The organism is Colwellia asteriadis (genome assembly GCF_039523295.1).
Lineage (GTDB): Bacteria > Pseudomonadota > Gammaproteobacteria > Enterobacterales > Alteromonadaceae > Colwellia > Colwellia asteriadis.
The window spans coordinates 1-57671 of sequence record NZ_BAAAFA010000008.1 but is presented as its reverse complement, the minus strand read 5'-3'; the positions used below and the strand labels follow the sequence as shown (position 1 = coordinate 57671).

Annotated in this window: 49 protein-coding genes and 1 pseudogene (1 of these 50 running past the window's edge); 45 read left to right on the top strand and 5 right to left on the bottom strand. The window is 37.1% G+C overall.

Translation table 11 applies throughout. From position 1 onward, the window contains the following. The 6 genes from ABD005_RS12095 to ABD005_RS12070 all read left to right on the top strand — a co-directional run. Positions 1–2569 carry the 3' portion of an SDR family NAD(P)-dependent oxidoreductase gene (locus ABD005_RS12095; protein WP_343817709.1) on the top strand. The gene continues 5894 nt to the left of window position 1, outside the view, so 2569 of the gene's 8463 nt are visible here — the last part of the coding sequence; the start codon falls outside the window, past its left edge; its stop codon occupies positions 2567–2569. Beyond that, positions 2569–5307, top strand: a complete 2739-nt coding sequence (locus ABD005_RS12090; RefSeq protein ID WP_343817707.1) for a PfaB family protein — start codon at positions 2569–2571, stop codon at positions 5305–5307. The genes ABD005_RS12095 and ABD005_RS12090 overlap by 1 nt, the downstream gene beginning before the upstream one ends. A 61-nt stretch (positions 5308–5368) precedes the next feature. Further along, positions 5369–11398 (top strand): hotdog fold thioesterase, encoded by a 6030-nt coding sequence (locus ABD005_RS12085; RefSeq protein ID WP_343817705.1) that lies wholly within the window; start codon positions 5369–5371, stop codon positions 11396–11398. 236 nt (positions 11399–11634) lie between these two features. Then, complete coding sequence (locus tag ABD005_RS12080) at positions 11635–13242, top strand: PfaD family polyunsaturated fatty acid/polyketide biosynthesis protein (RefSeq protein ID WP_343817703.1); 1608 nt, start codon at positions 11635–11637, stop codon at positions 13240–13242. 230 nt (positions 13243–13472) lie between these two features. Continuing rightward, entirely contained in the window at positions 13473–15545 is a 2073-nt protein-coding gene (locus ABD005_RS12075) for a sensor domain-containing protein (RefSeq protein ID WP_215979458.1), read from the top strand. A gap of 296 nt (positions 15546–15841) precedes the next feature. Then, positions 15842–16327 (top strand): low molecular weight protein-tyrosine-phosphatase, encoded by a 486-nt coding sequence (locus tag ABD005_RS12070; protein ID WP_343817701.1) that lies wholly within the window; start codon positions 15842–15844, stop codon positions 16325–16327. Positions 16328–16425: 98 nt separating this feature from the next. On the opposite strand, the gene ABD005_RS12065 is transcribed toward ABD005_RS12070, so the two are convergent. Both ABD005_RS12065 and ppsR read right to left on the bottom strand, forming a co-directional pair. Beyond that, positions 16426–17472: a 3-deoxy-7-phosphoheptulonate synthase gene (locus tag ABD005_RS12065; RefSeq protein ID WP_343817699.1), complete on the bottom strand. Its 1047-nt coding sequence runs from the start codon at positions 17470–17472 to the stop codon at positions 16426–16428. Positions 17473–17641: 169 nt separating this feature from the next. After that, a complete protein-coding gene (ppsR, locus tag ABD005_RS12060; RefSeq protein ID WP_343817697.1) occupies positions 17642–18451 on the bottom strand; it encodes a posphoenolpyruvate synthetase regulatory kinase/phosphorylase PpsR in 810 nt (269 codons plus the stop codon). 118 nt (positions 18452–18569) lie between these two features. Here ppsR and ppsA point away from each other — a divergent pair, with 118 nt between their 5' ends. Next, complete coding sequence (gene ppsA, locus ABD005_RS12055) at positions 18570–20951, top strand: phosphoenolpyruvate synthase (RefSeq protein WP_343817696.1); 2382 nt, start codon at positions 18570–18572, stop codon at positions 20949–20951. A gap of 223 nt (positions 20952–21174) precedes the next feature. Here the strand turns inward: ppsA and ABD005_RS12050 are convergent, their stop codons facing one another. Then, positions 21175–22140, bottom strand: a complete 966-nt coding sequence (locus ABD005_RS12050) for an integron integrase (RefSeq protein WP_343817694.1) — start codon at positions 22138–22140, stop codon at positions 21175–21177. Positions 22141–23124: 984 nt separating this feature from the next. On the opposite strand from ABD005_RS12050, the gene ABD005_RS12045 reads away from it, so the two are divergent. The 37 genes from ABD005_RS12045 to ABD005_RS11865 all read left to right on the top strand — a co-directional run bounded on the left by ABD005_RS12045 (position 23125) and on the right by ABD005_RS11865 (position 53668). Next, positions 23125–23691, top strand: a complete 567-nt coding sequence (locus tag ABD005_RS12045; protein WP_343817692.1) for a hypothetical protein — start codon at positions 23125–23127, stop codon at positions 23689–23691. Between the two features lie 119 nt (positions 23692–23810). After that, a complete protein-coding gene (locus ABD005_RS12040; protein WP_055011609.1) occupies positions 23811–24275 on the top strand; it encodes a hypothetical protein in 465 nt (154 codons plus the stop codon). A 527-nt stretch (positions 24276–24802) separates the two neighbouring features. Next, entirely contained in the window at positions 24803–25018 is a 216-nt protein-coding gene (locus tag ABD005_RS12035) for a hypothetical protein (protein WP_343817690.1), read from the top strand. A gap of 114 nt (positions 25019–25132) precedes the next feature. Next, positions 25133–25516 (top strand): hypothetical protein, encoded by a 384-nt coding sequence (locus ABD005_RS12030; protein ID WP_343817688.1) that lies wholly within the window; start codon positions 25133–25135, stop codon positions 25514–25516. A 127-nt stretch (positions 25517–25643) separates the two neighbouring features. Beyond that, complete coding sequence (locus tag ABD005_RS12025) at positions 25644–26333, top strand: DUF5004 domain-containing protein (RefSeq protein ID WP_343817686.1); 690 nt, start codon at positions 25644–25646, stop codon at positions 26331–26333. A gap of 885 nt (positions 26334–27218) precedes the next feature. Further along, positions 27219–27920, top strand: coding sequence for an outer membrane beta-barrel protein (locus ABD005_RS12020; protein ID WP_343817684.1), 702 nt, complete (start codon positions 27219–27221; stop codon positions 27918–27920). Positions 27921–28046: 126 nt separating this feature from the next. Continuing rightward, complete coding sequence (locus ABD005_RS12015) at positions 28047–28244, top strand: YozE family protein (RefSeq protein ID WP_343817682.1); 198 nt, start codon at positions 28047–28049, stop codon at positions 28242–28244. 123 nt (positions 28245–28367) lie between these two features. Next, complete coding sequence (locus ABD005_RS12010) at positions 28368–28745, top strand: DoxX-like family protein (protein ID WP_343817680.1); 378 nt, start codon at positions 28368–28370, stop codon at positions 28743–28745. A 1572-nt stretch (positions 28746–30317) separates the two neighbouring features. Next, positions 30318–30635, top strand: a complete 318-nt coding sequence (locus ABD005_RS12005; protein WP_343817666.1) for a hypothetical protein — start codon at positions 30318–30320, stop codon at positions 30633–30635. Positions 30636–31135: 500 nt separating this feature from the next. Continuing rightward, the gene (locus tag ABD005_RS12000; protein ID WP_343817679.1) at positions 31136–31423 is read left to right on the top strand and encodes a hypothetical protein; all 288 of its coding nucleotides are present in this window, start codon (positions 31136–31138) and stop codon (positions 31421–31423) included. Between the two features lie 931 nt (positions 31424–32354). Then, entirely contained in the window at positions 32355–32726 is a 372-nt protein-coding gene (locus tag ABD005_RS11995; protein ID WP_343817677.1) for a hypothetical protein, read from the top strand. Between the two features lie 490 nt (positions 32727–33216). After that, positions 33217–33471, top strand: coding sequence for a hypothetical protein (locus ABD005_RS11990; protein ID WP_343817675.1), 255 nt, complete (start codon positions 33217–33219; stop codon positions 33469–33471). A gap of 879 nt (positions 33472–34350) precedes the next feature. Beyond that, complete coding sequence (locus ABD005_RS11985) at positions 34351–34770, top strand: IS1096 element passenger TnpR family protein (protein WP_343817673.1); 420 nt, start codon at positions 34351–34353, stop codon at positions 34768–34770. Between the two features lie 120 nt (positions 34771–34890). Further along, positions 34891–35433 (top strand): hypothetical protein, encoded by a 543-nt coding sequence (locus ABD005_RS11980; RefSeq protein WP_343817670.1) that lies wholly within the window; start codon positions 34891–34893, stop codon positions 35431–35433. A 224-nt stretch (positions 35434–35657) separates the two neighbouring features. Further along, the gene (locus ABD005_RS11975; protein ID WP_343817668.1) at positions 35658–35828 is read left to right on the top strand and encodes a hypothetical protein; all 171 of its coding nucleotides are present in this window, start codon (positions 35658–35660) and stop codon (positions 35826–35828) included. A 186-nt stretch (positions 35829–36014) separates the two neighbouring features. Next, positions 36015–36332, top strand: a complete 318-nt coding sequence (locus ABD005_RS11970) for a hypothetical protein (protein ID WP_343817666.1) — start codon at positions 36015–36017, stop codon at positions 36330–36332. Positions 36333–36453: 121 nt separating this feature from the next. After that, complete coding sequence (locus tag ABD005_RS11965; RefSeq protein ID WP_215978906.1) at positions 36454–36762, top strand: hypothetical protein; 309 nt, start codon at positions 36454–36456, stop codon at positions 36760–36762. Between the two features lie 116 nt (positions 36763–36878). Then, positions 36879–37394 (top strand): hypothetical protein, encoded by a 516-nt coding sequence (locus ABD005_RS11960; RefSeq protein WP_343817664.1) that lies wholly within the window; start codon positions 36879–36881, stop codon positions 37392–37394. A gap of 151 nt (positions 37395–37545) precedes the next feature. After that, positions 37546–38097, top strand: a complete 552-nt coding sequence (locus tag ABD005_RS11955; RefSeq protein ID WP_343817662.1) for a flagellar basal body FlgE domain-containing protein — start codon at positions 37546–37548, stop codon at positions 38095–38097. Positions 38098–38977: 880 nt separating this feature from the next. Then, entirely contained in the window at positions 38978–39397 is a 420-nt protein-coding gene (locus ABD005_RS11950) for a hypothetical protein (RefSeq protein WP_343817660.1), read from the top strand. A 100-nt stretch (positions 39398–39497) separates the two neighbouring features. Continuing rightward, positions 39498–39956 (top strand): hypothetical protein, encoded by a 459-nt coding sequence (locus ABD005_RS11945; protein WP_343817658.1) that lies wholly within the window; start codon positions 39498–39500, stop codon positions 39954–39956. A 172-nt stretch (positions 39957–40128) separates the two neighbouring features. Further along, positions 40129–41046, top strand: a complete 918-nt coding sequence (locus ABD005_RS11940; protein ID WP_343817656.1) for an acyl-CoA thioester hydrolase/BAAT C-terminal domain-containing protein — start codon at positions 40129–40131, stop codon at positions 41044–41046. Between the two features lie 348 nt (positions 41047–41394). Then, positions 41395–41979, top strand: a complete 585-nt coding sequence (locus tag ABD005_RS11935; RefSeq protein ID WP_343817654.1) for a hypothetical protein — start codon at positions 41395–41397, stop codon at positions 41977–41979. Positions 41980–42867: 888 nt separating this feature from the next. Continuing rightward, on the top strand, positions 42868–43293 hold the full coding sequence (locus ABD005_RS11930; RefSeq protein WP_343817653.1) for a GNAT family N-acetyltransferase: 426 nt from the start codon (positions 42868–42870) through the stop codon (positions 43291–43293). 169 nt (positions 43294–43462) lie between these two features. Further along, entirely contained in the window at positions 43463–44014 is a 552-nt protein-coding gene (locus tag ABD005_RS11925; RefSeq protein WP_343817652.1) for a hypothetical protein, read from the top strand. Positions 44015–44883: 869 nt separating this feature from the next. After that, a complete protein-coding gene (locus ABD005_RS11920; RefSeq protein ID WP_343817650.1) occupies positions 44884–45507 on the top strand; it encodes a hypothetical protein in 624 nt (207 codons plus the stop codon). A 469-nt stretch (positions 45508–45976) separates the two neighbouring features. Continuing rightward, a complete protein-coding gene (locus tag ABD005_RS11915; protein WP_343817648.1) occupies positions 45977–46348 on the top strand; it encodes a hypothetical protein in 372 nt (123 codons plus the stop codon). A gap of 501 nt (positions 46349–46849) precedes the next feature. Then, positions 46850–47239: a hypothetical protein gene (locus tag ABD005_RS11910; RefSeq protein WP_343817647.1), complete on the top strand. Its 390-nt coding sequence runs from the start codon at positions 46850–46852 to the stop codon at positions 47237–47239. Positions 47240–47357: 118 nt separating this feature from the next. Continuing rightward, a complete protein-coding gene (locus ABD005_RS11905; protein WP_343817646.1) occupies positions 47358–47726 on the top strand; it encodes a hypothetical protein in 369 nt (122 codons plus the stop codon). A gap of 114 nt (positions 47727–47840) precedes the next feature. Continuing rightward, a complete protein-coding gene (locus tag ABD005_RS11900) occupies positions 47841–48341 on the top strand; it encodes a GNAT family N-acetyltransferase (protein WP_342884029.1) in 501 nt (166 codons plus the stop codon). A gap of 126 nt (positions 48342–48467) precedes the next feature. Further along, the gene (locus ABD005_RS11895; RefSeq protein WP_343817644.1) at positions 48468–48722 is read left to right on the top strand and encodes a hypothetical protein; all 255 of its coding nucleotides are present in this window, start codon (positions 48468–48470) and stop codon (positions 48720–48722) included. Positions 48723–49128: 406 nt separating this feature from the next. Beyond that, positions 49129–49389: a hypothetical protein gene (locus ABD005_RS11890; protein WP_343817643.1), complete on the top strand. Its 261-nt coding sequence runs from the start codon at positions 49129–49131 to the stop codon at positions 49387–49389. A 136-nt stretch (positions 49390–49525) separates the two neighbouring features. Next, positions 49526–50104 carry a hypothetical protein gene (locus ABD005_RS11885; protein ID WP_343817642.1) on the top strand — a complete coding sequence of 193 codons (579 nt, stop codon included), beginning with the start codon at positions 49526–49528 and terminating at the stop codon, positions 50102–50104. Between the two features lie 107 nt (positions 50105–50211). Then, entirely contained in the window at positions 50212–50892 is a 681-nt protein-coding gene (locus ABD005_RS11880; RefSeq protein ID WP_343817641.1) for a hypothetical protein, read from the top strand. Positions 50893–51010: 118 nt separating this feature from the next. Beyond that, entirely contained in the window at positions 51011–52132 is a 1122-nt protein-coding gene (locus ABD005_RS11875; protein ID WP_343817640.1) for a DUF3800 domain-containing protein, read from the top strand. 154 nt (positions 52133–52286) lie between these two features. Then, positions 52287–52484, top strand: a complete 198-nt coding sequence (locus tag ABD005_RS11870) for a hypothetical protein (protein ID WP_343817638.1) — start codon at positions 52287–52289, stop codon at positions 52482–52484. 545 nt (positions 52485–53029) lie between these two features. Then, entirely contained in the window at positions 53030–53668 is a 639-nt protein-coding gene (locus ABD005_RS11865) for a LysE family translocator (protein WP_343817637.1), read from the top strand. A gap of 469 nt (positions 53669–54137) precedes the next feature. On the opposite strand, the gene ABD005_RS11860 is transcribed toward ABD005_RS11865, so the two are convergent. Beyond that, complete coding sequence (locus ABD005_RS11860; RefSeq protein WP_343817636.1) at positions 54138–56078, bottom strand: PKD domain-containing protein; 1941 nt, start codon at positions 56076–56078, stop codon at positions 54138–54140. 327 nt (positions 56079–56405) lie between these two features. Between ABD005_RS11860 and ABD005_RS11855 the strand changes: the two are divergent. Continuing rightward, a pseudogene (locus ABD005_RS11855) lies at positions 56406–57366 on the top strand (IS481 family transposase); the annotation flags it as partial. A gap of 1 nt (position 57367) precedes the next feature. Here the strand turns inward: ABD005_RS11855 and ABD005_RS11850 are convergent. Beyond that, the coding region (locus ABD005_RS11850; RefSeq protein WP_343817634.1) for a DDE-type integrase/transposase/recombinase at positions 57368–57671 on the bottom strand (304 nt) is incomplete at its 5' end.

Genomic DNA, 57671 nt, shown 5'->3' with positions numbered 1-57671 from the left:
ACTTGTTAATGCTTCAGACGACAACGTAGAAATTGATGAGACGGGCGTTAAACAAGCTCTGGAAAACATACAAACAGCGCAAGGTAATATTGACGCGGTATTTTATCTGCATGCTAATACCGAAATTACCGCAATTGAATACCCGCAAAGTGCAAAACAGGGCTTAATGCTTGCTTTTGTTTTGGCGAAGCTTTGTCATGTAAAGGGAGCGACTACAACCCGTGCTAGTTTTGTTGTGGTAACACATCAAGGAGGAAACTTAGGTTTTTCAAATGATGACTTTAAAGCTCATGAACAAAGTGATTTAGTACAAGCGGGGTTAAATGGTTTAGTAAAAACCTTGTCCCATGAATGGCCAACGGTTTTCTGTCGTCTTATTGATTTACCTCTAGTAAGTGCCTCATCAACAAAAGTTAGTGCAGCGAAAGCAGCAAGTTATATTTACGATGAGTTTTTAGATGCAGATACCTCGTTGATTGAAGTAGGCTATAACAGCACATTATCAACCAGTATTAATCGCGTGACATTAGTGGCACAAACCACTAATAGCTATAATCTTGAAGCGGGTAATCGTATTGATAACAACGCCGTTTTTTTAGTGAGTGGTGGCGCCAAAGGTGTTACTGCGCATTGTGTCATTGAATTAGCTAAGCAATATCAAGCGAGCTTTATTTTACTTGGGCGATCTGCTTATGAAACGAGCGAAGCAACCTGGGCGCAAGGGGTTAACGATGAAGCTGAGCTGAAAAAGTCAGCGATGCAAGCGCTAATTGCTCAAGGTGAAAAGCCAACGCCAGTGAAAGTGAGTCAGCTTACTAGCGCGGTATTAGCTAATCGTGAAATTGCTCAAACACTTGATGCTATTACTGCTGCTGGCGGCAAAGCACATTATGTTGCGGCTGATGTAACTAATGCCAAAAGCGTTAATAATGCCGTTGCGCCTCTAGTAAAAACCTTGGGTGACATTAGCGGTATTATTCACGGAGCAGGGGTTTTAGCCGATAAGTTTATTGAACAAAAAACCTTAAGTGAATTTAATCGTGTTTACCGTACTAAAATTGATGGTTTACTGTCGCTACTATCGTGTGTTGATCAGCATCAGCTTAAACATTTAGTACTGTTTTCATCGGCTGCTGGTTTTTACGGAAATCCAGGACAGTCTGACTACGCCATTGCTAATGAAATTTTGAATAAAACCGCGTACCGTTTTAAAGCATTACACCCTCAAAGCCAAGTATTAAGCTTTAACTGGGGACCTTGGGATGGTGGTATGGTTACCTCAGAGTTAAAGCGCATGTTTAATGACCGTGGTGTTTATATTATTCCACTAGATGCTGGCGCGCAGCTATTAGTGAGTGAATTAGGCGCTAATAGTAATCGTTGTCCGCAAATTTTAGTTGGTAACGACCTTTCTAAAGATAGCACTAAAACGACTGAAAACGAGCAAGGTGCACAGGTAAAAAAGCCGCAAGTTAGTCGCTTATCAAACCGTGTTATTAAAACACTACAAGTGACTAACAATGCTTTTTTAGTCGATCACACCATAGGAAATGATCAAGTACTACCCACCGTGTGTGCCTTAGCGTGGATGAGTGAAGCTTGTCAGGCAAGTTATCAAGGTTATTACTACCAAGGCAGTAGTGATTATAAGCTTTTTAAAGGCGTTACCTTTGATGAGGCGACAATTGCGCTTGCTCAGGCTGTTGATTTTATTATTGAGATGAATGCTCAAGAGCAAAATAATAACCACTTACAGGTAGAGGTCACGATATCGAGCAAGGTTATTGATGAGCATGGCAATGAAAAAACGATTTTTCATTACGGCGCAAAAATTCACTTAGCGCCAGTTAGCCAAGCAAAGCAAGCAATTACTGAAATGACGCTTACTGATCAGCAGCGCTTTTTAGTTGATGAATTTAATAGTGATGCAGCTAAGCAAACTGTTGCAGCGACTAACGCAACTGACCAAGCACAAGCCTTGTATAACAATGGTACTTTATTTCACGGAGAAAGCTTACAAGGCATTCATGCGATATTGCATTGTGATGACACTAGCTTATTACTTGCTTGTCAGGTTGCTGAATTAGCTCAGGTTAAACAAGGTGATTTTCCATTAAGCGCAAATAAAGACAGTGACGTGCATAATATTTTTGCCAATGATTTGGTTTATCAAGCGATGCTAGTTTGGGTAAAACAGCAGTTAGGTTTAGGCAGTTTGCCATCAAGTACGCAGCAGTGGACGGTTTATCGTCAAGTGGCATTAAATGAGCGTTTTTATTTACTACTTAATGTTGTTAAAGCCACAGGCAGTAAATCTACTAGTAAACGTGGCTCTTTGGTGGCCGATATTCAATTGTTCAGCGAAGATTACCAATTACTGGCTGACGTTAAATCAGCAAAAGTTACCGCAAGTGCAACTTTAAATAACGTATTTTTACCTGAAAATACGTTAAGTAAAAGCCAAGTGACAACAAAGGTACAAGCTAGCTCAAGTCTCAAAGAGAATGTACAAGAAAGTGCACAAGAGAGCGCAAAGGGAACAGCAAAAGACAAAGCTGAGCTAGTGTAATGATAGATAACAGACTCGCCATTATTGGCATCGACAGCCACTTTGGTCAGTATGAAAATATTGATCAAGTGGCGCGAGCACTTTATTTAGCGAAAGTCGAAAACACCACAGAGCAGAATCATACCGCTTTTAATCTTGGTGAGCATAATCTTGCTAAGTGCGTTGCAAAGTCAGTTGCCCGTATGATTGCGCCTTGTCACTTCCCTACAAATAACGTTGCTAATATTGAGGAGCAATTAGTCACCATTGTTGTTTGTGAAAGCCCTGCTTGTGAAACGGCTGTTGGTGAATGTATTACAGCTCAGCATTTAAACAGTTTTACCGAAAAATCAGCAACGGCAAACACTATATCTGTTGTTAGTGAACTTGCTCAAGCATTAACCTTAAGTGCAACCTTAATTGAGCAAGGTAAAATAGTGGCCTTAGTTGGTATTAATTTTAATGTTAATCAAACCATTAACGAAAAAATCCCAACTAATACGGTCAGTTTCGATAGCCACTTTAACGGATATCAAACAACGAGTGGTTTAGCAGCAGTTTTACTTTGTAGTGAAAGATTAGCAATAACGGAAAAGTTCGCGATTTATAGTTGGATAAATGGTGTTAAAAGCCTTATCAGTAAGGCTGTATCCGCAAATGATATTAATCAAATAGCTGAGCAAGCGTTACAGCAATCAGGGGTAACAACAAGCAATATTGGCTTACTTGAAAGCTCAGCTTTAGCTCAGCAAGATTTAAAAAATGCAGAGTTACAAGGCTTGTGTCAGCTTTATTGTAGTGGTGATAAACAAAACGCATTATCTACGGCACTGTCTACTGCAATGACTTCTGCGCGAAGTATTGTTGGGGAAGGGGCTGGTTTTTCACAAGTGCTGGGTTTAGTCCGCACCGTTATTGCATTGCAACAACGTTATATTCCCGCTATTAGTGATTGGCAATCACCACTTGATACGCAATTACCATGGTTTGAGCAATCTAGCTTTTATTTAGCAACTGAGGCGCGCCCTTGGTATCCTAATGTTAATGGAGATTGCCATAGTGCGGCATACAGTTGTTTAACCGAGCACAGTTATTGTCATCTTATTTTAACGGAACATAGCCTTGCACTCGAAACCGATGTTGCAGCTGGTGTCGTCGCTGATAAGTTCCCATTAGCCGACGTGAGAAAAAACGGTTTTATCGCCAGCAGCCCAATGAAATTAATTTTGGTTTGTGGTGAGAGCCAACAGGTATTAATCCAAAATTTACAGCAGGTAACAACGCAAGTGGCTAATTTAGCCAAGGCCTCGTTAACGTTCTCACCAAGCGCTGAACTCACTTTATTAGCTAAACAGCAATACCAGTATTTTTTACAATGTAACGCAGCAGAGCAAAATAAAGTATTCACGATAGCGTTACTTTGTGAGTCTATACCTGAGTTACAAAAAGAGCTTAGCTTAGCGCAATTAGGTATGGAAAATGCTTTTGAAAGCGGTATTGATTGGAAAACACCTAAAGGAAGTTATTTTAGCGCTCAGCCGGTTACTCAGTCTGTTATTCAGTCGCCTACTCAACATAGCCGCGTAAATAGTACCGTGCCTTTGGGAGCAAATAACCGTAAAGGTGATACTAGTCAGGTAGGCAATAATATTGCCTTTATTTACCCTGGCATTGGCGCAACGTATGTCGGTTTAGGACGTGATTTATTTCACTTGTTTCCTGAAATATACCAAAGCGTTGCTGCACTAGCCGATGATATTAGTAGTAGTTTAAAAGATAGATTACTTAATCCTCGAACGATTATTCGGCCAACATTTAATGAATTAAAACAGCTTGATATTCAATTACGTGGCAGTTTAGCGGATATTGCTGAGGCTGGTGTTGGTTTTGCTTGTGTATTCACCCAAATATTTGAGCGCGTTTTTAAGGTCAAGGCTGATTTTGCTACCGGCTATTCTATGGGTGAAGTTAGTATGTATGCCGCGTTAGGCTGTTGGCAGCAACCTGGTTTAATGAGTGCGCGCTTAGCACAATCAAGCACTTTCAATCATAAACTTTGTGGTGAATTATCAACGTTACGTGAATGTTGGGATTTATCAAATGATGAAATAGCCCAGCAACCGTTATGGGAAACATACACTATAAAAGCGACTTTAGCTGAGTTTGAGCAAGCGAGTGTCGGCGAAAAGCGAGTTTACTGCACCATAGTGAATACTCCTGATAGTTTACTGGTTGGCGGCTTTCCGCAAGATTGCTTACGGGTGATTAAAAATTTGGGGGTTCGAGCCATGCCATTAACCATGGCAAATGCTATTCATAGTGCCCCAGCAAAAGCCGAATATGATGCCATGGTTGAACTCTATACTATGGCGGTTAATCCACGTATTGCCACCAAAATGTACTCGAGCTCATGTTATTTACCAGTACCGCAATTTAGTGGCAGCATTGCTAACTCAATTGCCAAATGTTTATGTGAGCAGGTCGACTTTCCACGCTTAGTGAATACCTTGTACGAACAAGGCAGTAGAGTATTTATTGAAATGGGGCCAGGGCGATCTTTATCGAGTTGGGTCGATAAAATTTTACCTCATGGTAGTCATCCGCATTTATCTGTTCCTGTTAACGCCAAAGGAACCCGTGATGAAGTCACCTATTTTAGAGCATTAGCGAAATTACTCAGCCATGGCGTTAGTGTTGATCTTGAGAGTGTTTTTAATGGTTCAATGATCATTAATCATAAAAACCAACACCCCAATTGAACGTAATTAAATAACTAATTGATTAAAACATAAAAATTAACCTATGTTAAAGAGAGAATTCATGGAAAACATTGCCGTTGTCGGTATCGCAAATTTATTTCCCGGATCATCACAGCCCGATGAATTTTGGCAACAATTACTTAACAAGCAAGATTGTCGCTCAAAAGCGAGTCATGCTCAAATGGGCGTTGATCCTGATAAATATACCGGTAAAAAAGGAGACACCGATAAGTTTTATTGTGTGCATGGCGGTTATATTCGAGACTTTAACTTTAATGCCACAGCTTTTGTAACTGATGCACAGGGCAAAGCGTTAAGTAATGGTTTAACTGCTGAGTATTTAACGCAACTAGATGATTTAAATCAATGGGCATTATATGTTGCTGAGCAAGCTCTTAGTGATGCAGGATATTGGCGCTCAACGGCACTAGAAAACTGTGGGGTGATTTTAGGTAATTTATCGTTTCCAACTAAATCATCAAACCATTTGTTTCTCCCTTTATACCATCAAGTGGTTGAAAATAGTCTTAAAGAAATCATCAATCAAGATTTACAGTTATCAACATTTTCAACTGATACTGCCAATGTTAATGCGAGTTTAAATCAGGCTCCACATGCTGATAATGCACTGGTAGCTGGTTACCCTGCGGCGCTACTTGCGAAAGCTGCTGGTTTAGGCGGAGCACATTTTGCACTTGATGCTGCTTGTGCATCCAGTTGTTACTCGGTAAAACTGGCATGTGATTATTTGCATACTGGTAAGGCTGACATGATGCTCGCAGGTGCAGTGTCGGGCGCCGATCCTATGTTTGTGAATATGGGATTTTCAATATTCCAAGCATACCCTGAAAACAACGTGCACGCGCCATTTGATAAAAATTCACAAGGGCTTTTTGCCGGTGAAGGCGCTGGTATGATGGTGCTAAAACGTCATAATGATGCGGTGCGAGACGGTGATAAAATTCACGCCATCATTAAAGGTGGTGCGTTATCTAACGATGGTAAAGGCGAGTTTGTGTTAAGCCCGAATACTAAGGGACAAGTACTCGTTTACGAACGTGCTTATGAAAATGCAGACGTTAACCCTGCCGACGTTGACTACATTGAGTGCCATGCCACGGGGACCCCTAAAGGGGATAAAGTTGAGCTTGGCTCGATGGAAACCTTTTTTAGTCGTTATCACAACAAACCGCTGTTAGGCTCTGTTAAATCAAATTTAGGTCACTTACTTACCGCCGCAGGTATGCCGGGGATGACTAAAGCGATCCGCGCCTTAAATGAAAAAATTATTCCGCCGACCATTAACTTAACCGATCCTATTCGCTCTAAGCAGGAATATTTAACGGCAGCGCAAATGCCAACACAAACCGTTAATTGGCCCGTTGCCAATAGCGCTGCCAGTGCAATTAAACCACGTATTGCTGGCGTTAGTGTTTTTGGTTTTGGCGGCGCTAATGCACACATTGTATTACAAGAGCCGAGTGATACGCTTGATAATGCAGCCAGCACTCAAAACCAGGTGAATGCTCAAGAGCCATTGGCTATCATCGGAATGGATGCCCATTTTGGCCATGCTGAAAACTTAAGTGCTTTTTTGCAGTTACTCTCCAATCAAGGTAATACCTTTACAAAGCTACCCGTTAAGCGCTGGAAAGGCATTGAGCAAGATAGCAGTGTGATGAATGCATTAGGGTTAGCACATGCACCCAAAGGTGGCTATGTGGAGCAGTTTGATATTGATTTTTTACGCTTTAAAGTACCGCCAAACGAGCAAGACTGTTTAATTCCACAGCAATTAATGATGATGAAAGTGGCTGATAATGCTGCTAAAGATGCTGGCCTAAAAGAGGGTAGCAATGTTGCGGTTTTAGTTGCTATGGGTATTGAGCTTGAGCTGCATCAATATCGCGGTCGCGTTAATTTGGCGACTCAAATTGAAACTAGCTTGCTTGAGCAAGGCGTCACGTTAACTGACAAACAACGTAATACCTTAATTAATATTGCTAAAGATGGCGTTGCTTCAGCTGCACAGCTAAATCAATACACCAGTTTTATTGGCAATATTATGGCGTCGCGTATCTCGGCGTTATGGGATTTTTCAGGGCCAGCAATTACGCTCTCAGCAGAAGAGAATTCGGTGTACCGTTGTGTTGAGTTGGCGCAAAGCTTATTTCAAACCAGTGATGTTGAAGCTGTTATTATTGCTGCGGTCGATTTAGCAGGCTCAGTTGAAAATATTACCTTACGTCAACATTACGCAGAGGTTTCGTTGAGCGCTGATGGCAATACTGATAGCCATCAATGGAAAGTTGGTGAAGGTGCAGGTGCCTTAGTTGTTGTTCCTCACTCAAAAGTTAGCTGTAGTGCCATGGGCGAGCACAGTGTTTATGCACAAATTGACAGTAACTGCTTTGCTAATTATCAGGGTAAAGTCAGCGCTGATGTTATTAACACTGCGGCGAAAAAAGCGTTAAATAGCGCAGGTATTAGTGCTGAGCAAGTGAGCGAAGTAGAAGCGCATGGCAGTGGTTTTATTGATGAAGATATTGCCGAACAACACGCTTTACCAAGTATTTACCCGTCAGTGAGTCAGCAGCAAAAAATTAGCTCGGTAAAAAATACTATCGGGCACACTTTTAATGCATCAGGCATGGCCAGTATTATTAAATCTGCGTTGCGATTAAATGCTCAGTCCAATAAAAATAATAAAACTTATATTGCGATTAATGGTTTAGGTAAAGATGAAAGTTGTGCACATTTAATTTTATCGTCAAGTGGAGATCAGCACCAAAGTGCGCCAAGTCAAATAACGAAAAAGCGTCCAGAGCTCATTAAAACAATTACCTTGGGCGGCGATAGTATTCGTCAATTAATACATCAACAAAGTCATAACGAGCATATAGCCGAAATTAAACAGGCATATAGCCATGTTAATGCGAAGCACGGCATTAGCGCGCCTATTGCGTTAGCTAATTTAGTGCCGCAGCGTTTACTTAAAAGCGTTGCGAAAAGCACTTCAAAGCCAGTATTAGCAAACTTATCAACAAACAGCGCCGCAAATATCGCGACTGTTATTGGAGTACCTGTGAAAAATAATAGTCAAGATAACTCTCATGCCAATGATCAAAGTAAGCATCAAGTCGTGGCAAATAATACACACAATGTTGAGACAACCGTCAGCAAAACCATTGCCCAAGCAACGGCAACTCATCAGTCGTTTTTAACTAGCCGTCAATTAGCGCAACAGCATATTGCCCAGTTAATTAGCTTACAGGCCGATGTGTCTCAAGGTGTTGATGTTATAAACTCTGGCGACAATGCACATATACAAGAAAGTCCAGCGATGAAATTGGACAGTGAATCTCAAGGTTTAGGGTTTGCCATTAAAGGGCCTGCTGGTTATCACTATCCACCTTTGCAATTACAAGAGCGCTTTAATCAACCCGATCATCTTATTTGGGATACCGCCGATTTAGTAGAGTTTGCCGAAGGTGATATTGCAAAAGTGTTTGGTGAAGAATATGCCATTATCGATAACTACTCACGCCGCGTTAGATTACCTACCACAGACTACTTATTAGTGTCACGCGTTACCGAATTAGATGCCAGAGTACATGAGTATAAAAAGTCTTACATGTGCACTGAGTATGACATTCCGGTCGATGCGCCTTTTTTAATTGATGGTCAAATTCCTTGGTCAGTTTCGGTTGAATCAGGTCAGTGTGATTTGTTATTAATCTCTTATATTGGCATTGATTTTCAGGCGAAAGGTGAACGAGTTTATCGTTTACTTGATTGCGAACTAACCTTTTTAGAAGAAATGGCCTTTGGCGGAGAAACCCTGCGTTATGAAATTCATATTGACTCGTACGCCAAAAATGGTGAACAGCTGTTATTTTTCTTTCACTACGATTGCTACGTTGGCGATAAAAAAGTACTGATCATGCGTAATGGTTGTGCTGGTTTTTTCACGGATGAAGAATTAGCTGACGGTAAAGGGGTTATTTTAAATGATAAAGATAAAGCACAACTTGCTAATGCGGTTAAAAGTCGCTTTACGCCATTAATCACTAATAAAGATTCAGCCAAACAGGCGAAACAACACTTCGATTATAACGATATGATGAAGCTAGTTGATGGCGATGTTGCAGGCTGTTTTGGTGAAGAATATAACCAACAAGGGCGCAATCCGTCATTGAAATTTTCATCAAAGAAATTTTTAATGATTGAGCGTATTACCAAAATTGATGCTCATGGTGGACATTGGGGCTTAGGTTTACTTGAAGGACAAAAAGATCTCGACCCAGAGCACTGGTATTTTCCGTGTCACTTTAAAGGTGATCAAGTCATGGCTGGTTCATTGATGAGCGAAGGCTGTGGGCAAATGGCAATGTTCTTTATGCTAAAATTGGGCATGCATGCCAATGTTAATAACGCACGTTTCCAGCCTATGCCTGGAGAGTCACAAACGGTGCGTTGTCGTGGTCAGGTTATTCCGCAGTACAATACTTTAACTTACCGTATGGAAGTAACTGAAATGGGCATGGAGCCTTATCCGTACTTAAAAGCCAATATTGAAATTATTCTTGATGGCAAAGCGGTAGTTGATTTTAAAAACTTGTCAGTGATGATCACCGAGCAAACTGATGAGTCGCCTTATCCTGTAACATTACCTGATAATACGGTGCTCGTTAATTCGCAAACGGCTATCGATACAACCGATACAAGGGTTAGTGAATTTGCTGAAAGTAATAGTGATAAACAAGGCGTTGATGAACGTGGCATAGTGCCATTTAAAAATGCACAGCGTCCATTAATGAAAGTAATGTCTGATCACCTTGCACCTAAAAATAAAGGCGTAACACCCATTCAGCATTTTGAAGCGCCGTTCGTTGCAGGGCAAAACCGTGTGCCTAATACTGCACCTTTTACCCCGTGGCATATGTTTGAATTTGCCACCGGCAATATTTCTAACTGTTTTGGCCCTGATTTTGATGTTTATCAACATCGCATTCCACCGCGTACGCCTTGTGGTGACTTACAAGTGGTTACGCAAGTTGTTGAAGTTATTGGTGAGCGCTTAGATCTTAAAAACCCAGCAAACTGTATTGCAGAATACTTTGTTCCAGCAGATGCTTGGTACTTTAGCAAAAATAGCCATAACAACTGGATGCCATATTCATTGATTATGGAGATTGCACTGCAACCTAACGGTTTTATTTCTGGCTACATGGGCACTACCTTAAAGTACCCTGAAAAAGATTTATTTTTCCGTAATCTTGATGGCAGTGGCGATTTAGTTAAGCAGGTAGATTTACGTAACAAAACTATCGTCAATAAATCAGTGCTATTAAGTACAACCATGGCTGGCGGTATGATAGTACAAAGTTTCACTTTTGAACTTTACGTGAAAAATGAAACAACAGTGGCACAAGACATTGATGCACACGAGCTGTTTTATCAAGGTACAGCCGTATTTGGTTATTTTGGCGCAGATGCATTATCTAACCAATTAGGTATTGATAACGGTAAAGTAACTCACCCTTGGTTTGTTGATCATCAAACCCCTGCGAGCAATATTGAAATTTTTGATCTTAGCAATAAATCATTAAGCTTATATCAAGCGCCAGAGGCTAAGCCACATTATAAATTAGCTGGTGGTCAAATGAACTTTATTGACACTGTATCTATCGTGGAAGGTGGCGGTAAAGCCGAGATAGCTTATGTGCATGGCCAACGCGCTATTGACGCCACCGACTGGTTCTTCCGTTATCATTTTCATCAAGACCCAGTCATGCCTGGCTCTTTAGGCGTTGAAGCTATTATTGAGCTGATGCAAACCTACGCATTGAAAAACGACTTAGGCGCACAGTTTACTAATCCACGCTTTATTGCACCAACAACACAGGTTAAATGGAAGTATCGTGGGCAAATTACGCCACTAAATAAGCAAATGACGTTAGATGTGCATATTACCGACATTGTAAAAACCGCAACAGAAGTGCGTTTAGTTGGAGATGCTAACTTGTCTAAAGACGGTTTACGTATTTATGAAGTAAAAGACATAGTGTTGGCGTTAGTTGAAGCTTAAGAAAGCACTCTTAGCGCTTATCAAAGTATTTATAAAGATAAGTTAAATAGCGTGAAAAAAAATATCAAACGAAAAGTTAAGCATCATTTAAAACGATGTCGAGCACAATGGTGGTGCGGTAAAGCGGAGTCAAACTCACAAAACCGGCAAACTAAAGCAGCGAGCTAGTATTGATCTAGTTTTGAGCGAGCCATTACGTCGCAACGAAAATGAAAAATTTAAGTATAGGAATGAGAATGTCAAACATAGGATTTACACAACGCAATACCACTGATTGGGCATGGCATGTTGATAGCGAAGTATTGAGCACTGACGATAGCGCAATTAAAGCCGCATTATTAAATGTTGATATGCCCGTGTATATTGCCAAAAAGGGTAATGAATTTGCCGTAACGCAAAACAAAAACGCGAGTGAAACGTCTACTAGTACTGAGGTACTGGCATTTGCACAGCAGCTTAATCCTGAAAATTTAGGGGATGCTGACTTTAAAGCGCAGCATGGGGTGAAATACGCTTATCATGGCGGCGCTATGGCTAATGGTATTGCCTCTGTTGAATTGGTGGTCGCGTTAGGTAAAGCAGGGCTTTTATGTTCTTTTGGTGCCGCTGGTTTAGTACCTGATGCAGTAGAAGATGCTATTAAACGCATTCAAGCCGAATTACCTAATGGCCCATATGCGGTTAATTTAATTCATGCGCCAGCAGAAGAAGCTTTAGAGCGCGGTGCTGTTGAGCGTTTTATTAAATTAGGCGTTAAAACGGTAGAAGCGTCAGCTTACTTAGGACTAACCGAGCATATTGTTTGGTATCGTGTTGCGGGTTTAAGTGAGAATAGTGATGGCAGTGTTAATATTGCCCATAAGGTTATTGCGAAAGTTTCACGCACAGAAGTAGGTCGTCGCTTTATGGAGCCAGCACCACAAAAGCTACTCGATAAATTACTGGCCCAAGGAAAAATAACACCACTACAAGCAAAGCTTGCGCTACGTGTACCTATGGCTGACGACATTACCGCAGAAGCGGATTCAGGCGGACACACCGACAACCGCCCGTTTTTAACCTTACTACCAACCATTATTGCACTACGTGATGAGGTGCAAGCCAATTATAACTTTTCTCCAGCACTACGTGTTGGCGCAGGTGGCGGTATTGGTACGCCTGAAGCGGCACTTGCCGCCTTTAATATGGGCGCTGCCTATATTGTACTTGGTTCAGTTAATCAAGCGTGCGTTGAAGCTGGCGCTTCTGAATATACGCGTAAGTTATTAGCCAGTGTTGAAATGGCTGATGTTACTATGGCTCCTGCAGCGGATATGTTTGAAATGGGAGTTAAATTGCAAGTGGTTAAACGGGGTTCTATGTTTGCGATGCGCGCGAAAAAACTCTATGAGCTTTATGTTGCCCACGACTCAATTGAAGATATTCCTAGTGCTGAGCGTGAAAAAATAGAGAAGCAAATATTTAGAGCAAACCTAGATGAAGTTTGGGCTGGTACCGAGGCCTTTTTTACAGAGCGCGATCCTGAAATGCTTGCCCGTGCACAAAGTAGCCCTAAACGTAAAATGGCCTTAATTTTCAGGTGGTATTTAGGCTTAAGTTCTCGCTGGTCTAATATTGGAGAAAAAGGCAGAGAAATGGATTACCAAATTTGGGCAGGTCCTAGTTTAGGGGCATTTAATAGTTGGGTAAAAGGCACTTATTTAGAAGATTACACACGCCGAGGTGCGGTTGATGTTGCTTTACATATGCTTAAAGGGGCGGCTTACTTACAGCGTATAAATCAACTTAAATTGCAAGGGGTTAGTTTAACGACAGACTTAGCAAGTTACCGAGTAGACAACTAATTTAACCTGAACTCGATTTAAGAGATATTGTTAACGAAGAAGTTAGAAAAATAGCCGCGAGATAAACATTTTGAAGCTACGAGCAGGTTAATTTACCGTAAACTCCGATAAAATTAATGAATAACATCCTATAACATTGTTTATATTATGTTATTCATTTTTACATTTAGGTGGCTAATTTAGTGTTGAGGTCTATTATAAAATAAAGGAATGAGAGGGCTCAGTAAAGCATGAAATCACACAGCGTTAACAATGCACTGACACAACAGTATGTTATTAATGATTCACTTCATCAATTGTTTGACGCGGTGAATGTTGTTTCAGTACAAGGGTACGATGAAGATCGTCGGGTTATTTATTGGAATGTTGGCAGTGAATTACTGTACGGATATAGCAAAGCTGAAGCCTTAGGTAAAAAAATAGAAGAGTTAATTATTCCTGAAGCTATGTGCGAATTTGTTATTGCAGCACATCGTGAGTGGATAACCAAGGGCGTTGAAATTCCCGCGGCAGAAATTACATTACAAGATAAGTATGGGCAAGACATTAATGTGTTTTCAAGTCATGTTCTCTTTACTAATCAATATAATAAAAAACAAATGTACTGTCTTGATGTTAACTTAGCTGATGTTAAACAGGCACAATCTCAAGCACAGTTAAAAGAAAGAATGGTGAAAACCATTATTGAAGCAATACCCGATTTGTTCTTTTTAATGGAAGTTGATGGAACAATTATTGATTATCATGGCTCTGATCAAAAAAACCTATACTTTGCACCCGAGCAATTTATTGGTAAACGCTTAGTTGAGCTATTACCCAGTGCCGTTGTTAATAAATTTCAAAGTCATATTGATAAAATAATCAACCAAGAGGGCATGATAAGCTTTGAATATGAGCTTAATATGTCACATGGCATAGTCTACTTTGAAGCAAGAGTTAGTTACTTACCTGAATCCCATCAAATTGTCGCTATTATTCGAGATATTAGTGAACAATACAAATCAGCAGAAATAATTAGAAACCAAGCCTATTTTGATAAGTTAACTGGCTTACCTAATCGCTTTTTAGCACTTGATCGTTTATCACAAATGTTAAGCGAAGCTGAGCGTAATCAGGAAAAAATAGCAGTATTGTTTCTTAATTTAGATGATTTTAAAAAAATAAATGACTCGTTAGGCCATGAAACTGGCGATAAAGTGCTAGTACAATCCGCAAGTAGGTTAACCGAATGCTTAGGAGAGGGAGATACTGTAGGGCGCTTAGGGGGCGACGAATTTATTATATTACTACGTGCTACCACTGAGCAGAGTGATGTTTTATCAATTACTGAAAATTTACTCACTAACTTTAGAACCCCCTTTGTTATTGATAACCGTGAGCTAATGATGACCTTAAGTATTGGTGTAGCAACGTTCCCTGAAAATGGCAGTAACGCAGCAGATTTACTGCGTAATGCTGATAGTGCTATGTACCAAGCTAAAAGGTTAGGGCGAAATACCTACTCTTTTTTCTCTAAAGAAATGAATGCCAAAATGTTGCGCCGCTTTAAAATTGAAGAGCAAATGCATGGTGCTTTAGAGCGTAACGAACTTGAATTATATTACCAACCGCAATTTGATGTTAAAAGCCAAAAAATTATTGGCGTTGAAGCACTATTACGTTGGCATAATATTGAGCTAGGTAATGTTACACCCGATGAGTTTATTCCAATTGCCGAGCACACTGGATTAATTATTCCTATTGGGCGGTTTGTATTACAACAAGCACTAAGCTTTTTGTATGAGCTGCAACATATCCATCATAAAAAGCTGACGATGGCGGTAAATTTATCTCCTCGTCAATTCAGAGATGCTGAATTGCTTAGCTTTATTAAAAAATCACTCAGCATAGCGGGTGTTAGCGCCGAATATTTAGAGTTAGAAATAACCGAAGGCGTATTAATGAGTGGCCAATCTCATATTCATGATGCCTTAATTGAAATTAGCAACATGGGTATAAAGCTATCTATGGATGATTTTGGTACGGGCTATTCATCATTAAGCTATTTAAGACAATATGCTTTTGATGTCCTGAAAATAGATCGGTCTTTTATTAATGGCATTCCTGCAAGTAAAGAAGACTGCGAGTTAGTTAATACCATTATTGCAATGGCACATAGCTTAGGGTTAATGGTTGTTGCTGAAGGAGTTGAAACCGCTGAACAGCTTAGTTTACTCGATAAATTAAATTGCAATTTGGTACAGGGTTATTACTTTAGCAAGCCACTCCCAGCCAAAGGTTTACTGAGTTTTCTTGTGGATTAAATTTCTGGCTAGCGGCTATTTTTCCGAACTGCTTCGCTAAATTTAATGAGTTTTCCTCGCTACTTATGTTTCACAATTGAAGTCACACTACAGCTATTTAAGTCACGCTTATACTTTTACCAAGAGAATAATCCTTTAAAATGTTATTAAACAGTTTAATTTATGCTGTTTATTTGTAATGATACCAGCTCTTAATTTTTCAAAAACTTTTCAAAGTCTCATCAAGATTCAAATGTAATATATTGAAAAATGGTTATTTACAGGTTCTGACCTATTGTTAAGCAAGGATTGTTTAGGTGATTGATAATAATGAATTTAAAGGCATCAAGTCTATTTTACTGGTGTGTATGGGCAATATTTGTCGCTCGCCAAGTGCCGAGGCAGTATTACGTCATAAGGCCATGGAACGTGGCATATCTCTTAAAATAGACTCTGCAGGAACCGTTGGTGCACATGCGCGAGAAAAACCTGATCATCGTTCTATTAAAGCAGGTGCTGCTCGTGGTTACTCATTTGATGGCATTAAAGCTCGTAAAGTGGTTGTGCAAGACTTTGTTGATTTTGATTTAGTATTAGCAATGGATGAGAGCAACTTGGCCGAGCTTTATAAATTATCACCCGTAGCGTTTCACCATAAAATTCATTTGTTACTCGCTTTTGCGACTGAGTTAGAAGAAATGCAAGTGCCAGATCCTTATTACGGTGGAGCAAAAGGCTTTGATTATGTACTTGATTTAGTTGAGGCCGGTAGTGATGCCGTACTCGCAAAAATTAGCGACTAGTTGAAGTTGTTTAGGGTTGCTAGCTTAAAAATTATTAGCATTAAAAAAGGAAGCCATGACTTCCTTTTTTAATGAATTTTTGGGCGATAAAATAGGTGTTAGCGTGTTTTTACTGCATTAGCGAGTAGCTCAAGAATTTCTTCACTAACGGTTAAATCAACACAGGCATCGGTAATGCTTTGTCCATAAGTTAGCGGTGTATCTGCTTTTACAGCTTGATTTCCTGGCACTATAAAGCTTTCAATCATAACGCCAAAAATGCTCTTTTCACCATGAGTGATTTGCTCAGCTAAAGAGCGAGCAACATCAATTTGTTTGTTGTGATCTTTGTAGCTATTACCGTGGCTACAATCAATCATAATACTTTGCGACAACGAGGCTTGTTCAAGCTTAGTGCAGGTATCTTTAATATCTTCAGCATGGTAATTAGGCACTTTACCGCCACGTAAAATAACATGCGAGTATGGATTACCATGAGTTTGATAAATACACATTTGACCGCTTTTATCAGGAGAATACAATACATGCGGTACGCTTGCCGCTTGAATAGCATCGAGTGCTATTTTAACGTTACCGTCAGTACCGTTTTTAAAGCCAACAGGACAAGATAACGCTGAGGCTAATTCACGATGAACTTGGCTTTCAGTCGTTCGAGCACCAATAGCGCCCCAACTGATCAAATCAGAAATATATTGACCGGTAACCATGTCTAAAAATTCAGTACCAGCAGGTAAGCCTAGCTCATTTATTTCAACCAATAAATTACGTGCTAACTTTAAGCCCTTAGCAACATGAAATGATTTATCTAAATCAGGATCACTAATTAACCCTTTCCAACCAACTGTTGTGCGTGGCTTTTCAAAGTAGACGCGCATAACAATCAATAATTCGTTTTTGTATTTGTCACGTAATACGGTTAACTTTTTAGCGTAGTCAATTGCTGCCGCGGTGTCGTGAATTGAACAAGGGCCAATAACAACCAATAAGCGCTTGTCTTCACCGCTGATCACCGCTTCAATTTCTTTACGGCTTTGCATAATAAAGTCAGCAGTGGCTGCACTTAATGGAATTTGCTCAGCAAGCTCAGCAGGCGAGGCTAAATTTTCAATTAGCGTAGTACGTAATTCATCAGTTTTAATGGTCATGTAGTTTAAATTTTTTAAATTGGTGCGTTTATATACGCTAAAAACAACGTATAAAGTATTTTATCGCGCTAACATAGCTAAATTCACTACTAATGTGAACCGTTTTACTGATAAAAAACCAATAAAAGTACCAGTGCTCCGATACTCCCTTGCTATTAGTTAGCACAAATTAGTATTTATATCGTTGTAAACCTGTTTGACTAAGCACTTTGGCGGCAATTTCTTCAACCGATAGTTTGGTGGTATTGATAAAAGGAATTTTCTCTTGTTTATAAAGCTTTTCAACTTCTCGTACTTCCATACGACACTGTCTTGCTGATGCATATTGGCTATGCGCCAGTCTACCTTCTCGGATGTCAATTAACCGCTGTGGGTCGATGGTTAAACCAAAGAGCTTTTTTTTATGTTCTTTTAAAAAAGCAGGTAAAGATAAGTTTTCCATATCATCATCAGTAAAAGGGTAGTTAGCTACTTTTACTCCGTATTGCATTGCCAAATAAAGTGAGCTTGGGGTTTTTCCAGATCGTGAAACACCAATTAAAATAACATCGGCCTGTTCAAAATTGGTAATACTGCTGCCATCATCATTTGCCAGCGCGTAATTAACCGCATCAATTCGGTTATCGTAGCTATTCTTATTAATACTGTGTGTGCGGTGTGCTTTGGGACAAGCTGTTATTTGTAACTCTTGCTCGAGTGGTTTTACAAAGTGTTCTAAAAAGTTATAAATAACGCCATCGCAACTATCAATAATTTCACGTACTTCAGGGTTAACAAAGGTATGAAACACTAATGCTGGCTCACCATTTTGGCTACAAACCTTATTAATAAGCGCTTTAGTGGCTTGTGCTTTTTCAACTGTTTCAACAAACGAAATAGTGCGATGTTGAAATTGCATTGGAAATAACGAGAGTAAAGCATGACCAAAAACTTCTGAAGTAATGGCTGTACCATCAGAAATATAAAAAACGGTGCGCATTATTTAACCCTTAAAGTATGGTGAGCTTGTATTTATGTTCTATTCTTAACATGCGTTTACTCACAAAAAACCGTATAGCATTAATGATAGCAATATCGTCAAAAAATGGAGATTTATTATGCAAGAGAATATTCGTTGGTATAGAGACTTAGGCATGAATGATGTGGAGTGTGTTGGCGGTAAAAATGCTTCGTTAGGTGAAATGATCTCAAACTTAAGCAGCGCCGGTGTACAAGTACCTGATGGCTTTGCAACGACAGCTTTTGCGTTTAATGAATTTTTAGAGCAAAGCGGCATTAATGAAAAAATATACCAATTGCTTGATGGCCTTGATGTTGACGATGTTAATGCGCTAAGCCAGTGCGGAAAAACCATTAGACAATGGATTATTGACACCCCTTTTTTACCTGCAATGCAGCATGATATTGAAGCGGCCTACGCCACCTTGGCTGATGGCTATGCTAGTGATGCCTCTTTTGCGGTTCGCTCATCGGCAACTGCAGAAGATATGCCAGATGCCTCTTTTGCAGGACAACAAGAAACTTTTTTAAATGTACGTGGTTTTGAGTCGGTAATGATTGCCATCAAGCATGTATTTTCGTCACTGTTTAATGATAGAGCTATTTCATACCGTGTTCACCAAGGCTATGATCACCGTGGTGTTGCTTTGTCGGCAGGTATTCAACGTATGGTACGCAGTGATATTGCCTGTGCGGGGGTTATGTTTACCTTAGACACTGAGTCGGGCTTTGATGATGTTGTTTTTATTACCTCTAGTTTAGGCTTAGGCGAAACCGTTGTGCAAGGCGCAGTAAACCCCGATGAATTTTATGTACATAAACCCACCTTAGCCAAAGGAAAGCCCGCTATAGTACGTCGCAATATTGGTAGCAAGGCAATTAAAATGGTGTTTACCGATTCACAAGTTCATGGTGAGCAAGTTGAAACATTAAATGTTAACCCAAATGAAGCTAATGCATTTTCCTTAACGGATGAAGAAGTCACTCAGTTGGCAATACAAGCGGTAACGATAGAAAAGCATTATCAGAGACCAATGGATATTGAATGGGCAAAAGATGGTGTCGATGGCAAGTTATATATAGTACAAGCTCGGCCTGAAACGGTAAAAAGTCGAGAAAATAGTAATGTAATGGAAGAGTTTCAACTCAACAGTAAAGAGCAGCTCACGGTGATTTGTGAAGGGCGCTCAATTGGTCACAAAATAGGGGCGGGCACAGCTAAGGTTTTATCGTCACTGGCTGAAATGGATAAAATACTACCAGGAGATGTTTTAGTCACAGATATGACTGACCCTGACTGGGAGCCTATTATGAAACGCGCCTCGGCCATTGTAACTAACAGAGGCGGGCGTACATGTCATGCTGCCATAATAGCTCGAGAAATGGGTATTCCTGCGGTGGTAGGATGCGGCAATGCAACAAGTTTAATTCAAACCAATGATGAAGTTACGGTATCGTGTGCTCAAGGAGATACTGGCTTTATTTATCAAGGTAACATTAGCTATGAAATAAATACTTCACAAATTGAGACAATGCCTGATATACCCGTAAAAATTATGATGAATGTTGGTAACCCCGATCGCGCCTTTGGGTTTGCTAAACTACCTCACCATGGGGTTGGTTTAGCGAGACTTGAATTTATTATTAATAAAATGATTGGTATTCACCCAAAGGCCTTACTTAATTTTGATGAGCAAGCGCCAGAATTACAAGCAGATATCAACGATATTATTGTTGGTTATAACAGCCCAGTAGAATTTTATATTGCAAAGTTAACAGAAGGTATTGCGACGTTAGCAGCCGCTTTTTATCCCGAAAAAGTCATAGTGCGAATGTCAGACTTCAAATCGAACGAATACGCTAATTTAGTGGGCGGAGAATATTATGAGCCTGAAGAAGAAAACCCTATGATAGGTTATCGTGGTGCCGCCCGTTATGTATCTCCAGACTTTAAAGACTGCTTTGCTTTAGAATGCCAAGCAATGAAACGTGTTAGAGATGAGATGGGTTTTACCAATGTAGAGGTGATGATTCCTTTTGTTAGAACGGTTGATGAGGGGGCGCAAGTTATCGCAATACTTGAACAAAATGGCTTGCAACGTGGCATAAATGGCTTGCGCGTAATTATGATGTGCGAGTTACCAAGTAACGCCTTACTCGCCGATGAATTTTTAAACTTGTTTGATGGCTTTTCTATCGGCTCAAATGATTTAACACAATTGACTTTAGGTTTAGATAGAGACTCAGGCCTAGTCGCCCACTTATTTGATGAACGAAACCCCGCGATTAAAGCTTTACTGTCAATGGCAATTAAAGCCTGTAAAGAACGAGGGAAATACGTGGGAATATGTGGACAAGGGCCCTCTGATCATGAAGACTTTGCAGCATGGCTATTAACGCAAGGCATAGAAAGTTTATCGCTAAATCCTGATACCGTGATCCCAACATGGCTTTACCTAGCTGGAAAAACAAAGCAATAGAAAATCTGTGATTAAATATAAGCGCTACAAGAGATAAATTGATTTAAGTTAAGCTCATTAGTCAACGCTATACGCTTACAATTGCTATGTTAAATGACTATTTTTACGATAATAATATTGATTCATATATCGATATTATTATCTTTTTTGATGAAGATTGAAGATTGAAGATTGAAGATTGAAGATTGAAGATTGAAGATTGAAGATTAGTAGTTGATAAATGCTATAGCAGATCTGATAACGGACTGCGGACACCATGACCGCCATGCTCAATAACATGGGTATAAATTTGCGTGGTGCGAATATCGGTATGCCCTAGTTGCTCTTGCACTGTTCTAATGTCTGCTCCGCGCTGTAATAAATGTGTTGCGAAAGAGTGTCTTAGTGTGTGGCAGGTGACATTTTTTTCAATACCTGCTTGTTTAGTTGCTATTTTTACCGCTTTACGCAGTACAGTTTCATTAATATGGTGTCGTCTTGTTAGTTCACTTTCAGGATCAATACTTAAGCGAGTAGAAGGGAACAAATAATGCCAACCAAGCTCTTGGCTTGCTTGTGGAAATTTTCGCGTTAACGCAAATGGCAGCCAAACTCCTCCGTAGTTATGTTTAGCACTATCAATCTCATAATAGCTTTTGGCTAAGGCTATTTGTTTTTTTAGCCCATCGTGTAACTCTTTAGCTAACGTAACTCTACGATGTTTACCGCCTTTACCATACCACACTTGTACAGCGTGATAATCAAAGTCGATATCGTTAATACGTAAGCGAACCGCCTCCATTAAACGTAAACCACTGCCATACATTAGTTTGCAAGGTAGCATGTATTTGTCACTTATGTTCTTTAATAAATTGGACACTTCATCGGGTGTTAAAACACAGGGCAGCTTCGGGCTTAAATGACTTTTATTGAAGTTTAACGATAATGTTAGCGGGGATTTAAGCACATGTTCGTACAGATAAACTAAGGCGTTAAGTGCTAACGATTGCGTACGGGGCGCGACATTTTTATTGTTGACCAAATATGATAAAAACATTTCAACTTCAGCATCATGGGTTTGGATAGGATGTTTCTTATGAGTAAAATTGATATAGGCTTTTATCCAGTAAATATAAGATTCAATAGTGCGCTTAGCATAACGTTGCATACGCATTTGCTCTATAACGATTGTTAAAAATGGCGATGACATTATGAACCCTAACTACTTACTGTTTTTATATACAGTTTAGTCGTGTTTTAATTTTACGCAAGAAATAGAGCAAAATGCACGCTTTCTACGCAACCTAATGATTATGCACTAAGGTGAGCTTAACTTATTGATTCGGTGTGATTACTCGTATAAAGTTGTGAACAATTAATTTTTACGGGGAAAGAGTGCAACTGGAAAAGGGCGCATTTTTCCTCCTAATAAACTGTTATGTGTACAGGGAGGTTTATGTTCATCAACACGTATAGTGAACCGCTAACTAAATGTGTTAGATGTGGCTTTAAAAGCCCCACAAAAGAGGGGAAGTGTCATTATTGCCACAATCTTTCAGATGCAGAAGTTACTTTAATGTTACATGAACATTCTCAAAACTTTAGCGGTAATAAAGTATTGCTTAAGCGTATTTACATCGTTTTAGTGATTATATTGCTGTGTGTGACGATATTTAACTTTATCAAGTAATGTACACATAACAAGTCATTCAAGTAGGACAAAAAACAGTTTGCTTTTGCTCCTTCGTCGCTTATTTTAGCAAACTATTTTTTGCCTCTTAATGAGGCGTTATGCGTCAGGTGCGAATTCGATTAAATTTATTTGCTAAGTTTGGCGGTTTACTAAAAATTATGTATTTGTTGCCTTTTCTTTAACTTGGTAACTTATGCGTAATAATTCTGTTTTAGCTTTCGGTTAAACAGTTTTTCGCCAAAATAGGGCGGTTATAAAAGTCACTGTCATTGAGTGGCTCAAAATTCACGGTTTTGTGGGTTGCACTGAGGTGTTTTTTACTTCGGATTTTGCTGCCACGAAATCTTATATAAGTTTTGCGGTTTGTGGTTATTGCTACCAGTCGCATAACAAGGTGCTTAAAAGGACTAAAACAGTTTGCTCGTTTTTTGCAAAGTAACGCAAAAAAGCCAGCCAACCATTTTAGCCTCTTAGCAAAGCGTTAGGCGAAAAGGAGTTTCGATGAAAAAGTTGTACATATTATTATTTCTTATAATTGTCATCCCTATTACGTGTTGGGCTGGGTTTAAGCCCATTAGAGTCATTGCGCCTGAATTCTCAGGTGTGAAGTGCCTAACTCAATTAATCTGTGTAGAGGATGAAACACAATTAGCTAAAGTAAAACAGCTATATTCCAAAGCTATGAAGCAGCTTGAAAATGACATAGATAATATCCAAAATAAGCCAAGAGTTGTATTTTGCTCAACAGAAGAGTGTTTTAACTATTTTGGTTTATATAAACAGAAAGCGGCCACTTTAGCTACATTTGGTATAGTTCTGAGTCCTAGAGCTTGGGAAAATGAGTATTTGGTTCATGAGCTAATACATCATTTGCAGCATGAAAGGCTTGGTTTGACGAAAGTGTGGTTTTCAACTCCAGATTGGTTCATGGAGGGCATGGCATATTCACTAAGCAAAGATCCTAGAGCTGAATTAGCTGAACCTTGGCAGGGCTATCGTAATAAATTTGATACTTGGTATGCAACTATCAATAAAAGCGAAAAATGGTTGTCAGCTAAAAAATTGTAATTTCGCCTAACAAGCAGTTAAACAAGGACAAAAAACAGTTGGTTTTGCTCCTTCGTCGCTAATTTTAACCAACTATTTTTTGCCTGTTAACAGGGCGTTAGGCATACAAGGATAGTTCAGTGAAAAAATTAACTTTAGTATTTATATTCCTTATTTTATCTTTTTCAGCTTCTGCAAATGACAAGTTCACGGCAGATCAGTTAATCGAAAAAGCAAAGGCATTTGTATCAGCCAAAAATGCACGCCAACAACCAAATACAACCACTAAAGAAATAGACCATTATATATCGCTATTATCTGATGATTTCATCGATGAACATGTTAAATTCAAGTTTACGTATACTGATAAAACGAAACTCCGCTCAGATATGATTGGTAAACTAAAAGATGAAGTTATAAACAGTAATATTGAGATAAACGAAATTATGGTAGGGGCTAATGTTGTTTTTATAAAAATGACTGAAATGGGTAAAGTTAAGCCTGCGCATCTAGATAAAACCATTGAATATAGTAAAACTAATATCGTCTCACTAGAGTTTAACGAATCAGGTTTAGTAAAGCATATCCGCCGACACCACGGTTAATGTATGCCTAACAAGTCGTTAAAGCAGGACAAATAACAGTTGGCTTTTGCTCCTGCGTCGCTTATTTTAGCCAACATATTATTTGCCTCTTAACGAGGCGTTAGTTGCCCGCACTAATTCGAGTTAAATTATTTGTCGTTTAGTGCATAACATAAGCTTTTGCGCTTGGTTCAATTCTTTGGTTTGGCAATGGAAGTGCCTTTCAATCTTCACTTTCTTTTTGCCAATCAGTTTTCGCCTTGCATAGTTTAGTGATTTAAATTGCTTTGGCTTTTAAGGCTCAAAGTTCATGTTTAGGTGTTTATTGCGGAGGAGTTTATTAACTCTTTCTGCCATCCCGTAAACATGATAACTTGTTGTAAAGTTGGTACTTTTAACTACCAGCAACTAACAATTCACTCAAAAGGACAAAAAACAGTTGGCTTTTTGCTCCTTCGTCGCTAAGTTTAGCCAACAATTTTTTGCCTCTTAGTGGGGCGTTATGTGTTTGGGTGAGTTTAGTTTTAATTTGTGCATAAGGAATATAAATGAAAATTAATAATCTAGGAGTATTTCGTGATGAAAATGGAAATACGTACGAAATAATAGAAGAAATTTCACAGAAGGTTAGTAGACCTCTTAGTGGTAATACAACTATTCATGATGGAATGAAGGGGTATAGAGCCGCTTGCGGAATACCTGTAAATATCAACAATGGTGTTTACAGTACTTGGGATAATGTCGTATTAACACCTGTTGAATAAACACATAACAAGGTGCTTAAAAGGACTAAAACAGTTTGCTCGTTTTTTGCAAAGTAACGCAAAAAAGCCAGCCAACCATTTTAGCCTCTTAGCAAAGCGTTAGCAGTATAAATCATGTATCGATTATTAATTTTACCGTTGATCTTAATATCAACATTACTCTACGGACAAAATACTATGTTGTGGCCTTCGTTAAGTGACTATAAATATACAAGTGGTCGTCAAGCCACAGAAGATGATATTAATTTAGGTGCCGCAGTGTTTATGCTGCAAGTCGAAGGGAAAAATATTGGTAAACCAATCGATATTATAATACCTCAATATGCTATTCATATTGACCAAGAAACGGGTGAAAAGACAAAAGTCATAATTATTCAGGCTGAAGAAACTTACGACTCCCAAGTTATTGGGGCTATTAACATTCAAACAGACGAATTTATTGCGGCTTTAAAGTTTGAATTCGAGTTCTTAGGAAATAAAAAAACAAATGCTGAGTAGTACACTGCTAACAAGGCATTCAAACGGACTAAAAACAGTTGGCTGTTTTCACTCCGTTCAACATTATAGCCAACAATTTTTAGCCGCTTAATGTGGCGTTAGGCATACAAACAAGGATGGTGATAATTTGAGATTTATAACTCTTATTCTAATTTCTATTTTTTTGATCGGATGTTCCACAACAAAGGTATATTTATATAAACGATACTTATCCGATGATGATGTTCTTTTAATTACCCAAAAACTAGAAGAATTAAATTATAAAGTTGAAAATAACACTCTTGCCTTCCCTGATGAAATTCAAAATTCTACAATAATTTATTCACCTTTTATTGAAGGGAAAGATAATTTAGATAACTTCATAAGCTCAATTAATAAGCTTGGGTGGCCTGATGTGCATGTACAACCCCTTTTTAAGGGGGATCACTGGTATACAAAAAACAGCATTGGGTTATTTTTGATTTCTGAAGGGATGGGGCAAAGTGATAAAGTGCTCAGCCAAGACTTAGTAAATCAATATAGAAGTGAAAATTGTGATCTCTCTGCCAAACTTATACTTAACCGAGATAACACTTATCAAATAACCTACAAAAATGACCCTAATAATAAAACCAATCATAAAAGTGGTAAATGGGAGTTAACTGGTTCCCCATACATTCAATTAACCTCATTAAAAGGAGAATGGACTTTTTATTTTGAAATACATAAAAATATTATCACTGATCGAATAAGTAAGGTAGAGTTGCTAGAACTAAAACCATTAAACTCACATCATGTTTATCCTAATTGCAATTTTGTTTATGGGCTAAGAACATAACCGGTGAAAAGGTATGCCTAACAAGTCGCTCAACAGGACAAATAACAGTTGGTTTTTGCTCCTGCGTCGCTTATTTTAACCAACTATTTTTAGCCTCTTAATGAGGCGTTAGGTGTTTTTGGTTTTAGTATGTTTTTCGGTTTGGTGAAAGTAGCATTTAAACGGCGTATTAATATTTTTTACGGTGTTTATATTTCGCCAAGACTAGGTTAGGTTTGCTCACTAATAAGCGTTTTCAAAAGCAGGCTTCGCCTATGAAAAGCTATTAATTTCGGTTATGCCTTTGGTGTGTGGCTCAATAAATCGGTTAGGCGCACAGGCAACGGTAAACATAATTACGGTTGGGTGAATTAAACACCTAACAAGGCATTAAAGTCGGACTTGTAACAGTTTGCTCAGTTCCGCTTCGCTTCACATTTTAGCAAACTATTACAAGCCGCTTAATGTGGCGTTATGCGTCAGGTGCGAATTCGAGTAAATTTATTTGCTAAGTTTGGTGTTTTACTAAAAACTCTGTATTTGTTGCCTTTTCTTTACCTTGGTAACTTACGCGTAATAACGCTGTTTCAGCTTTTGGCTAAACAGTTTTTCGCCAAAATAGGGCGGTTATAAAAGTCATTGTAATTGAGTGGCTCAAAATTCACGGTTTTGTGGGCTGCACTGAGGTGTTTTTTACTTCGGCTTTTGCTGCCATGAAATCTTATATACGTTGTGCGGCTTGTGGTAATCATAACCAGTCGCATAACAAGGTGCTTAAAAGGACTAAAACAGTTTGCTCGTTTTTTGCAAAGTACCGCAAAAAAGCCAGCCAACCATTTTAGCCTCTTAGCAAAGCGTTAGGCATTTCTCTAATTCATAGTATGCATTTATTTTAATAGGATAAAAATGATAAAAACAATTGCAGGGATAGCTTTATTTGCACTCCCTTTTTCTTCTTTTGCAGAAATAACAGTAGTATCAGAAATTTTAATTGGTCAGTCTACATATGATATAAATTCAACATTAAGGACTGAAATACGAACAGAAGTTTCAGAAGAGAACTATTCCTCATCTTTAAATTCTGATTCATTTGGTTTTAGACTAGGTATAAAGTTTACTGATAACTTTTCATTTGAGCTGGCAAAACACGAACATGGAAAATCAGTTAACTATGTTACAGTTTATATTCCAACATCGATCCCAGCATCTCCAAATGGTGGTAGCTGTTGTTTAGGTCCAGACGAGGATAGCTCACGTGTGGCAATTGTACCTATTGATTTAGAGTCAATAAGACTTGGAATTAAAGGAGATATGGAATTATTTGAAAATACCTCTATCAATGCTCGCTTAGGTCTTGCCCGTTGGAAGTATGGTGAGTATACGCCACAGAAACTTAGTGATATAAGTGGGCACTCTAATAGTGGTGAGACTGGAAATGATATTTATTATTCTTTGGGGGCAGAGTATAAGTTTACTGAAAGTTTTTATATAGGAGTTGAGTATTCATTACTTAAAGTTTCAGTAAATAAAACCTATGATGATGAATACTCGGGCTCTTATAATAATAATATTAAAGATTTGTCCTTGGTTATTGGTTGGGCATTTTAAATGCCTAACAAGGATTTTCAAGTCGGACAAATTACAGTTGGCTTTTTGTTCGTGCCTCTCTTATTTTAGCCAACTGTAATTTACCGCTTAAAACGGCGTTAGCAGTACAATCAAAAGGTGCACAATATGCAAGATTTTTATTCATGGCTTTTAAAACAAGACACCCGTAATGATATTGTTTCGAATCTTGTTTCTGATATTAAACAAGACCCTAATCTTCCAAAAGGCAATCATGATATTGAATCACTACGTAAATATTTAGAATATAAAGGCGATCATGTAACAGAAGCTTTAGAAGAAGCATGGCTTGAATTTGGTGGTTAAAGTACTGCTAACAAGACCTTCAAACGGACAAAAAACAGTTGGCTTTTTGCTCGTGCCTCGCTTATTTTAGCCAACAATTTTTTGCCGCTTAATGTGGCGTTATATATACAAGGAAGTCTACTGTTGTCATCTGTTCAAATAGCACGATATATTGTAAGTTTTAGTTGGCTTTATCACGGGATATTCCCCAAGCTAATTCATATTGCGCCACTTGAAAAACTCATGACTTCAAGTTTAGGGTTTTCTGATGATGTTTCTGATTTCGTTACACAATCAGCTGGTGTTGGCGAAGTCATATTTGGTATTGTCTTGTTTATTTTCTATCGTTCTAAATACGTACTAATTCTAAATGTAATAGGGCTAATTTCTTTATTATTATTTGTAGCAGCGTTACAACCTCAATTGTTAATCGAGGCGTTCAATCCTGTAACAACTAATATTCCTTTAATTGGTTTAAGCCTTGTTTTACTTAATAATTTAAAGAAATCTAGTCAGGTGTAATGTATATATAACAAGTCGTTAAAGTAGGACAAAAAACAGTTGGCTTTTGCTCCTTCGTCGCTAATTTTAGCCAACAATTTTTTGCCTCTTAACGAGGCGTTATGCGTCAGGTGCGAATTCGATTAAATTTATTTGCTAAGTTTGGCGCTTTACCAATAGTTTTGTCGTTGTTGCCTTTTCTTTACCTTGGTAACTTACGTGCAAATAATTTTGTTTCAGCTTTTTACTAAGCAGTTTTTCGCCATCGTAGTTTGTTGGTAAAAGTCACTGTAATTCAGTGGCTCAAAATTCACGGTTTTGTGGGTTGCACTGAGGTGTTTTTTACTTCGGCTTTTGCTGCCTCGAAATCTTATATACGTTGTGCGGATTTTGGTTATTGCTACCAGTCGCATAACAAGGTGCTTAAAAGGACTAAAACAGTTTGCTCGTTTTTTGCAAAGTAACGCAAAAAAATAGCCAACCATTTTAGCCTCTTAGCAAAGCGTTAGGTGTTTCTCTAGTATCGTGAATGTTGCAAGGTATTTATCAATCCCAATACTTTTTAGCTTATTAGTGTGTAGCTATGTCTTTTTTACTAGTAAGCATAATCAAGCAAATTTCATTTACCTGTTTGGGTTTAGTGTTTTATTTTACGGTGCCCCATTTTTCTTAGTAGCATTTATCACACGCCTATTAAAAGCATCAAATCATATAATTCACTCTGCCTTTTTAGGAGTTTCCTTTTCTTTAATCATTGTTGCTAGTTTATGGCTTTTACCGCAAGCTCCTTCGGGCCTACCTATCCAATGGATGGTCTATTGGCCTTTATCTGCAATATTTGGTTTGGCTGGCATTTGTGTTAACCTGCTAATTAATAGGTATAAAAACACCTAACAAGGCAATAAAGTCGGACTTGTAACAGTTTGCTCGGTTCCGCTTCGCTTCACATTTTAGCAAACTATTACAAGCCGCTTATTGTGGCGTTATATTTTTATCGGATAGTTGATGCCTATATCACTTAAATTTACTTTAACTTGGTTACTAAGTTTTCTTCTTACTTCTTTATGTGTTGTTACCCTGAGAACTAACTTGTTAGATGTAGGTTGTGATCCAAAGTTTAAATGCCTTTGCTCGTTAAGCTGTTTAATTACCCCAATAATAATTTGTACATTAATTTGGGGTATATCATTTTTATTAGTTTATTGGTTATTTGCTAAAGGTAAATTTAAGCAAATCAATAAGAATCAAATAGTAACATTATCTGTAATTGGTGCTTTATTTGGTTTGTTAGTTTTTGGCTATCCGTTGGCTACAATAATTGTTATTTATGGCGGCTATTACATTTTTTGGTTACCGTTAAGTATCATTCTCAGTGTTATAGCAATTCAGTTGTCAAAAAAATATAACAAGTCGTTAAAGCAGGACAAATAACAGTTGGCTTTTGCTCCTGCGTCGCTTATTTTAGCCAACATATTATTTGCCTCTTAACGAGGCGTTATATAGCACGGAGGCGTCATGCGTAAGATTCTACTATTTATATCAATTTACCCTTTTATCTTTGCTTATGCAGACAAAGTTTATAAATGTGATTTCATGAAAAAAGCTGATGAAATCTTATTATCAGATCCAGTTGAAGATGCTAAATTATATAAGCATACAGGACCACAGAGGTTCTTAGCTGTTTCAAATGGAAGAACCCCAACAGTATCAGTAAAAGGTTTTACTAGTGATAATGAGTTGTCGTGCGTCTATAAACAATACGAATTTAATTATATCGAAGCTGGTTATGACGTAATTCGTTGCGATGGACAAGCAAGCAAAGGCGAATTATTGGTTGATTATGCGGCTAAATATAATAAACAGCTTGTAACGCAATACAAAAAAATGGGCTTGTATCAATGTGCTATATAACAAGGTGCTTAAAAGGACTAAAACAGTTTGCTCGTTTTTTGCAAAGTACCGCAAAAAAGCCAGCCAACCATTTTAGCCTCTTAGCAAAGCGTTATGCGTCAGATGCGAATTCGAATAAATTTATTTGTTAGGTTTGGCATTTTATAAATACTATTGTGCTTGTTGCCATTTCTTTGTTTTGGTAACTTACGTGCAAATAATTCTGTTTTAGCTTTTGGTTAAACAGTTTTTCGCCATCGTAGTTTGTTGGTAAAAGTCACGTTTATTCAGTGGCTCAAAATTCACGGTTTTGTGTATCGCACTGAGGTGTTTTTTACTTCGGCTTTTGCGGCCATGAAATCTTATATAAGTTGTGCGGTTTGTGGTTATTGCTACCAGTCGCATAACAAGGTGCTTAAAAGGACTAAAACAGTTTGCTCGTTTTTTGCAAAGCAACGCAAAAAAGCCAGCCAACTATTTTAGCCTCTTAGCAAAGCGTTATGTTTTTAATTGGGCTTCGAATGGAATCTAAATCTACAGAAGATGTAAAAGAACCTATTTTCCATCTTCCTAAAAATATTTTTGTTAAAAAAAGTAATGTCTGGCCAACGAGAGTCGCTTTCTATATGTTTGGTTTTTATTTTCTTTATTGTTGTTACACAGGATATTCCAGCGGTTATATATCTTTTAGTCGTTATTCATATTCTTATTCAGAAGATGCATTTGGTTTTTTCTTATTAGTGTTTGGGTATTTATTAATGGCTATTAGCGTTTTTTGGCAGTCGCTTAAGGTTAAAGCCAAAACATAACAAGGTGCTTAAAAGGACTAAAACAGTTTGCTCGTTTTTTGCAAAGAACCGCAAAAAAGCCAGCCAACCATTTTAGCCTCTTAGCAAAACGTTATATGCAAAAAGGATTTTTGTGAGTAATTCTAAATTTATAGGTACAAATATTTTTCTAATTACGCTTTCAATAGTTGTGACTTTCTCTTACCTACAAAATTTCGCCGACACAATTGCTTCGAGCACAGGTTACTTCTTTGCTGCCGCCTGTGTACCCGTGTTTTTATCTCTAACGCTTTCCTGCGTTATTTTCATCTATTCACGTAATAAACTAAGTACACCAAAAAAGTATATATTGTTTGCGGTTCCTGCATTTGCAATTATTAGCTTTCTCTTACTGGCTTATGTGGTTTTACAAAACGGTCCACATTGATGTAATTTGCATATAACAAGTCACTCAAAAGGACAAATAACAGTTGGTTTTTGCTCCTTCGTCGCTTATTTTAACCAACTATTATTTGCCTCTTAGTGAGGCGTTATGCGTCAGATGCGAATTCGATTAAATTTATTTGCTAAGTTTGGCGCTTTACCAATATTTTTGTCGTTGTTGCATTTTCTTTAACTTGGTAACTTATGCGTAATAATTCTGTTTCAGCTTTTGGTTAAACAGTTTTTCGCCAAAATAGGGCGGTTATAAAAGTCACTGTAATTCAGTGGCTCAAAATTCACGGCTTTGTGGGTTGCACTGAGGTGTTTTGTACTTCTGCTTTTGCCGCCACGAAATCTTATATAAATTGTGCGGCTTGTGGTTATTGCTACCAGTCGCATAACAAGGTGCTTAAAAGGACTAAAACAGTTTGCTCGTTTTTTGCAAAGAACCGCAAAAAAGCCAGCCAACCATTTTAGCCTCTTAGCAAAACGTCAGGTTTAAACCATACATCGGAGTTCTGTTTTAATTATGGAAGCAGTAAAAGAAAAAAATATCGAAGTAGATTCAGTTAACGAAAATAAAGTAAAGAATGAAACTCTCACTACAGAGCTTCACTTTGAACTACTAAAACAATATGCATGGCTTTCATCTGCCGTAATTGGTGCAATTATTATACTTGTACAATTAAAGGCTGTTGAAATGGGGAATGATGTTTATATTACCTTGGGGCTTTTAGGTTTTTCTATATTCTTTTCAATTATTGGGCAAGACCATATTGTTGACTCATTACTCAAAGGTAAAGATATATACAAAATATCTAAAACTTTAAAATTAATTAGAGGGGTTTCAATGGGATGTTTAGGTATAGGGGCTGGCTATTTTTCAGCTACCGTATTTTAAACCTAACAAGGCATTCAAACGGACAAAAAACAGTTGGCTATTTTCACTCCGTTCAACATTTTAGCCAACAATTTTTTGCCGCTTAATGTGGCGTTATGCGTCAGATGCGAATTCGAGTAAATTTATTTGCTAAGTTTGGCGCTTTACCAATAGTTTTGTCTTTGTTGCCATTTCTTTGTTTTGGTAACTTATGTGCAAAATAATTCTGTTCTAGCTTTTGGTTAAACAGTTTTTCGCCAACGTAGTTTGTTGGTAAAAGTCACGGTAATTGAGTGGCTCAAAATTCATGGTTTTGTGAGTTGCACTGAGGTGTTTTTTACTTCGGCTTTTGCTGCCACTAAATCTTATATAAGTTGTGCGGTTTGTGGTTATTGCTACCAGTCGCATAACAAGGTGCTTAAAAGGACTAAAACAGTTTGCTCGTTTTTTGCAAAGTACCGCAAAAAAGCCAGCCAACCATTTTAGCCTCTTAGCAAAGCGTTATATTTTTATGAAAATCTTTGTAATTGATAAATGTGGTTGGGTTAATGTATATAAAAGTGAAATCAGTGTTGAAGAGTCACTTGAACCTATTGATATTAAAAACAATGAGTACCAAATTATCAATTCCAATGGGTTTATGTATAAATTGAAACCTAGCTTAGATACTTACAGTGAGTTTAAATTATTGTGTACGGAGAAACGAAATATGCAATTACTGGTTAAATTAAACTCTAATCAAAGTCTTGAGCAATTCAAAATATAACAAGAAAATTAAGCAGGACTAAATACAGCGGGCTGTTCGCTCCGCTCCATTTTAGCCCACTATATTTAGCCTCTTATTTAGGCGTTATGCGTCAGATGCGAATTCGATTAAATTTATTTGCTAAGTTTGGTGTTTTACTAAAAATTCTGTATTTGTTGCCTTTTCTTTACCTTGGTAACTTACGCGTAATAACGCTGTTTCAGCTTTTGGTTAAACAGTTTTTCGCCAAAATAGGGTGGTTATAAAAGTCACTGTCATTGAGTGGCTCAAAATTCACGGTTTTGTGGGTTGCACTGAGTTTTTTTTACTTCGGCTTTTGCTGCCACGAAATCTTATATAAGTTGTGCGGTTTGTGGTTATTGCTACCAGTCGCATAACAAGGTGCTTAAAAGGACTAAAACAGTTTGCTCGTTTTTTGCAAAGTAACGCAAAAAAGCCAGCCAACTATTTTAGCCTCTTAGCAAAGCGTTATGCGTCAGATGCGAATTCGAGTAAATTTATTTGTTAGGCTTGGTGCTTTACCAATAGTTTTGTCGTTGTTGCCTTTTCTTTTACTTGGTAACTTACGCGCAATAATTCTGTTTTAGCTTTTTGCTAAACAGTTTTTCGCCAACGTAACTTTGGCGATAAAAGTCACTGTAATTCAGTGGCTCAAAATTCACGATTTTGTGGGTTGCACTGAGGTGTTTTTTACTTCGGCTTTTGCTGCCACGAAATCTTATATAAGTTGTGCAGTTTGTGGTTATTGCTACCAGTCGCATAACAAGGTGCTTAAAAGGACTAAAACAGTTTGCTCGTTTTTTGCAAAGTAACGCAAAAAATCCAGCCAACCATTTTAGCCTCTTAGCAAGGCGTTAGGTAACACGGTAAAGTCTGAGTATGATTGAAACTTTAAAGATAAAATTACTTGATGGTATGCACGCTCATAATGAATGGGAATGTGCTTTAGAAATCCCGATTGACCATAGCTTAGATGAATTACATCAGGCAATTTTGTGTGCTGTAGGTTTTGATAATGACCACATGTATGAGTTCTGTATTGCTAGCTCTTATTATTCTAGAAGTGCGCAGCGCATATCATGTGATGATAACAAAGTAACTCAAGAAACAATTGAAACTATATTCTCAAAAGCAAAAGGCAAAAAGCTTTTTTATATGTTTGATTATGGCGATAGCTGGTTGTTTCAAATAAATAAAAGTCGCAAAAAGTGTTTTAGTGAAAATCCTGATACATTTTATCCTAGAGTGGTACTCGAAAGCGGTGTTAAACCAGAGCAGTACCCTGGGTGGGATGAGTAGTGTTACCTAACAAGAAATTAAACAAGGACAAAAAACAGTTGGCTTTTGCTCCTTCGTCGCTATTTTAGCCAACAATTTTTTGCCTGTTAATTGGGCGTTATGCGTACAAGGAGTTCAGCGATGTCTGATAGATGGGCAAGATTTGATACTGAAAGTAACGCTATGGACAGCTTAGAGAAAACAGCTCAATTCCTTCGTACGGTTAAAGATAATCCAGAAGACTGGAAATGGGTTATAGTTAGTTCTTTTTCTTCCCTTTATGGTTTTGCTATTCAAGTTGCAAAAGGCAGTGATGATCGTAGTGTTATCCAAGTTACAAAAAAAGGGCATGAAAGATTAATTACTTTTGGAGACGCCCTAAAAAAGTGTAAACAATCCTTAGGGGCAAGAGCCGCACTTGAAACTTCAAAAGATGAAGATGATTCAATTAATAAAATTCAAAATGAATTTAGAAACAAATTTGAGCATTTCAATCCTGGCTCTTGGAGTATTGAAATATCTGGCTTCCCTAGTCACATATTCAATATAGTTAATGTAATCGAGAGATTAGCTTTAGATATTAATTTCTATTCTCACTTAAGCATTAGTCAAAAAGATAATTTGAAGTATGTAATAGCTGAGTGTAAATTTATAACTTCTCAGCTAGGTAAAATGTACGCATAACAAGGCATTTAAACGGAAAATTTACAGTTCGCTGTTTTTCGTTCCTCAAACATTTTAGCCAACTATAATTTTCCGCTTAATGCGGCGTTAGGTGTCAGTAATTAGTCAGCGTATATTTATTTGAACTCTTCTGTAATAAATATCATTAATTGAAGACTATTCTTTTAAGTAACACTATTTATCACGTCAACAGATCATTCAAGTCTTCAAAAGGAATTAGAATTATGGAAAAATCAAAAAACAAATATACAGCCACAAGTTTAATGTTAACTACTATTGGTACTTTATTGATATCTCAAAAACCACCGTTCTATTTAGATATAGTTATTTTATGTGTAGCTTTGGCTTTCGGCGTAATCGGATACAATAAGGGAGAGAAGTGTCAAAACACCTAACAAGAAATTAAACAAGGACAAAAAACAGTTGGCTTTTGCTCCTTCGTCGCTAATTTTAGCCAACAATTTTTTGCCTCTTAGTGGGGCGTTATATAGCACGGAGGCGTCATGCGTAAGATTCTACTATTTATATCAATTTACCCTTTTATCTTTGCTTATGCAGACAAAGTTGATAAATGTGATTTCATGAAAAAAGCTGATGAAATATTATTATCAGATCCAGTTGAAGATGCTAAATTATATAAGCATACAGGACCACAGAGGTTCTTAGCTGTTTCAAATGGAAGAACCCCAACAGTATCAGTAAAAGGTTTTACTAGTGATAATGAGTTGTCGTGCGTCTATAAACAATACGAATTTAATTATATCGAAGCTGGTTATGACGTAATTCGTTGCGATGGACAAGCAAGCAAAGGCGAATTATTGGTTGATTATGCGGCTAAATATAATAAACAGCTTGTAACGCAATACAAAAAAATGGGCTTGTATCAATGTGCTATATAACAAGGTGCTTAAAAGGACTAAAACAGTTTGCTCGTTTTTTGCAAAGCAACGCAAAAAAGCCAGCCAATCATTTTAGCCTCTTAGCAAAACGTTATAAGGCAATGCATATTTGGAGTTTCAAATGTCGAATATAGGATCAGTTCAGTACTCTAAAGGCAATAAAGTTGGTGAATTAAAAGCTGTCTGGATTCATTCCGATTATGGCAATGGAACTGGTTCGGCGACTGGAAGTCAAAGTGCAACGTTTGAAGGTAAATATGAAATTGAATATTTTGATTGTAATGGTTTATCTTTAACGGTTCTTAATTTAGAAATTATTAAGAATGCCCAACGCTACGATTTATCGTGGAGTAAAAATGGTGTAGTTACCAGTATTGGAATTGGAGTAGTAAACTCTGGTGTATTATCAGCAGGCTACTACGACGTGTAAAGCCTTATAACAAGCCATTCAAGAGGGAAAATTTACAGTTGGCTGTTTTCACTCCGTTCAACATTTTAGCCAACAATAAATTTCCCCTTAATGGGGCGTTAGCTCAAGGAGGAAATATGAGAACCACACTATTTTTTTTAGCATTATTTTATACAGCCTTTTCACTCGGTAACCAAATAGAAATACCAAATACGAATATAACTTTTACACCGCCAAAAGAATTCCAATTCTTTTCTAAAGAAGTTATAGAGGCTAAATGGCCTATAAGAAGGGCTCCGCAATGGGTTTTAGGAAGTGAATCAACTGCAACTAGCATTGCTTATGGAGTTAGACCAAATGATATTTCCGCGGTACCTTTGGTGCAGCTAATGGAGCACTTGAAGCAGTCTGTAAATAGAATGGTACCGGGAGCCAAATTCATAAAAACAGAAATAGCTCAAATAAATGGCAAAGATTGGATTTATCTAGAGCTAACTTCGAATGCAATTAATGCAGATATTCACAACATTATGTTGGCGACAAGTTACCAGAAACAGATGGTGCTACTAAATTTCAACTCGACTAAGGATGAATTTCCTTTATATGAGAGTGCTTTGAGAGCAAGTATTCAGAGCATTTCTTTTGGAAATTGAGCTAACAAGCCATTCAAGCAGGACAAAAAACAGTTGGTTTTTGCTCGTGCCTCGCTATTTTAACCAACTATTTTTTGCCTCTTAATGGGGCGTTATATTTATACAAGTAGCGGTGTATAATTCACCAACATTAAAACTTAAGGATGAGAATATGAAAAAATCACTATTAGCGTTGCCTATATTAATGGCTCTAGCAGCATGTAATGATTCATCATCAGATGCAAAAGAAGAAGTTGAAGAAATCCAAGAAATAGCAGCAACTCTTGAAACAACCAAAGTTCAACTGCAATTCAATTTACCTGCTAGTTCTGGGATTCTAAATACACAAAATATTTCTCTTGATGATCCGCTTACATATAATGCTAGTTTCAGTACTTATATATGTGAGCCCTCAGGAGAACAAGCGCTATTGCATATCTATTTTATAAAAACAGAACATCAAAAATGGGATGTGTATTATAGCTTAGATGACGATTTGCTTAACATTGATGGAGGTGAAATTGGCGGTACAGGGCAAAACAAAGCGACTCTGGAGTTTGATGAACTAGGCAATTTCGTTAGACAAGTGCCTTATATATTAAATACAACTGAACTCCAATACCCAGAAAAAAACTACAGTATTGAGTTTGATTTTTATAGTGACTCGACTACAAATTTAGACGAAAACTTTAATGCTAAAAATCTTGATTCTAACGGTTGTTAACAATAAATATAACAAGTTGCTTAAACGGAAAAATAACAGTTGGCCACCGCTTCGCGATTATATCCAACCATTATTTTCCGCTTAGCATAGCGTTATGCGGCATTGCGAAATCGACTAAATATCGTTTCAGCCGTTGTATTTTATAAAAGGTTTAGCATTTGTTGCCTTTTCTTTTACTTGGCTGTTTATGCGTTTGTCGCTCTGTTTCAGCTTTTGGTTAAACAGTTTTTCGCCAAAGTAGGTTAGTTGTTAACTCAAAACTTTATGAGTGGCTCAAAATTCACGGTTTAGTGCATCACAATGCAATGGTCTTTTAAAACGTGCATTGTATGCTGTTAATAATTATACAAACAGTATGCTATTGTAATCTGGGAGTCGCATAACAAGGCATTAAAGCAGGACAAAAAACAGTTGGTTTTTGCTCGTGCCTCGCTTATTTTAACCAACTATTTTTTGCCTCTTAATGAGGCGTTAGTTGCCCGCACTAATTCGAGTTAAATTATTTGTCGTTTAGTGCATAACATAAGCTTTTGCGCTTGGTTCAATTCTTTGGTTTGGCAATGGAAGTGCCTTTTAATATTTACTTCCTTTTTGCCAATCAGTTTTCGCCTTGCGTAGTTTAGTGATTAAATTGCTTTAGTTGTTAAGGCTCAAAGTTCACGTTTGGGTGTTTATTGCGGAGGCGTTTATTGGCTCTTCCTGCCATCCCGTAAACATGGTAGCTTGTTGTAAAGTTGGTGCTTTTAACTACCAGCAACTAACAAGCCACTCAAAAGGACAAAAATTGTTGGCTTTTTGCTCCTTCGTCGCTAATTTTAGCCAACAATTTTTTGCCTCTTAGTGGGGCGTTAGCTACTTAATCATATATCTGAGGTTATTCATGGAAATAGATAATATTGATGCTTTTAACATTACTGCTATGGAGATTTTTCAGCAATCTTTAAGCTGTTTTCCTATTCCTGTCAATATCGATAGTATTGAACTGGCAAAAGTAGTTATTGAATTTTTTGAAACTCCTAAGAATAACTCAGACTTTCAAGATACCTTTTCTTTTCTTACTGATACCGCAGATGAAACTTTAAATTGGCTACACTTTGAAGGTTTTATAAGAAAGTGTAACTCTGATAGTTTTGGGACTACTATCGTATTAACTAGTAAAGGTTTAAACGCAGTGAACGGAACCCCTAGCAGTGTTGACGATAAAAAGTCATTTAAAGAAATCTTTAAATTGGGGTTAACTAATACAACAGTAGCAACAGTTGCTGGTGTAATGGTTGAGTTTTTTAAAGCCAGTAGCTAACAAGTTGCTTAAACGGAATAAAAACAGTTGGTTATCGCTTCGCGATTTTAACCAACCATTTTTATCCGCTTAGCAAGGCGTTAACTGGCAAGGAGGCCTCGTGGATATTGTCCCTAAATTTTCAGATGTGAAACATTTAAGTGATCTAGCTAAAGTGTTTGCACTTCCCATGCTCGCTGTTGCTTATATTTTACAAACAGGCGTCGTTTTAGACTTTGATGGTTACTTTAGCTTTGGTATAAATAATGAGTTGTCAGAAAATCAGGCTTTAGCTCGTTTTTTTATAATTGTTATCTTAAAGGCAATTTGGGTTTCATTTTTTGGAGCTTTAGCTTACTCGTTAATTGCGTTTGTCCATATTATGGGGAGTGAAATTGTCGTTCCACTTTGTGCGTCAATTTTCTTTGTATTTGCCCTGATCGGATTTTTTGATATCCCAATTCCACAGGAAGTTCCAAAAATTGAAAAATTTTGGTCTTATTGCTTTTTAGTGTGGGGTTTTTTCTTATTAAATGTTAAAGACCAATTAGATATGAATATCAATGGGAAAGCCAGTTAACAAGGCGTTTAAACGGAACTAAAACAGTGGGTTACGTTTCGCTTCGCTACACATTATAACCCACAATTTTAGTCCGCTTAACGCAGCGTTAGGTGACTTTAAATAGCTAATAGTATGGTATTAATCTTTAAAGAATTAACATCATAAGATTTAATTGAAAGGAAGCAAAACAGTGTTAAAAATTGTTAAATATTTTAGTTTTATAATGCTCATTATATTAATTGTATTAGTTGGATTAATATTCATTATTCCAATGACATTCGACTCCAATAAACTCCCTTTAAACTATGGGAAAGTGAATTCCGAGCTGTTTTTGGGAGAAGGTAAGGAGCAGCCTTTACTTGTTTATTTTGGTGGTAGTGAAGGCGGAAACAGTATGACAAAACCTCATAACATTAAAGAAAGGCAGCAATATATTGATCAAGGCTATGCAATGTTAGCTGTTGGGTATTTTGGTATGGAGGGCATACCAAAAGAGCTAGATAGAATTTCTTTAGATGCCATTTACGAAGAAATAGTTTTAACCTTAAATAACTCAAGCATAAATTCTAATTGCGTAGCTGTTATAGGAGGTTCTAAAGGTGCTGAATTAGCACTTGCCTTGGCATCTAAACACACGAGAATTAATGGTGTTATTTCCTTGGCTGGAAGTCATGTTGTATTTGCTGGTCCTTCTTTTTTTGCTGATGGAAAAACTTCTACATTTATGTTTAATGATGAAGAGCTCCCTCATGTACCATTAACGCTAAATATTTTACCATCACTTTTGATGGGCGATTTTCGACGTGCTCATGAAATAGCCCTAATGGATATTGATGCTGTTGAGGACGCTAGAATAAAAGTAGAAGATATTAATGGGCCTATTTTGTTGGTTTCTGGTGAAAAGGATCACGTATGGCCATCAAAGGAAATGTCAGATGAAGTAATAAAGAGATTAGAAGCTAACGGGTTTATCCATCCTTTTAGACATATCGTAGTACCTAACGGAAATCATTTTCAACCACAAAGTGACTACCACCCAGAAGTGATTAAATTTTTGAATAAAAGTTTTTTGCCTACTTGCGATGCTAATCATCAGTACATCACCTAACAAGGGTTTTCAAGTCGGACAAATTACAGTTGGTTTTTTGTTCGTGCCTCACTTATTTTAGCCAACTGTAATTAGCCGCTTAAAACGGCGTTAGGTGTAAAGGGATTTATATATGTCAGATTCAACTAAATGAGTTGGTCAAATGGGAATGGCTTTGAAATTATCTACATAATTCCCTTTCAAGTAATAAGCTTAATATCCTATGTGTTATTAACGAAAATTTATAGTCTACTACGAAAAAAGCCATAACAAGGCGTTTAAACGGAACAAAAACAGTGGGTTACGTTTCGCTTCGCTACACATTTTAACCCACAATTTTTGTCCGCTTAACGCGGCGTTAAGGTTCTTATGAGAAAGTTTCGAAATCTTCCAAAGAATGAGAACAATCAGTTGTCTGAGAAGTTTTCGTTTCTTCTTAAGTACAATGAAGATTGCACAGAAGAAGATTTCTCATGGGCTGCCATAACAATTTTTGATCATTGGCTTTATGAAACTGACTCATTCAATATTATTGACGAAGCGACAAACGAACAAAAACTAGAGTGGGATAAACGTATAAAAACGTTCTTATCCAAACTTTGCGACATAGAACAACCTATTCGGTATAAGTACGTTGGACGTAATACGAAGCAGCGTTTACAGTTTTCTCGTTATGTCGAAAGTCCAAAAGTAGGTGAATATGTCTCTAATTTGTTTGATGACGTGTATTGTCCAAACATAGTATTTTATGCCTTAGGTGTAGACTTGTGGTTTGAAGATAATTGGACAATCCACTTTAAATACAAAAAACAAGAAGACTGCCTCAAAATGTTTAGTTTGGCAGCTGAAATGAACTTGTTTGTACTACCGGCTTATTCGGCCGACCATTTAAATAAATACTCTGTTCTTTCAAAGTATTTGATTGAGCAGAACCTTAACAAGTTGCTCAAGTAGGACTCGTAACAGTTGGCTCGGTTCCGCTTCGCTGCACATTTTAGCCAACAATTACTCGCCTCTTAGCAAGGCGTTATGCGTCAGATGCGAATTCTAGTAAATTTATTTGTTAGGTTTGGAATTTTACTGAAAATCCTGCGTTTGTTGCCTTTTCTTTACTTTGGTAACTTACGCGTAATAATGCTGTTTCAGCTTTTTGCTAAGCAGTTTTTCGCCAAAATAGGGCGGTTATAAAAGTCACTGTAATTCAGTGGTTCAAAATTCACGGTTTTGTGGTTTGCACTGAGGTGTTTTTTACTTCTGCTTTTGCTGCCACGAAATCTTATATAAGTTGTGCGGCTTGTGGTAATAACAACCAGTCGCATAACAAGGTGCTTAAAAGGACTAAAACAGTTTGCTCGTTTTTTGCAAAAGTAACGCAAAAAAGCCAGCCAACCAACCATTTTAGCCTCTTAGCAAAGCGTTATACGGTAACGATATTGATCATGTGTTTAGCGGCTAGGTGATCACGATACTGTATAAATAATCAGTATGTTAATGCGCGCTGCTATGAAGAGAAAATCTAACCGATACATTGACACACGTTATACTTCTTTTATTGTCCTTTAAGTGATGTAAAGCGAGGCTAGCGTTACTTTGCTAAGGCGAAGCGACTACATCACTTAAAGGACTTCTCTTTCGGAGTATGTTAAGGTCAATCTCGGTTAGGTGCGCGCCTAAATGTTTGATTATATTGTTATATTTGGTGGGGTTACCGTCTAACAAGCGATTCAACTAGGACAAAAAACAGTTGGTTTTTGCTCCTGCGTCGCCTATTTTAACCAACTATTTTTAGCCTGTTAATACGGGCGTTATGTGCCCTAGATAGCAGCATTTGTTTGAGAAATTATGATTAGAGAATACAAAGAAACAGATATTGAATCATTGCTTGATATTTGGCTAAGTGCCTCGAAAATAGCACATGATTTCATTGAGCCAACTTTCTGGGATTCACAGGTTGAAAATATGCGTAATATTTACATTCCTGCCTCGAATGCTTTTGTATATGAGAAAAATTCAAAAGTTGTCGGTTTTTATGCTTTGTTTAAAGGTGCTCTTTCTGCTATTTTTGTGAAGCCTTCATTTCAAAGGCAAGGTATCGGTAAACAGTTACTAAATCATGCAAAGAACCAAAGTGATACATTAAAGCTTTCTGTTTATAAGGAAAATACTTCTAGTTATTATTTTTATCTTTCTCAAGGTTTTGTAGTTGATTGTGAGCAAATTGACACACATACTGGGCATCTAGAATACACAATGAGTGTTGGCACATAACAAGCTGTTCAACTGGACAAAAAACAGCGGGCTATTTCGCTCCGCTCAATTTTAGCCCACTGCTTTTTGCAAGTTAACAGGGCGTTATATTTATTCGGTTGCATTCGCATCTGTCGTGTAACTTCTAAATAATAATTCATATGGATACAATAAATAAAAGGGAAATATCATGCCAAAAGAACAATTTCTAACAGTACGAATCAATGATAAGTGTGAACCGCTTGACCGAGGTGACATATATGAAGACCCTTTAGATGAAGCACTTCAAAAGGAGTCATTAGGGGAGGTAACAGGAGGCGGCTCTCAGCTAAATGAAAATTACAAAATAGAATACTGTGAGCTTGAAGTCACAATTACAGGTGAATTAGAAAAAACCAAACAATTTATCATTAATGAATTAAATAAAATTGGTATTCCTAAAGGTTCAAAATTAATACATGATAATGTAGAAATTGAATTTGGTAATAAAGAGATTATGGCTGTTTGTTTTAGTAATATACTAGCTGATGAAGTATATGAAAAAAATGACATCAATGATGTACTAGAGGAATTTGATGAACTTCTTGGTGAGGACGGTGAAATGGCAAACCATACCGAGATAGATGATGAGACCATTGTTTATTTTAAGGGAACTTCCTTTGCCAAAATGCAGAAGGCAATAAATGAGTATTTTACCTCTAATGAACTTTGTACCAATGGTAGAATTCTACAAGAAACATAAATATAACAAGTTGCTTAAACGGAAAAATAACAGTTGGCCATCGCTTCGCGATTATAGCCAACCATTATTTTCCGCTTAGCAAGGCGTTAGTTGCCCGCACTAATTCGAGTAAAATTATTTGTCGTTTAGTGCATAACATAAGCTTTTGCGCTTGGTTCAATTCTTTGGTTTGGCAATGGAAGTGCCTTTCAATCTTCACTTCCTTTTTGCCAATCAGTTTTCGCCTTGCATAGTTTAGTGATTTAAATTGCTTTGGCTTTTAAGGCTCAAAGTTCATGTTTAGGTGTTTATTGCGGAGGAGTTTATTAACTCTTTCTGCCATCCCGTAAACATGATAACTTGTTGTAAAGTTGGTACTTTTAACTACCAGAAACTAACAAGTCACTCAAAAGGACAAAAAACAGTTGGCTTTTTGCTCCTTCGTCGCTAAGTTTAGCCAACAATTTTTTGCCTCTTAGTGGGGCGTTATGCGTCAGATGCGAATTCGAGTAAATTTATTTGTTAGGTTTGGCATTTTATAAATACTATTGTGTTTGTTGCCATTTCTTTGTTTTGGTAATTTACGCGCAATAATTCTGTTTCAGCTTTTGGTTAAACAGTTTTTCGCCAAAATAGGGCGGTTATAAAAGTCACTGTAATTCAGTGGCTCAAAATTCACGGTTTTGTGGGTTGCACTGAGGTGTTTTTTATTTCAGCTTTTGCTGCCACGAAATCTTATATAAGTTGTGCGGCTTGTGGTAATCACAACCAGTCGCATAACAAGGTGCTTAAAAGGACTAAAACAGTTTGCTCGTTTTTTGCAAAGTAACGCAAAAAAGCCAGCCAACCATTTTAGCCTCTTAGCAAGGCGTTAGCTTTACAAGGAAAGTATGAAGTCGTTATCAAGTTTTTGTCTTTTACTCTGGATAATTCCTTATTTTGGGAAGCAATATTTTCCTGAAATATTTTCTGCTTGGTATATACAGTGGACTTCATTTGGTCTGTTAAGTATTTTGCTTCCGTATGGCTTCGCTAAAAGCATTTCAAATCAAACAGAACATAAATATGCTCCAACCTTTCTCTTTCTTTTTTTAATTAATGTGTTCTTAACTGGCATCGGATTAAATTTATTAAAAAGTACTAATACATATTTAACTGTTCAATCGGAGTTAATACCAGAAAATGCATCTCTAGCTTCTATCAACAATGAAAACCCCGAAGTAAGAATTGTTATTGCACAAGTTATTTACAAAGAATTTGGTCAACCGATAATGTATAAAAACAAATCAAATGATCTTGTGATTTATAGTCCTACTGAAGATGATAAAAAGAGCTATAGAGAAAGATTTACTACAGGAGTAAAAGCGAAAGAAATAATTAAAAATACTACACGTCAAATAAAAGAAATTATGTATCTATTTGGTTGGGCTTGTGGCTGTTTTTTAATTATATTTATTATCACGTTTCGTTTGGAGCAAAGTAAAGCTAACAAGTCGTTAAAGCAGGACAAATAACAGTTGGCTTTTGCTCCTGCGTCGCTTATTTTAGCTAACATATTATTTGCCTCTTAACGAGGCGTTATGCGTCAGATGCGAATTCGAGTAAATTTATTTGCTAAGTTTGGCGTTTTACTAAAAATGCTGTATTTGTTGCCTTTTCTTTACCTTGGTAACTTACGCGTAATAATTCTGTTTCAGCTTTTGGTTAAACAGTTTTTCGCCAAAATAGGGCGGTTATAAAAGTCACGTTTATTCAGTGGCTCAAAATTCACGGTTTTGTGGGTTGCACTGAGGTGTTTTTTACTTCGGCTTTTGCTGCCATGAAATCTTATATAGGTTGTGCGGTTTGTGGTTATTGCTACCAGTCGCATAACAAGGTGCTTAAAAGGACTAAAACAGTTTGCTCGTTTTTTGCAAAAGTAACGCAAAAAAGCCAGCCAACTATTTTAGCCTCTTAGCAAAGCGTTAGCTGTATGGAAACGGTATGTTGATAATCGGAACTATCTTACTTTTAATCATTGGCCTTATTCACTCCTATTTAGGCGAAAAATACATATTAATTCGTTTATTTCGACGTGAGGATTTACCTAAATTACTTGGAAGTGATTGGTTCACTAAACGTGTTCTAAGATTTGCGTGGCACTTAACTACTCTAGCTTGGTGGGGCTTTGCTGCTATTTTGTATGTTTTATCAACTCCAAGCGTAAATGTTAAAAATGAAATCCTTATAATAATTACTGTAGTATTTGCTTTAAGTGGCATTGTTTCATTGTTGTTTTCTCGTGGTAAACATTTATCATGGTTATTCTTTTTTATAATTGCAGCAATGAGTTACTACGGAGTAACATACAGCTAACAAGCAAATTAACAGGACAAAAAACAGTTGGTTTTGCTCCTGCGTCGCTAATTATAACCAACTATTTTTTGCCCATTATTTGGGCGTTAGTTGCCCGCACTAATTCGAGTTAAATTATTTGTCGTTGAGTACACAATATTAGCTTTTGCGCTTGGTTCAATTCTTTGATTTGGCAATGGAAGTGCCTTTTAATCTTTACTTCCTTTTTGCCAATCAGTTTTCGCCTTGCGTAGTTTAGTGATTAAATTGCTTTAGTTGTTAAGGCTCAAAGTTCACGTTTAGGTGTTTATTGCGGAGGCGTTTATTGGCTCTTCCTACCATCCCGTAAACATGGTAACTTATTGTAAAGTTGGTGCTTTTAACTACCAGCAACTAACAAGCCACTCAAAAGGACAAAAAACAGTTGGCTTTTTGCTCCTTCGTCGCTAATTTTAGCCAACAAATTTTTGCCTCTTAGTGGGGCGTTATGTGCCAGTAAACTTCAGAGCCCTGAGAAATCTTATGAGAATAGATTACGAGTATGTAGAACAAATTTTAGAAGTGTTTTTAGAAAGCAATTCTCCTACGGTAGATTGGAACTCATTTTTACCAATTATTCGAGGTAATGATGATAAATTCATATTCCATATCTTGATATTGGTAGATAAAAACTTAATTGTAGCTGCGCACTCAGATGGTCTTATTGGAATAAAGAGAAATTATACTGAATATGTTACTTCCGTTGTTCCGTGGAGATTAACCTCTGATGGTCATGATTTTGCAAATGCTTTAGTTAAGCCTGGTGTACTTGCAACAGTCCAAGAAAAATTTAAAGAAGAAGGACTATCTGCTGTAATCGGCATAACTAAAAAGATAGTAGAAAAACAAGCTATGAAATTACTGGACGAATAAGCACATAACAAGAAAATTAAGCGGGACTGCTAACAGTTTGCTCGGTTTCGCTTCGCTACACAATCTTAGCAAACTAATAAAAAGCCCCTTAACGTGGGCGTTAGGGTTACAAGAAAGTATGGAAGCATCATTCGACGTTAGAGGGAAAGAGTTTAAAGTAGACTTTTCAATGTTAGGCTCAGAAAAGTATTATTTTAATGGTGAACTTCTCAAAAAACGGTGGAATTTCAAATTTAATGATCGGTTAGTATTTGATACCGACGAAGGAAAAATTGAAATTGTTGTTTCTCTATCTCCAAAGTCTTGGTCAACTCAAGCATTTTTAGATAATGAGTTGGTTGTTGAAGAGCTTTTTCCTGAATTTAAGCAGAAAATCGAAGATGGCAAAAAAACTAAAGGTATGAGTAAGTCCGGTATGTTTAAAAATGCCATTTTGTGGTGTGCTTTAACAGTCACATTTTTACTGATATTTCAGTGGGTTAAGTAACCCTAACAAGTCATTAAAGCAGGACAAAAAACAGTTGGTTTTTGCTCGTGCCTCGCTTATTTTAACCAACTATTTTAGCCTCTTAATGAGGCGTTATGCGTATAGAGAGTTTCAATGCAACTTGAGCTGTTATCTAAAGATCATTTGGAGAAATTATTAGCTTTCGAGCTAGAAAATAGATCATGGTTTGAATCATTAATTGAGCCTCGAGGACATGATTTTTATTCGGCTAAAGGTGTCGGAAAGCACATTGATGCAGAACTTAATAAGGTAAATTCTGGTACAGCGTTTTGTGGTTTACTTATTAAAAATAATGAAATTGTCGCAAGAGCCAATTTAAGAGATATTAGCACTAATAAAGCTGTTGTCGGTTATAGGGTTTCAAAACGTTTTTTATCTCAAGGCTATGCAAGCTTTTGTCTGGCTTCACTAATTGATATTGCAAAAAGAAAATTTTGCGTTCGTTCCTTAGAAGCTAAAGTATTAGAAAACAACCCAGCTTCAAAGCATGTATTGTTAAAACAAGGCTTTGAGCCTATTGGTAATGTCCCTAACTTTATTGTATTAAATAATAAGCAGTTAGCTTGTACAGAGTTTAGGTTAAAATACGCATAACAAGGTGCTTAAAAGGACTAAAACAGTTTGCTCGTTTTTTGCAAAGTACCGCAAAAAAGCCAGCCAACTATTTTAGCCTCTTAGCAAAACGTTATGTTGCTCAGTCGTTAAAAAGGAGTTTTGAGTATGGATAAAGTTAAGAAGTATTCTTTGAATGTAGTTAATTTTATTATTGCAGTCATTTTAAGTGTATGGCTTTTAGATGAAGTTGGTGTAGATGCATCTAACGCAAATATCTTTAACTTTGAGGCATTTTCATTTTATGTCCTAATCCTTTTAGGGATCTGCATAGAGGCCTTCAATGGCGTTTTTTGCTCATTATTTAGGTTTTTACTGCCTTACGAAAAAGAGCAACATAACAAGGCAATTAAGCAGGACTAAAAACAGTTTGCTCGGTTCCGCTTCGCTTCACATTTTAGCAAACAATTTTTAGCCTCTTATTGAGGCGTTAGCTGTATAAGAGAGTTCATTGAATCCTGTAGAGTTAGTTTTTTTTAAGTTAGTTTCTCATGAGATCGAATTATCAGAATTTGAGAGATGGGTGTACTCAGAGTCTCAGCTCGAAGAAATATTAAGCTCTGGTGATTATCTAGAACTAATCTCCATAAATTACAAAACACCATCTGGCCTTTATGAAGCAGAGAAAGTACTTTCCAATTACTTTTCAATGGGTAAATATTACGAATGGAACATTCGAAATATACTTCAAAAAATAACTGATAGGCCTAATGATGTTCAAAAGTATATTGAACAGTGTTATGACCTATATTGTGAAGGTTTCGACTTCATGGATAATCTAGGTATGGGATACGGTCTAGGTTTAACCTGTCCTGATTATTATAATGAAAAGGTAGATGATTATTACCCCCAGATACTAGGTGAAGTTGAGAAAGTTCTCGAGTGGTTAGATAATGGCAAAATTGTCATCACTGGCCACAGTGGCGAATATCAAGGTATAGAGTATGAAGATAACCGTAGCGTAGAAGAAAAAGTGCCTACTGGTTATAAAGTACAAGAAAGTAAAAAATGGTGGCAGTTTTGGCTTTAAATACAGCTAACAAGGCATTAAAGAACGGACTGCTAACAGTTGGCTCGGTTCCGCTCCGCTTCACATTTTAGCCAACAGTTATCAGCCGCTTAATGTGGCGTTAGGCTACAAACCCAACTATCTGGATGATATGAATATGAATAACAATAAATATTACGATAAAGACTTTAGAACATTTATGATGCTACTTGCGGTATTGCAATTGTTCGGAATGATATTGGTTCCCATTGCAATCGTTCTTGCTTTTTTTATGTGGAAAGTAGCTATAGTTGTCGGTGTGATAGGAGTATTGTTTGCTTGGAAATTTGGTGATTTAAATATTGAATTAGGCCATAAATGGTCAATTTTTTCTGGAGAGAAAGAAATAGAATCAGTAGTGCTTTATGGTGATATTGAGCGCCCTGAAACAGCAGAAAAATTTAGATTCGTTGCAGAAGATGTTGGAGGCTTATATCAAGAAGGGAATGAAATCATTCTAGGGAGCTTAAATGGTGAAGTTAGATGTAAATTTAACGAGCTTCAATTTGAAGTAGTTAACAAGAGTGCGTTAGTTAATTACATTAATATAAGTTTAGGTGATGAGGTATTCTCATTTTTTCCAAAATGGGATGGCTCCCCAAGCACACAACCCAATTCTCCTGAAAAATCCGACTGGGGTGCTTCTGTTATTCAAGAGCTAGTATCAAATGCTAAAAGTGGTGCAGTTGCAGCCTAACAAGCTAATTAATAGGACAAATAACAGTTGGCTGTTTGCTCCTGCGTCGCTATTTTAGCCAACAATTATTTGCCCATTATTAGGGCGTTAGCATTCAAGGAAGAGTTATGAGTAGTTGGGAAGTTGGTCCTTTTGAAAATGATGATGGTGCAGACATACTTTCGGTATGGAATGAGTATTTATCAGACACTGCATTGACCTGGGGAATGGAAAAAACGTATTCATTTTTTGAAGATGTTTACTTTAAGACTCGATTACCGATTATTACTGATGGTAATGCAGATAAAGTTATAGCGATAGCAATTAAATTTAGTGAAACTTTTGATAATATCCCAAGTAAACTCAAAAAATTAGTAGGGGAAGCTATCGCTTGGGAACTTCATCTTAAAGTTCTTTCTGAATGGAAAAGTAAATCGAATAAAAGAAAAAAATCATTATTGGCTAGTGCTGAAAAATTAGGCGTAATAAATAGCATACCAAAAATTAATCAACGGGCTTCTAATTACTCAGAAGAAATAAATTCACTTAAGACATGGTTTGCTAACCTAGAAAGAATAAATAATGTTAGAGAAACTATGTCAATTAAAGATTTTGATTTTATAGATTCGATCAAACCTGCTTTTGCTTCTGAGGTCGAGAAATTAACAAGGAACTATGATGAATCCGATGAAGATGGTTCTGCTGAATTAGGACATTTAAGGTATTTGTATTTAATTTGGTATGTCCTTTTTAGTCTTGAATTCGATTCAGATGAAATAATAGGTACCATCGAAAGAAAGCGCCTTTGAATGCTAACAAGCATTTCAAGCGGGACTGCTAACAGTTTGCTCGGTTTCGCTACGCTACACAATTTTAGCAAACTATTATCAGCCCCTTAAATGGACGTTATATGCTCAAGGATGTCCCATGAAGATAGATGTAAATGAACTTAGAAAGCCATTCATTGAGCAACACAGACTAAATAATGTAGATGATGTATATACATTTTTTTACGATGAAAGTAATAATTTTCGGAAGCTTTACTTGACAGAAGAAGGCTTTAATATTGAAAAATGTGATAATTTCGTTTTGTCTGGTATAGCACTTAAAGCTCAAGTTACAGACATTAATTACGATGAATTATTCGATAATTTGAAATTACAAAAAAATGTAAAAGAGATAAAAACAAAGCATCTTGGTAAGGGCGATTTTCTTGATTTTTTAAATGAAAGGAAAGTGAAAATATTTTTATCTTGGTTAAATAGCGAGGATATTTATATCCATTATTTTAATCTTAATGCTGTTTATTGGTCAGTAGTTGATATCGTTGATTCCATTATAGATAAAAATCCACACCCTTTTTATTTTATGCACCATATGTCGATAAAAAGTGACCTTTACAAACTGGTTAAAAGTGATGAAGAAGCATTCTTCAATATGCTAAGAGGTTTTAATTACCCAAACATCAAAAGTGATGAATTGAATTCGTTTACAAGCCTATTATCAGATTTCATTACTACTAAATCAGTATGCATTGATGATTTCCGGAGAAACATCCTACTTTCTTTATGTAAAAACCTGAAAGAGTTAGATGAACTTTTCTTTATAATGAATGAAACGGATAACATTCTTATTAATAATTTTTTACCTTTCTATGTTCGTACACTTTACATCTTTAAAAACTCAGAACATATTTTCGATGACGAAGACTCAATTGAAAAAATTATGCATCATTTTCCAATGCAGGATGGAAGTAAAGAGCTTTCTAACTATAAGTTTTCGAATTCAAAAACATTTAAAGGGATACAAGTTTCAGATCTTGTATCTGGATTGCTTGGTAAATATTTTACGTTCATTAAGGATATGGAAATATCTGATATGCACACAGTTAAGGGTGAGCTTAACGAACGCCAACAAGAAAACTTGGAGCTTATGAGGCTAATTATCTCGAAATCGGATAAGCAAAGTAGAGGCTTTTTCAATTCGGTAATGAGTGAAGATGAGTATATGAAAAATGATTACTTCTTACATAATGTAAGTCGCATATAACAAGGCAATTAAACAGAACTAAAACAGTGGGTTACGTTTCGCTTCGCTCCACATTATAACCCACAATTTTAGTCCGCTTATTGCGGCGTTATGTGCCTTAGTGGGTTAAATAAACTTATCGCATTTAATAATATCTAAATAAGGAAATATACATATGAAAATTTCGGGCTACGGTGACTCATTATCTTTAACTCCTGAAAATAAGGACGAATTAAAAGCTTTAAATGATTTCTTTATAGAAATGCAAGAAGCTAACGTAGGAAATGGTAGTGCAAAATCAACAAAAGGAAGAGTTCAAATAATTAAATCAGAAACTTACAATAATACTGAATTTAGTATCGACTTAGATTAGTCGTATAAAGTGTCAATTCCGGCACATAACAAGTTGCTTAAAAGGACAAATAACAGTTGGCTTTTGCTCCTTCGTCGCTATTTTAGCCAACAATTATTTGCCTCTTAGCAAGGCGTTATGCGTCAGATGCGAATTCGAGTAAATTTATTTGCTAAGTTTGGCGCTTTACCAATAGTTTTGTCGTTGTTGCCTTTTCTTTACCTTGGTAACTTACGTGCAATTAATTCTGTTTTAGCTTTTTGCTAAGCAGTTTTTCGCCAAAATAGGGCGGCTATAAAAGTCACGGTAATTGAGTGGCTCAAAACTCACGGTTTTGTGAGTTGCACTGAGGTGTTTTTTACTTCTGCTTTTGCTGCCACGAAATCTTATATAAGTTGTGCGGCTTGTGGTAATCACAACCAGTCGCATAACAAGGTGCTTAAAAGGACTAAAACAGTTTGCTCGTTTTTTGCAAAGAAACGCAAAAAAGCCAGCCAACTATTTTAGCCTCTTAGCAAAACGTTAGCCGTCTTTATAGGTTCATCATTTTAAAATGGGAGATGTATATGGATATAAGTAATATTTTAACTTTTATAGCAGTAGCCGCATTACTTGTTGTTTCACCTGGACCTAACGGGTTCCTTATAGCAAAAACTGTCCCTGTTTCAGGTAAGAAAACTGGTTTTGCTAATATATGGGGATTCGTAGCAGCATTTTATGTACATGGCACGCTATCAATTTTTGGTATTTCTTTACTATTGGTTCAGTCTGCTCAAGCATTTTTTATCTTTAAAATGTTAGGTGCGGCTTACTTAATTTGGATTGGTCTTAAAGCGATTATTAGTGCTTTCAAGCAAACTGAAAACTCTACTGGAAATACACATCAAAGCCCCAGTAAAAACACCTCAATGCGTGTAGCATTTTTTGAAGGATTTCTAACCAACGTATTAAACCCTAAAGTATCAATGTTTTATCTAGCTGCATTTCCACAATTTATGCCAGCAAGTGAAACAGCACTTAGTGCATATACCCTAGTTACTGCTCATGCAATTGTTAACTTTTTATGGTTTTCAATGATGATTACAATGCTTTCAAAAGTTAAAGGCGTTACAAATGGAGCAAAGTTTAAAGTGTGGTTAAACTCAATTACAGGGGTTGTTTTTATTACTTTTGGTTCAAAACTAGCTTTAATGAAAAACGGCTAACAAGTCGTTAAAGCAGGACAAATAACAGTTGGCTTTTGCTCCTGCGTCGCTTATTTTAGCCAACATATTATTTGCCTCTTAACGAGGCGTTATGCGTCAGATGCGAATTCAAGTAAATTTATTTGCTAAGTTTGGCGCTTTACCAATAGTTTTGTCGTTGTTGCCTTTTCTTTAACTTGGTAACTTACGCGTAATAATTCTGTTTCAGCTTTTGGTTAAACAGTTTTTCGCCAAAATAGGGCGGTTATAAAAGTCACTGTAATTCAGTGGCTCAAAATTCATGGTTTTGTGGGTTGCACTGAGGTGTTTTTTACTTCGGCTTTTGCTGCCATGAAATCTTAAATAAGTTGTGCGGTTTGTGGTTATTGCTACCAGTCGCATAACAAGGTGCTTAAAAGGACTAAAACAGTTTGCTCGTTTTTTGCAAAGTAACGCAAAAAAGCCAGCCAACCATGACAGACTAAACCAGCTAATTAATTACTTTGGAACCTTTTACTCTTACTTTAAAGATTGGAGTATCAGGATCGTTGGTCATAAATTTGAAAATAGCTGAATAATCTACTTCGGAAAGGTTTTCGTTATCAAACGAAGGATCGAATATGAGCTTTATAAATACTGTTTCATTTGGTGTTACGCTAAAATCATCGGTTCCATCCCAATAGCCTGTTGAAGTGAAGCCGATAGAAGTATCATTGTCATCAAAATCGAAAACAAAACCGCCCGTCATACCTGCAAGTGGCACTCGATTGCCATTAACAGTAGTAAATGTAGCGTTTTTTATTGTCATATTAAGTATACCATTACCATTGTTATGGATTTTTAACATTAGCTCAGCACTTTCGCCTTCTAAAACGTCATTGAAAGTTAATTCATGCATGAAGGGTTCATTATAATTAATATCTTCAAGAATTACGTTAGGTCTAGTCTCAGAGCTAGGTTCTTGACGTAATCGAATAGTTGGATCGCCAAAATAATGGCCAGGAGTTCCCATATAGTTATATAAAAACATGTCGGCAAACGATTTTCCTAGCCATAAACCATTATATGTAAAGCGCTGTTCGAAATCATAAGTATTGCTTATTGTAACGACACTAGTAAAAGCACTGACTAATAATGTGTCTCCTCGAAACAAAGTTTTTGCTGCCAAATAATTTGGTTCAGAAAATTTTCCAACGCTACAACTTTCATATTCAACTACTTTTGGAGAGGTCGAGCTAGGCTGCAAACTTGAAGCATAAAAATAATTCGCATCTCCTTTCTCACTGCCTTGAGGTGCTATTAGCAGTGGGGTGCCGTGAACGTTGATTTTATGTAATTGGTAATTGCTGTTGAGTGTATTGATAATATTCATTTTTTGTTCATGTGCTGAAACATCATTTACACGGTTAACTCGTATATTGTGTTGCGAGGTGTAAGACTCTAATAACTCGTCTAATTTGTCTTCATTGATTCTGGAGGTTTCCCAACCTAATGCTTCATTTCTAACCATCTCTGGCAAAAAGTGTTCATAGTTATTTCGTAAAGCAACGTTTTTAACTAAGTAATCGCGAATCATCACTATACTGTCTGTATTATGGGACAATATTCTACTAACCCAGATAGAATCATGACAGTTTTCCATCAGATTGTAATAACGAGGAGCTTTTTTCACATGTGCTTGATTGGTTTCTTCATAATCACATTTTAGCGCTCGGTAATAATGATCGCTAAGGGAGCTTGTATTTTCGTTATACACGAATGGTACATCACCGATAAAAATAGCCCCTCGTAAGTTACTATTCTCAAAGGCGTTTTTTAGTAGTGTTCTTATTTCGAGAGCCGATGCTGGTGAAGAAATTATAGAAACATCAGATTGAGAGTCTGATGCTATGGCAGTTCTAAATGCGGCCAGTTCAGCGGCTAAATTATTACGGATAAGATCAGTCGTCACAATATAAATGCTTTTATATGCATTTAAATTAAGAGTTAGAGTCTCATTGACTACTGCTTTATCATGATCTGTAATCTCAACTTCAAAAGTGAAAGTCTCATCATATTTTAAATCGAGATAAGAGATGGTTAGTTCAGACGTATCAGTGTCAGATAGGCTAAGTGGTGAGCCTGTTTTTTGGGTCCATTTATACGAAGATACATCACCGTAATCATCTACGACTGCTGTTCTAAGAACAATAATATTATTGTCTAAATCTTCTTTAATTATTTCAACTGTTGGTAGTTCATTTGGTAAGTATCTTTCAGGGTTCAGAGGAAAAGCATCATCATTATCTAAAATACCATCTCCATCACTGTCTAGTATGACTTGATTCGATATGTCATCAGGAGAATTATCGGTTTCACTTCCACCACCACAAGAAATAAGTGTCAGTGATAAAAGTAATATTAGAATATTGTAATTAAATAATTTATTCATTTTAGCTTTATTCCATTAAGTATTAAATAACGCACCCTATTATAGTGGGGCGGATACTACGGCAAAGAGCGCTTACAATCAATAAATTGGTTAAGAAATAAAACCTAAAAGGCGATCGCGAAAAACTGAACGCAATCAAAACGTTTTCTATTTATTTATAGTTACAGATGAAAAATTCACCTAACAAGCGCATTAAACATGGGACGTTAGTTGCCTCACGTGTATTAGTTCCGACTTAATCTGACACATCGACTTGAAAAGTTGAGAGTTACCCGTTTTGATAAAGGTGTCGAATCTTTTAATCAAAACACAAAAAAGGTAACTCTCATGTTGCATACTAACAACCCAATCATTAAACACAAAGCTGATTTATTAAATCTAGCTGAAGAACTCAACAACGTTTCAAGAGCTTGTAAAGTCATGGGTGTATCAAGAGATACATTTTATCGTTATCAAGAGCTGGTCGAAGAAGGCGGTATTGATGCATTAATTGAAAAGAATCGTCGTACTCCAAATATCAAAACTGCGTTGATGAAGAAACAGAAAAGGCCGTAATAGCTTACGCAATTGATCAGCCTGCCCACGGGCAACACAGAACAAGCAATGAATTACGTAAAAAAGGTGTCTTTGTATCAGGCAGTGGTGTTCGCTCTATCTGGTTACGTAATGACCTAGAGAATTTCAAGAAACGCCTTAAAGCATTAGAAGATAAGTTTGCCAATGAAGGGCTTATTCTTACTGACGCACAGGTTGCTGCCTTAGAAAAGAAAAAGCATGATGATGAAGATTGCGATGAAATTGAAACAGCCTATCCTGGTTATCTGGGCTCACAGGACACGTTTTATGTTGGCAACTTAAAAGGCGTTGGTCGTATCTATCAACAGACCTTTGTTGATACTTACAGCAAAATAGCCTTCGCCAAGCTCTATGTTACCAAAACACCAATTACCGCTGCCGATATGCTTAATGACAAAGTTCTACCTTATTTCGAAGCGCATGAGCTGCCAATGCTACGCATATTGACTGACAGAGGTACGGAATATTGTGGTCGTGTAGAGCATCAGGATTATCAGCTATATTTAGCGATTAATGATATTGACCATACGAAAACAAAAGCGATGTCACCACAAACAAATGGGATCTGTGAACGGCTTCATAAAACGATCTTAAACGAGTTTTATCAAATAACGTTTAGGAAAAAATCTACTCAACGATGGAGGAATTGCAAAAAGATCTAGACGAATGGATGGATTACTATAACAATGAAAGAACTCATCAAGGTGAAGTGGTCAAGTAAAATTGGCCACAGTTTTAGAATTTAACCAGTATCTTCTTTCTGACTCATTTGGACTTAACCCAGCATTATACCGGTGTGGTCTAGTCTGGCTGTAATAACCAATAATATAATTAGTGATTTCTTGTTTTGCCTGAGTAAAATTGACATATCCCTTTGTTGGTATCCATTCGAAAAAGCGTTCCATTGGTGCATTGTCCCAACAGTTTCCTCGACGACTCATGCTCTGTTTTATTTGATAACGCCATAACAATTGCCTGAATTTACGGCTGGTATAATGGCTACCTTGATCAGAGTGA

Excerpts from the sequence above, each read along its gene's own strand:
- ABD005_RS12090 (WP_343817707.1), top strand. The coding sequence starts at position 2,569 with ATGATAGATAACAGACTCGCCATTATTGGCATCGACAGCCACTTTGGT.
- ABD005_RS12085 (WP_343817705.1), top strand. The coding sequence starts at position 5,369 with ATGGAAAACATTGCCGTTGTCGGTATCGCAAATTTATTTCCCGGATCA.
- ABD005_RS12080 (WP_343817703.1), top strand. The coding sequence starts at position 11,635 with ATGTCAAACATAGGATTTACACAACGCAATACCACTGATTGGGCATGG.
- ABD005_RS12075 (WP_215979458.1), top strand. The coding sequence starts at position 13,473 with ATGAAATCACACAGCGTTAACAATGCACTGACACAACAGTATGTTATT.
- ABD005_RS12065 (WP_343817699.1), bottom strand. The coding sequence starts at position 17,472 with ATGACCATTAAAACTGATGAATTACGTACTACGCTAATTGAAAATTTA.
- ppsR (WP_343817697.1), bottom strand. The coding sequence starts at position 18,451 with ATGCGCACCGTTTTTTATATTTCTGATGGTACAGCCATTACTTCAGAA.
- ppsA (WP_343817696.1), top strand. The coding sequence starts at position 18,570 with ATGCAAGAGAATATTCGTTGGTATAGAGACTTAGGCATGAATGATGTG.
- ABD005_RS12050 (WP_343817694.1), bottom strand. The coding sequence starts at position 22,140 with ATGTCATCGCCATTTTTAACAATCGTTATAGAGCAAATGCGTATGCAA.
- ABD005_RS12045 (WP_343817692.1), top strand. The coding sequence starts at position 23,125 with ATGAAAAAGTTGTACATATTATTATTTCTTATAATTGTCATCCCTATT.
- ABD005_RS12035 (WP_343817690.1), top strand. The coding sequence starts at position 24,803 with ATGAAAATTAATAATCTAGGAGTATTTCGTGATGAAAATGGAAATACG.
- ABD005_RS12030 (WP_343817688.1), top strand. The coding sequence starts at position 25,133 with ATGTATCGATTATTAATTTTACCGTTGATCTTAATATCAACATTACTC.
- ABD005_RS12020 (WP_343817684.1), top strand. The coding sequence starts at position 27,219 with ATGATAAAAACAATTGCAGGGATAGCTTTATTTGCACTCCCTTTTTCT.
- ABD005_RS12015 (WP_343817682.1), top strand. The coding sequence starts at position 28,047 with ATGCAAGATTTTTATTCATGGCTTTTAAAACAAGACACCCGTAATGAT.
- ABD005_RS12005 (WP_343817666.1), top strand. The coding sequence starts at position 30,318 with ATGAAAAAAGCTGATGAAATCTTATTATCAGATCCAGTTGAAGATGCT.
- ABD005_RS12000 (WP_343817679.1), top strand. The coding sequence starts at position 31,136 with ATGGAATCTAAATCTACAGAAGATGTAAAAGAACCTATTTTCCATCTT.
- ABD005_RS11995 (WP_343817677.1), top strand. The coding sequence starts at position 32,355 with ATGGAAGCAGTAAAAGAAAAAAATATCGAAGTAGATTCAGTTAACGAA.
- ABD005_RS11990 (WP_343817675.1), top strand. The coding sequence starts at position 33,217 with ATGAAAATCTTTGTAATTGATAAATGTGGTTGGGTTAATGTATATAAA.
- ABD005_RS11985 (WP_343817673.1), top strand. The coding sequence starts at position 34,351 with ATGATTGAAACTTTAAAGATAAAATTACTTGATGGTATGCACGCTCAT.
- ABD005_RS11980 (WP_343817670.1), top strand. The coding sequence starts at position 34,891 with ATGTCTGATAGATGGGCAAGATTTGATACTGAAAGTAACGCTATGGAC.
- ABD005_RS11975 (WP_343817668.1), top strand. The coding sequence starts at position 35,658 with ATGGAAAAATCAAAAAACAAATATACAGCCACAAGTTTAATGTTAACT.
- ABD005_RS11970 (WP_343817666.1), top strand. The coding sequence starts at position 36,015 with ATGAAAAAAGCTGATGAAATATTATTATCAGATCCAGTTGAAGATGCT.
- ABD005_RS11965 (WP_215978906.1), top strand. The coding sequence starts at position 36,454 with ATGTCGAATATAGGATCAGTTCAGTACTCTAAAGGCAATAAAGTTGGT.
- ABD005_RS11960 (WP_343817664.1), top strand. The coding sequence starts at position 36,879 with ATGAGAACCACACTATTTTTTTTAGCATTATTTTATACAGCCTTTTCA.
- ABD005_RS11955 (WP_343817662.1), top strand. The coding sequence starts at position 37,546 with ATGAAAAAATCACTATTAGCGTTGCCTATATTAATGGCTCTAGCAGCA.
- ABD005_RS11950 (WP_343817660.1), top strand. The coding sequence starts at position 38,978 with ATGGAAATAGATAATATTGATGCTTTTAACATTACTGCTATGGAGATT.
- ABD005_RS11935 (WP_343817654.1), top strand. The coding sequence starts at position 41,395 with ATGAGAAAGTTTCGAAATCTTCCAAAGAATGAGAACAATCAGTTGTCT.
- ABD005_RS11930 (WP_343817653.1), top strand. The coding sequence starts at position 42,868 with ATGATTAGAGAATACAAAGAAACAGATATTGAATCATTGCTTGATATT.
- ABD005_RS11925 (WP_343817652.1), top strand. The coding sequence starts at position 43,463 with ATGCCAAAAGAACAATTTCTAACAGTACGAATCAATGATAAGTGTGAA.
- ABD005_RS11920 (WP_343817650.1), top strand. The coding sequence starts at position 44,884 with ATGAAGTCGTTATCAAGTTTTTGTCTTTTACTCTGGATAATTCCTTAT.
- ABD005_RS11915 (WP_343817648.1), top strand. The coding sequence starts at position 45,977 with ATGTTGATAATCGGAACTATCTTACTTTTAATCATTGGCCTTATTCAC.
- ABD005_RS11910 (WP_343817647.1), top strand. The coding sequence starts at position 46,850 with ATGAGAATAGATTACGAGTATGTAGAACAAATTTTAGAAGTGTTTTTA.
- ABD005_RS11905 (WP_343817646.1), top strand. The coding sequence starts at position 47,358 with ATGGAAGCATCATTCGACGTTAGAGGGAAAGAGTTTAAAGTAGACTTT.
- ABD005_RS11900 (WP_342884029.1), top strand. The coding sequence starts at position 47,841 with ATGCAACTTGAGCTGTTATCTAAAGATCATTTGGAGAAATTATTAGCT.
- ABD005_RS11895 (WP_343817644.1), top strand. The coding sequence starts at position 48,468 with ATGGATAAAGTTAAGAAGTATTCTTTGAATGTAGTTAATTTTATTATT.
- ABD005_RS11890 (WP_343817643.1), top strand. The coding sequence starts at position 49,129 with ATGGATAATCTAGGTATGGGATACGGTCTAGGTTTAACCTGTCCTGAT.
- ABD005_RS11885 (WP_343817642.1), top strand. The coding sequence starts at position 49,526 with ATGAATAACAATAAATATTACGATAAAGACTTTAGAACATTTATGATG.
- ABD005_RS11880 (WP_343817641.1), top strand. The coding sequence starts at position 50,212 with ATGAGTAGTTGGGAAGTTGGTCCTTTTGAAAATGATGATGGTGCAGAC.
- ABD005_RS11875 (WP_343817640.1), top strand. The coding sequence starts at position 51,011 with ATGAAGATAGATGTAAATGAACTTAGAAAGCCATTCATTGAGCAACAC.
- ABD005_RS11870 (WP_343817638.1), top strand. The coding sequence starts at position 52,287 with ATGAAAATTTCGGGCTACGGTGACTCATTATCTTTAACTCCTGAAAAT.
- ABD005_RS11865 (WP_343817637.1), top strand. The coding sequence starts at position 53,030 with ATGGATATAAGTAATATTTTAACTTTTATAGCAGTAGCCGCATTACTT.
- ABD005_RS11860 (WP_343817636.1), bottom strand. The coding sequence starts at position 56,078 with ATGAATAAATTATTTAATTACAATATTCTAATATTACTTTTATCACTG.